Raw genomic sequence first — 57,671 nt, 5'->3', positions numbered from 1 at the left:
GAAACAGCTCCGCACCGTGCGAACATGCGTAAGATAAGAAGAGACGAGAGTAAAAAATTCGCAGGATTTCTGACGGTTAAGCATCCATGGGACTGATGAGTTCTCTTTTATTGATGTTAAATGAGGTTTTTTTGGTTGTTTTAGATCAAAAAATGGTGAAAACCCAGGCATGAGAACAAATGTTCTGATGGGTTGGATGAAGAAAACCGTATGTAACTTGTAATGATGGTAAAATTTACATATCATGCGAATCAACTTACTTATTAAACATAAAAATTTTGAAATCGCTTGTGGATATCGGCCAATTATTGAAAAATGCCCTATTTGCGATACGAGAACAAACGTTCTGTTTTTGATTTATTTGTAAGGGCAGCTCCTGTTAGGGGGCTGCCCTTGCTGCATATTAGCAGCTCTTATTGTTGTTTTTGTTCGATTTCTTAGGAATCGATTCGTCATCCCGGCTCATTTTGTCGCCGAATTGTTCAAGCCGGGAGGGACTTGCAGCTGGACCATCATTATCGGGCTTATTGTTTCTTCCTGTCACTTTAATCACCTCCAGCAAGTATAGGGTGAGCAGCAAACATACATTTCATACTTGCTATCTATAGAGCGCCATATGTTCTCACTTGAAATGAGATTTTGACTACACTATAATATGTAGTGAAAGGGGAGACCCATGGATATAAAAAACTTTAAATACGGCGAAGTCGGCTTAAACCGATTTTTTGGTTCTTTGGAAGCCAAGATTATGGACATTCTATGGGAAGCTGAAGAGCTGAGCATTAAAGAAGTCCAGCTTCGTTTGGAGAAGGAAAAGCAAATTAATTTTAATACGGTTATGACCGTTATGAACCGCTTATTAGAAAAAGGTATATTACAAAAAAGATCAAAAGGCAGGCTATCGCTCTTTCGCCCCGTCGAATCGAAGGATGTGTTCATTGAGCAGCAATCCAAGCGATTAACCGAAAACCTAATGGACGAGTTTGGCGGCGTAGTCATCAATCATATGATAGATGCCCTTAAAGACGTCGATCAATCTTTGCTTGATAAACTTGAACAAAAAATTCAGCAATTAAAAAAGGACAAACCGTTATGAGTTGGAAGCGGAAGTCCACTGCGATAATGGCTGTAAGTTTCTTCATCGCTATTTTGGTCTGGAGCCAGATGGGAATGTATTTAGCTCATCTCCTGTTCGGCGTAAACGTAAAAGTGAATTTTTTCAAGTTTTGCATCAGTTTATTTAAAGAGAATTCCTTATATTATTTTTTAGTTATTACTTTTCTGAACTCCTTAATCGCTTATGCTATTGTAATTACATGCCTGAAGCTAACCCAGCAATACGTGCTCTCAAGACGGTTTAAAACGAGACTGATGTCGCTTCGAAATATCGTTCTGACGGCGAATATTATTCAAGATTTCCAGCCGCTCAATCAGAACATTATTGTTATCGATCACGATCGTGCCATGGCGTTTACGGTGGGATTCAGAAGGCCGTTAGTCGTGCTGTCCAGCGGGTTAGTCGAGATGCTTGACCTGGAAGAGCTGGAAGCGGTTATTGCACATGAAGCGTTCCATCAATCGCATTACGATTCTCTGAAAATATTTCTACTGCAGCTAATCTCGCAATCGCTATGGTTTATTCCAATAACGAAATGGACTTATCGGAATTTTAAGCTGATTAGCGAGCTGCTTGCAGACGAATATGCTGTTCAGAAAACAGGCTCAGAGCTCGGTCTCGGAAGCGCATTGCTAAAGCTTATAAAAAAAGGATTCAGCGATAATCCTACACCGGTATTAGTTTATTTTTCCGACGGGGCAGTCAAWTACAGATTGCAGCAGCTCGTCGATCCGAATCAAGTGATTCCCGTTCGTTTAGGAATGATTTCTATTGTGATTTCTATACATGTTCTGCTCTTATTTATGGGCATGATTGTATTAGCCGTCACATAGTTTTTTTACCATCATACACTACATAATGTAGTGTCAGGAGCGTGTGGATGATTTTATGAATGATCATATGTTAATACATCAACAATCGGGTTCTTCTTACTTTTTACTTTATACGGCAGCCATTATTTTGGTCATGGCGCTGTTTGGCTATTGGTTTGCATCCAAATGGAATAAGGAAAATACGAGCAAGTTAAAGAAGGAGCAGAAAGCAGCTTTAAAACAAAAAACAAAAAAAATGCGTTGGGCAGCGCATCTGCTTTTGAGCATATCTGTCATTGTCGCAATCGTACATTTTGCTAAGGATCTCGGAAAAGAATTTGATGTAGACACTTTGAATCTAAAAGCAGACATTGATGTAACCGAAGACAAAAATTACGGATCGGAGCATTCGGATGATCCCGTTTCCTATGAAATGAAAATCCCTACCTCAGGGACGCATAGTCCACATGATTTGAAATTTGGCTTTTATACGGAAAAACCGTCAAACGAGATGCTCGTTCATAATTTAGAGCATGGCGATATCATTATTTATTACCGTCCCGGAGCAGACTCCAAAATTATAGAGCAGCTGAAATATTTTGTGAACTTTAGAGAAGCGGGGGCCGGAATATTAGCCGTGCCAAATGAGGATATCCCTGCCGGTAAAGAGGTCGTCGTCACAGCATGGACCAAATCGATGGAGCTGGCCGAATACGATGAGACGAAAATTGCTACATTCATTTATGACTATATTAATGAAGGACCTGAGAAAATTCCCGCGCAAATTCGTAGAGGCGGAGGTACGATGTAGACCGGACAGCAGTCATAAAGCTAAGCAGAACCAAACTGATAACAACAGTTTGGTTCTGCTTTTTTTATTCTCTTGAAAGTAGTATTCAAGCTATGTAAATGGCAGAATAGTTGAACTGAATTGTAAAATTTTATATAATAAAAATGAAAAAATAATATTGTAGTGTTTCGAAAAGCAATGAATTATATACAAAATTAGAAGAATGGAGAGGATTAACAAATGATTAATAAAATCGGTCAAATTATGTTATATGTGAATGACCAAGATGAATCATTGAAATTTTGGACAGAAAAAGCAGGGTTTCGCTTAATTGCTGAGGAAAAAAACGAGTATATCAGATGGATTGAAATTGCTCCAACAAACGAAGCTCAAACGAGTATCGTACTTCACAATAAGGAACTAATTGCTAAAATGCAGCCAGAATTAAATCTCAATACGCCTTCGTTATTGTTTTTCTCGGAAGAACTCGATACCTTATATAAAGATTTTGCCGACAAAAATATCACAGTCGGAGAACTTGTAAATATGCCTCATGGAAGAGTATTCAACTTCGCTGATAATGAAGGTAACTACTTTGCGGTTATGGAAAAAAAGTAATCACATAATTAAGAAAAAACATTTTATAGTTGAACAGAAAAAGAAGCAGTCTGCTACGGCAGCTGCTTCTTTTTTATATTAAGCTAACTGGCAGGAAATGCGTGTCGAGAATGTAAATAACATTCACCAGTAATAAAGATTATCTTGCTTTTTACGCTGGATGGCCAAAGTCGATGTCCGCAATTATGGTTGCAAAAGAAGTGTTTTCGAAAGAGTCATAGAAATCACTTGAGGCGCCAAGCTTGGTAATCTAAAAAGCTGTCTAAAATTAATGTTGACTTGGAGTTAACTCCAGACTGTAAACTGCTTAATACAACCAGAGTGAGGAGGAATATGGTAATAGTTTATCTTCCAATAAAATTAGAGGAGCGTATCGACGAATGGACTATGTAAAACTTGGCCGAACTGGTTTGGAAGTTTCACGAATATGCCTTGGCTGCATGAGTTATGGGGTACCCGAGCGCGGGATCGCTCCATGGTCGCTGAATGAACAGGAGAGCAGGCCATTCATTAAAAGAGCTTTAGAACTCGGCATTAACTTCTTCGATACTGCTAATGTATACTCTGACGGAACAAGCGAAGAAATCGTCGGACGTGCATTGAAGGAATTCGCACATCGTGATGAGGTCGTAATTGCGACAAAGGTACACTTCCGCATGCATCCAGGTCCGAACGGTGGGGGACTTTCCCGCAAGGCCATCATGAGCGAAATTGATAACAGCTTAAGACGGCTGGGCACGGATTACATCGATTTATACCAAATCCACCGCTTCGATCACACGACGCCTATCGAAGAGACGATGGAGGCACTCCATGATGTAATAAAGGCAGGAAAGGCAAGGTACATAGGAGCATCCTCGATGTATGCTTGGCAGTTCTTGAAAGCGCAGCATGTCGCCGAAAGTAACGGGTGGACCAAGTTTGTCTCCATGCAGAATTTATTGAATTTGCTGTACAGGGAAGAAGAGAGGGAAATGCTGCCACTTTGCCGCTCAGAGGGAATCGGTGTTATTCCATGGAGCCCGCTAGCTAAAGGCAGGCTAACTCGAGATTGGGATGATAAGACAGCCCGTTCAGAGATAGATGAAGCCGGACAAAGATTAGTTGCAGCAATGATCAGCGCCGATCGCCAGATCGTAGAGAGAGTGGCCGAAATTGCCGCCAAGCGGGGCATTTCTCGCGCGCAAGTCGCGCTTGCTTGGGTACTGCAAAAGGAGCAGGTAACGGCACCGATCGTAGGGGCAACAAAGTCAATTCATCTGGAGGATGCAGTTGCTGCTTTGTCGGTAAAGTTGGATGTAAATGAGATTACGAGCTTAGAGGAGCCTTACTTACCACATCAGATATACGGTATCTAAACGAGAAGACGGACCATTGAACGCACAATGGTCCGTCTTTCTCTGCAAGGAAAATGAGCGACTATCCATGAATCGAGACTCGAATTTTATGCATCATCATTAAGCGCTCATTAGGCTCGTGCGCGGAAAATCAGCGTAACGACTTGATAGAGCGCAGTATCTTTCACTCGAGGAGGAATGAAACTTGGAACGTCTATGGACGAAGTCGTTTATTCTCATGACCGTAGGGATGCTTTTCTTATTTAGCGGATTTTATTTCCTGCTTCCTACCCTGCCGATGTTCATCAAACAGATGGGTGGCAATGAATCGCAGGTCGGTTTGGCTGTAGGCGCGTTTATGCTGTCTGCCGTTATATTTCGTCCAATCGTCGGCGGTCTGCTGGACCGATTCGGCCGGCGTCCATTTATCGTGTGGGGACTTCTTCTCTTCACTTTAGCGATGTATATGTATGACTGGGTTGGCGGAATCCTCGTTTTGATGGGGCTTAGAATATTACATGGAATGAGCTGGGCCGTATCTACAACCGCGGTTTTCACGGCGGTTACGGATATTATACCGTCAGCCCGCCGCGGAGAAGGAATGGGGTGGTTTAGTACAGCCATGACCCTGGCTATGGCAGTCGGACCTTTGTTCGCCGTCTGGATTACAAAGAGCCTATCGTATCACGCTCTGTTTCTAATCGCCACCGGACTCTCTGCGGCAGCGTTATTCTTGACGATGGGTGCAAAAATGCCTTTCCGGCCGCAACCAGGCGCTCGGAGAATCGAATTATTCGAAAAATCGGTTTTGCCCATCACGGCATCGGTGTTTTTTCTTACAGTTGCTTATGGCGGCATTACAGCGTTTGTCCCGCTTTTCGCTGACTCGATCAAAGTCAATTCCGGCGCGTTCTTTCTGGCTTATGCAGCAACGCTTGCGCTGAGCCGTCCCATTTCAGGAAAACTTTCAGATCGGTACGGGGAGACGTTTATCATTGTACCAGGTCTTGTGATCACGATTTTTGCTATGCTTGCTTTGGGCTTCTCGAACGATTTGTTCGGTGTGCTCGTTTCGGCGGTTCTGTACGGTATCGGTTTCGGTTCCGCACAGCCGGCTCTTCAAGCGGCAACGATACGTCTTGCCCGTCCGGACCGTAAAGGGGTTGCTAATGCTTCTTTATTGACTGCAACGGACCTCGGCATCGGCCTTGGAGCGATCATGCTGGGCTGGGCTTCCCAGTACATGAGTTATCAGGCTTTGTTCACGCTAAGCGCCGTGTCGGTCACTATTTCCTTATTGATGTTTACTTTCTTTGTGAAACGTATGTTGAAAGAAAATCGTCTAAGCCCTTTAAACAACGGTTCTCTTCCCTGATTGATTAGATGTTTGTATCGACTTGGAGTTAACTTAAGATTGTAAACTCCTTTAATAATTGTGTGAATATTGTTTGTCCGGTGAAGAGCAATTTTGTAAAAAGGGAGCTGTATATACTTACAATGTACTTGATTATGAAGGGAACCACACTTACGGCGGTTACAGCTCGCAAATCGTTGTGGACGAGGAATACGTGGTTCGTATCCCGGATGCACTTGGACTTGACGTTGCTGCCCAGTTATTATGTGCAGGTATCACAACGTACTCTGCGCTAAAGCATTGGAATGCTAGTTCTGGCATGAAGGTTGCCATCATTGGGATGGGAGGACTCGGACATCTCGGAGTCCAAATCGCTCACGCGATGGGTGCGAGCGTTACAGTGTTAAGTCAAGGCGAGARCAAGCGTGAAGAAGCTTTTCACTTTGGTGCGCATCACTATTATGCAACTTGTAATCAGTCTACATTCACCGAGCTTGCCGGCATGTTCGATTTAATTTTAAACACCGTTTCAACGCTTCTCGACATCGATGCTTATTTATCGTTATTAGGTGTTGGCGGAACACTTGTTAACGTCGGTTTGCCTGCAGAGCCAGTATCATTCAATGCGTTTTCGATCCTGGCAAGAAAAAACCTCACCGGTTCAAGTATAAGCGGTATTCGAGAGACTCAGGAGATGTTGGATTTCTGTGCTGAACATCGTATCGTTCCCCAGATATAAAGAATTCACGCAGATGAAGTGGATCGAGCTTGGGATCGGATTAAACAAGGTGACGTACGTTATCGATTCGTTATCGACATTTCAACCATGTAATGGTGGAGATGCGTTCAATCAACTTGGATCAGCTCTAATGAAAGAAGATGGGCTTACCATTTCTATGGTAAGCCCATCTTTTGTTTTTCTTTAGGAAACGCACAGTATGTCTTGGATCGTAACTCCTGTTCAAGGAATGCGCAATTTTTATCCTACGGCTCTTGAATACCGGTGCCAGCTCAAAAATGTTCATAGATGTGGTCTATAGCTCCTGTGAAATATATTAATTACTTGTATAGGTCGTATTCGTATTATAGTGAAACTAAGAAAAAGAAACCAGTGCTTGTTGATTTGGAGGGACAGTGTTGCTGCTTTAGCCACTGCCTCATGTGGATACGAAAGATATTAAGAGAAGCCATGTTGAAGGGAGAAATAAAATGGAGGCAACAACGTTCGTTTTGTTTGGAGCAACAGGGGATTTAGCTAAAAGAAAAATTTACCCTGCCTTGTATAATTTATTTGTCGATCAGAAGCTGCCGCAATCATTTTCTGTGATTGGTCTTGGAAGAAGGGAATTATCCGATGAAACATTTCAAGCAAATGTCGAGCAATCCCTTCGTAACTTTTCCAGACGTGAAGCAAACGATCCCGCATTAATCAAAAAATTTCTAAGCGCATTCCGTTATAGCGTTTTGGATGTAAGCCATAAAGAGGATTACCAGAAGCTCCTGCAAATGATTGAGCAACGAGAGGAAGCGCTGAATTTATCACCGAATCGAATGTTTTATTTATCTGTTGGGCCTGAGTTTTTTGAAACGATAGCTTCCAACATCAAAGAAAGCGGACTTGGTTCAGCAAAGGGCTGGAAGCGCCTGATCATTGAAAAGCCTTTTGGCCACGATTTACAATCGGCCCGGGAGTTAAATCAAAAGCTGAGCAAAACTTTTGCGGAACATGAAATTTTCCGGATTGACCATTATCTAGGCAAACCGATGGTGCAGAATCTAGAGGTTTTGCAGAAGACTAATCCGGTCATTAAAGCATTGTGGTCTAACCGTTACATTGCGAACGTTCAGATAACGGCAAACGAAACCGTTGGCGTTGAAGAAAGAGCAGGATATTACGATCATGTAGGCGCGGTTAGGGATATGTTTCAAAACCATATGCTGCAATTGCTTATGATGGTGGCGATTCACCTTCCTACGAACAGTACCTCCGATGACGTGCGCTTTAAGAAAAAGCTGGTTATGGAATCCCTTGAGCCGCTCGAGAAAGAGAATGTTAAATCGAGCGTGATCCGTGGCCAATACCGAGAAGGAACCATCCAAGGGAAGCAGGTAGTAGGGTATACTTCCGAGCCAAGCATAGCCAAATCGTCCATGAATGACACATTTATAGCGGCTAAATTGCAGATCGATGACGCATTCTGGCGGGACGTTCCTTTTTATATCCGAACAGGCAAAAGAATGAAGGAGAAATCAACACGAATCGTCATCGAATTCAAAGAACCGTTAAAGCAGCAATCCTCAGCAAATGACGATCGCAAAATACCGAATTTGTTAGTATTTGAAATTAGCCCTGACGAAAGCATCACATTGCAATTGAATTCGAGGGACCCGCAGCAAAAAGGGGAATTCAAGCCGATGAACATCGACTTTCATACGAGTCAAAATGATGTGCCCGAGGCTTACGAAAATTTGCTTCACGACGCTTTACACGGAGACCCAACGTTTTTCGCGCATTGGGATGAAGTTGAATTGTCTTGGAAATGGGTTCAACCCATCTTGCATGCGTTTGAAGAAAATCTTGCTCCTCTTCATCTTTATTCAGCAGGTTCTTACGGTCCTGCCGAGTCCGATGAGCTATTGGCGAAAGACGGCTACCACTGGTGGTTTGATTCCAAGCCTGAACAAGAAATAAATGCACAACAAGGAGAAGAATATGCCTATCACACAAACCATTGACCAGTTAGCTATTGATACGATACGAACTTTGTCTATTGATGCCATAAACAGCGCTAATTCAGGCCATCCGGGCCTGCCGATGGGAGCTGCGCCAATGGCGTATGCCCTTTGGGCAAAATTGCTGAATCACAATCCAAGCCATGCCAAGTGGTTCAACCGCGACCGCTTCGTTCTTTCTGCGGGCCACGGCTCGGCATTGCTTTATAGTCTCCTGCATTTGTCGGGATATAAGGTATCGATTGAGGATTTGAAGCAGTTCCGCAAGCTAAACAGCAAAACACCGGGGCATCCCGAATTTGGCCACACGGATGGCGTAGAAGCAACGACAGGGCCTTTAGGTCAAGGGCTTGCCATGGCTGTCGGAATGGCAATGGCAGAAGCTCATCTGGCTTCAAAGTTCAACCAAAGCAGCTTTCCGGTTATCGATCATTATACGTACGCGCTTGTTGGTGACGGATGTTTGATGGAAGGAGTCGCGTACGAGGCAATGTCCATGGCAGGACATATGAAGCTTGGAAAATTAGTAGTCTTGTACGATTCCAATGATATCTCTTTAGATGGCGACCTGAACCTTTCCTTCGGAGAGAATATGCAAAAAAGAGCGGAATCAGCAGGCTGGGAATATTTAAGGGTTGAGGACGGCAATGACGTGGCGCAAATTACGAAAGCCATCGAAGCTGCCAAGCAAAACGAATCGCAGCCAACCATTATCGAAATCCGGACGATTATTGGCTTTGGAAGCAAGGTAGCGGGAACGAACAAAGCACACGGCAATCCGCTAGGCAAAGAAGAGGCAAAAGCAACGAAGGCAGCTTACGGCTGGCAGTACGAGGAAGAGTTTACCGTTCCGGCGGAAGTCAAAGCTCATTTTGACCAACTTAAGCATAAAGGCGAAGCAAAAGAAGAGGATTGGAAAAGATTACTAACTTCCTATAAAGCACAGTATCCTTCGCTTGGTAAAGAACTGGAGCAAGTCATCGACGGAACGGTTGTGTTTGATGCCGCCGACATCCTTACGTTTGACTCCGCCAAATCCGTTTCTACCCGGGTAGCAAGCGGTGCGGCTATCAATCATTACATTAAATCTGTTCCATCGATTTTTGGAGGCAGCGCAGATTTATCGCATTCCACGATGACGGATATAAACGGCGAGCAAACCTTTGCTGTGGATTCCTATTCGGGACGAAACATCTACTTTGGTGTTCGCGAGCATGCAATGGGTGCAGCCGGCAACGGCATGGCATTACATGGCGGCGTAAAACCGTTCGTCAGCACCTTCTTCGTATTCAGCGATTATTTACGGCCGTCCATTCGTTTGGCTGCCTTGCAAAAGTTACCGATCATTTATGTATTTACTCATGATTCCATTGCCGTTGGAGAAGACGGCCCTACGCATGAGCCTGTCGAGCATCTGGCCGCACTGCGTACTATTCCGGGCCTTACGGTTATTCGGCCAACGGACGCTAATGAAACGGCAAGCGCATGGGCGTATGCGTTGCAGCAAAAAGAAGGTCCGGTAGCGTTAGTGCTAAGTCGCCAAAACCTTCCAATTTATGAAGCAACCAAGGCCAATGTTAATGGCGTAGCGAAAGGCGCCTATGTCCTGACGGAAACAAACGACCAGCCGGATGTCATTCTTATCGGAACCGGTTCTGAGGTTTCCCTGGCTGTGAACGCAAAAGCGGAGCTTGAGCGGGATAACCTCTCTGTACGTGTCGTTGCGATGCCGAGCAGAGAACTGTTTGATCGTCAGTCCGAAGCCTACAAGCAGTCTGTTCTTCCTTCTTCCATCTCAAAACGGATAGCGATTGAAGCCGGTATTTCACTTGGCTGGGAGCGTTACACGGGACCATACGGCAAAATATTGTCTATCGATACTTTCGGCGCATCAGGTCCTGGCAATGAGGTAATGGAGTACTTTGGTTTCTCATTAGATAATGTGGTTCGCCAAACTAAACAATTGCTTAGCAAATAAAAAAATGGAGGTAGACCATAATGAAATTTTTTATCGATACAGCAAACGTGGAAGATATTAAAAAAGCGTACAAAATTGGTATCTTATCCGGCGTTACAACGAATCCTTCCTTGGTTGCCAAGGAAGGCGTGAAATTCGAAGACCGAATTGCAGAGATTTTGCGGGAAGTACCTGAAGTTGAATCTGTTTCTGCCGAAGTAACACCTGATGCGGTGACAGCTGAAGAAATGATCCAGCAAGCGAACGAGCTGATCAAAATCAATAATAATGATAAAAACATTACGATAAAGCTTCCGATGACACTAGCAGGCTTAGAAGCTTGTCGTTATTTAACCAAAAAAGGCGTGAAAACAAACGTTACGTTAATTTTCACAGTGAATCAAGCGCTCCTTGCTGCTCGCGCAGGCGCTACCTATGTCTCGCCATTTCTAGGGCGTTTGGATGACATTTCGGAAGATGGCGTACTATTAATCGTGAAAGTGGCAGAATTATTCCGCATTCATAACCTGGACGCGCAAATTATCGCAGCATCTGTCCGCCATCCGGATCATGTGACTCGCGTAGCGATGGCAGGCGCACATATCGCAACGATTCCGTTTACGGTTATTGAACAAATATCCAAACATCCATTGACGGATCAAGGGATGGAGAAATTCGCTGCCGATTGGAAAAAAACAGTTCAAGTTTAAAATACAACTAAAAAATGCAGTTTGAAAGGAGCAGTTTCAATTGTCTATTTCATTTGATTATTCCAATGCATTATCATTTATCCAACAGCATGAAGTTGATTATTTCAATGATTTTGTAGGCGTGGCTCACCGTATGCTTCACGAGAAGGAAGGCCCAGGGTCTGATTATCTGGGTTGGGTGAATTTGCCGCTTCAATATGACAAGGAAGAGTTTGCGAGAATCAAAAATGCTGCCGAGCGTATTCGCAGCCATTCCGAAGCTTTGATCGTCATCGGCATTGGCGGTTCATATTTGGGCGCAAGATCTGCAATTGAAGCGCTATCCCATACGTTCCATAACCAAATGAATGGTAAAACCCAAGTGTATTTTGCCGGACAAAATATAAGCTCTACGTACATTTCTCATCTGCTCGAGATGCTCGAGGGCAAGGATATTTCCCTAAATGTCATCTCAAAGTCGGGAACGACAACGGAGCCAGCAATCGCTTTCCGTATTTTGCGGGATTATATGGAAAAGAAATACGGAAAAAGCGAAGCCAAAAAACGGATCTTTGCGACTACCGATTCATCCAAAGGCGCACTTAAAAAACTTGCCGATGAAGAAGGTTATGAAACCTTCGTTATTCCGGACGATGTGGGCGGACGCTATTCCGTTCTAACGGCCGTGGGGCTTCTGCCCATTGCCGCTGCCGGACTCGACATCGATCAAATGATGGCTGGTGCTGCTGCCGCTGCTCAGAAATATAATAATGCCGATCTTTCCACAAATGAAAGCTATCAATATGCCGCTGTCCGCAATGCCCTTTACCGTAAGGGGAAAACCATTGAGCTGCTCGTTAACTTCGAACCTTCCTTGCATTTTGTATCTGAATGGTGGAAGCAGCTATTCGGCGAGAGTGAAGGAAAAGACCAGAAGGGGCTCTTCCCCGCATCCGTTGATTTTACGACAGATTTGCACTCGATGGGACAGTATGTCCAAGAAGGCCGGCGCGATCTCATTGAAACGGTGCTGTCGGTGAAAAAGCCGCGCATCGAGCTGACCATTCAAGAGGACGAGGGCAATCTGGACGGCTTGAATTTCGTAGCTGGCATGACGCTGGATGAAGTAAACAAGAAGGCAGCACAAGGCACACGACTTGCCCATGTTGACGGAGGCGTACCTAATCTGATCGTTGAAATGGATGAACTAAGCGAATATACGTATGGCGAAATGGTGTACTTTTTTGAGAAGGCCTGCGGCATCAGCGGGCTGCTGCTTGGGGTGAACCCGTTCGATCAGCCTGGCGTGGAGGCGTACAAGATCAATATGTTCGCGCTGCTAGGCAAGCCCGGTTTTGAAGCGCAAAAAGCCGAGCTCATGAAGCGTTTATCCGCGTCGGGCCAGGAATGAAAAACTAACATTTTATGATTAACAGGAGGTTGTTACGATGAAAAAACAACAAATTGGCGTAGTAGGCTTAGCCGTTATGGGTAAGAATCTCGCATTAAACATGGAAAGTAAAGGGTTCTCGGTTGCTGTATATAATCGTTCACCTGAGAAAACGAATGAGCTTTTGGAGGAAGCGCCAGGCAAAAACTTCGTAGGCACTTACAGCGTGGAAGAGTTTGTCCAAGCGTTAGAGGCGCCGCGTAAAATACTAATTATGGTCAAAGCAGGACAAGCGACGGATGATACGATTAATCAGCTCCTGCCTTTCCTTAGTCAAGGGGATATCCTCATAGACGGAGGAAACGCGCATTTCCCTGATACACAAAGGAGAAACAAAGATCTGCAAGCGAAAGGCTTCCGCTTTATCGGCGCGGGCATTTCAGGCGGCGAAGAGGGGGCGCTAAATGGCCCTTCGATTATGCCAGGCGGACAAAAAGACGCTTATGAGCTCGTAGAGCCAATCTTGACTGCAATCTCGGCAAAAGTGAACGGCGATGCTTGCTCCACTTACATCGGTGAAGACGGTGCAGGTCATTATGTCAAAATGGTACACAATGGCATCGAATACGGCGATATGCAGCTCATTGGCGAAGCGTATCACTTGTTGAAGGATGTATTGCACTTGAATACGAACGAGCTTCATGAGATTTTCACGGAATGGAACCGTGGGGAGCTTGATAGCTACTTAATTGAAATAACGGCCGACATTTTTGCGAAAACGGATCCCGATACAGGCAAGCCGATGGTGGACGTTATCCTTGATTCGGCAGGGCAAAAAGGAACCGGGAAATGGACAAGCCAAAGCGCGCTAGATTTGGGAGTTCCGTTGTCCATTATTACAGAATCCGTGTTTGCACGGTTTATCTCCGCCATGAAAGAAGAGCGCGTGGCTGCAAGCGAGCGGTTGAATGGACCGGCTGCATCAAGCTATGAAGGCGATCCTAAGGAGTTTATCGAGGCCGTGCGCAAAGCACTTTATACAAGCAAAATTGCTTCGTACGCGCAGGGCTTTGCACAAATGAGAGCTGCTTCCGACGAATACAAATGGGACTTGAGCTACGGAAGCATTGCGATGATATTCCGCGGGGGCTGCATTATCCGCGCAGGCTTCTTGCAAAATATTAAGGATGCTTACGATCGCGACCCGGCTTTGAAAAACCTGTTTTTGGATGAATACTTCAAGGGGATCGTAGATAACTATCAAGACGCTTGGAGAAATGTCATCTCGATCGCGGTAACCAGAGGAATTCCGGTTCCAGCATTCTCCTCGGCTTTAGCTTATTATGACAGCTACCGTTCAGAGAGGCTTCCGGCTAATTTATTGCAGGCGCAAAGGGATTATTTTGGAGCGCATACGTTCCAGCGGCTCGACCAAGAGGGCAGCTTTCATTTTCAATGGATGAAATAATATTTTTTTCAATCATTTCGACCGATAAACAAGAGTGCTTGCAAACCGTAAATCGGAAAGCCATTTAATAAATAGTAGATAATTTAGAAATTCATTGCATGCTATGAATCAGAATTAGGTTCCTGGATAGAAAAACCGCCAATTAATAAATTGGCGGTTTTTTATAATCTCGTGGCATTGCTTTGATATGGCTATGTCTCAATCGAGAATGACATGGGTTTTGACCATTCGGTTTTTGCTTGTTACAATAAGATAAAGTATATGAAAATACTTTAATATAGATTGGTGGGTCTAAAATTGCAAAATGATCTTTTAGATAAATGGTTATCTTTAACTCATATATATTCCAATGTTACTGACAAATTAGAGCAAGCTCTGCAACAACAATATGATTTATCTTTGAAAGAGTTTTATGTATTAAATTTTATATACAAGTCGGATGGTAAAGAATTACGATTACAGCAACTTCAGGAAATGGTTGGTTTAAGTCAAAGTGCGACTTCGAGACTCGTAGTAAGAATGGAAGCCAAAAACTGTGGCGCCCTTCAAAGACATATGTGTGAGGATGATCGACGAGGTATTTATACTCGAATTACGGAATTAGGCGAAAATAAATACCACCGCGCACTACAAACCTTTAATCAGGTTTTACAATCAGAACTCCAAAAAGAGGGATTGAAAACAGAATTACAAAACGTTATACAAAAATTGTTCTAAAAGCTGCGTATTTAAACTGACATATTGTCTTCAGTTTCTTAATTGATATATTGTGTTCTAATTCGATAAAACAATTTTTGTTTTCAAAAGACTTGACGACACTTAAAATATCCGTTAAATTAGATGCATGCGCATGTTTATATATGTCGAAACCTACCGCACCAGTCAGTTATGAGACAAAGTCATTATTATTACATGTGCTTCCAGTTGAATCGCAGAGGCGACGGGAATTTATCTCGCCTGTTATTTGGATAGCCAGATATAAAAAATCTTATGGCGAGGAGTGGTTTAACCGTTTAATAAGTATAGCTTCTACTTTTTCTGTATCTTCCAAAGAAAAGAGAGGTTTTTGGAATGTCTTGGTTGCTGTTTTCAACAGTAATACTAGGTTTGATTATGTTTATACGTCAGCTTTTGCCTTTACCTAGCCTAAAACATATTGATTATGAAGACTTTTTGAAGCTACAAAGTGGGCTGCACGAATTCAAAGTTATTGATATTAGGGATGCAGTCGAGTACACTTCTGAGCCTACGACTGGTACGATAAATATCTCATTAGGGCGTCTTCCTTACGTGTGGCAAAAATATCTTGTCCGTGAGGAAAATGTTTTTATATTGTCTAATGGGGTATTCAAGTCTAAAAAAGCTGCGCGAATTTTACGAAAGCATGGATTTCGTTGTCTCTATGTAATTATGAAGTAATTAGCTCGGCTCAGGATATTGAGCATGATATTATAGATGATTGCGCATGCATTTTGTTTGGCGATTATATTCAAATAAAGAGAGGAGTCTTTCTCATGAAAGATATATTTAGTCCCTTTACCATTAAAGGCATGGAATTAAAGAACCGCATTGTCATGCCGCCAATGTGTATGTATTCGGTTGATAAAAAAGACGGTGTTGCTACAGATTGGCATGTCATGCACTATGTTAGCCGTGCGATAGGTGGAGCTGGTTTTATCATGATTGAAATGACGGACGTGGAGCCGGATGGCCGTATTTCCGACTTTGATCTTGGTTTGTGGTCAGATGAGCAGATCCCGGCTCTGAAACGGATCGTGGATGCTTGTCATAGTTACGGGGCCAAAGTGGGAATCCAGATCGCCCATGCAGGACGTAAAGCGGAAGATGCGGGAGTACCTGTAGCACCATCTGCCATTGCTTTTGATGAAAATTCAAAACAACCTCGCGCACTAACGACTGAAGAGGTTAAAGGAATGGTGGAGAAATTCCGTACAGCTGTAGCTCGCGCTGTGAAAGCCGGATTCGATACCATTGAAATTCATGGGGCACACGGCTATTTGATTCATCAATTCCATTCTCCACTTACGAACAAACGGGACGATGAATATGGTAAAGACCTGACTCGATTTGGTCGTGAAATCATTCAGGCAGCAAAAGGTGAGATGCCTGGGGACATGCCGCTCATGATGCGTATTTCTGCTAAAGAATATGTCGAGGGCGGATATGGCATAGGGGAAAGTATTGCTTTTGCTAAGGAATATCAGAAAGCTGGGGTAGACATGTTTGATATTTCTTCCGGTGGCGAGGGACCTATCACAGCATGGGGAAGACCAGGAACTCATGCAGCTTATCAAGTACCATTAGCTAAAAATATCAAAAAAGCACTTGATATTCCAGTGGTCGCTGTAGGAAGACTCGACGATCCGATATTGGCAAACGCCGTGATCGGTAATGAAGAAGCAGATTTAGTTGCTGTGGGAAGAGGGATGCTGAGAAATCCTTATTGGGCATTGGAAGCTGCTACAAAATTGGGAAAAGAAACGGCAATCCCTAAACAGTATACTGCAGGATTTTAAGACCAAGCGTATGCTTGAAATGACAATAACCGCCGCTTCAAAACGTGGGCAATTGGCCATTTAAAAAAACATATAAACTGTGAGCTGACGTCGATAAACCATCTGCGTCAGTTTTTTTAATTTCCATTGCTGGTCGACAATGATTATAAAATGTATGATGCGAGAAAAATAAACGAGCTTAATTAACCTTGAAATAGGCTTCAATATTAAATTTTTGATCAATATGACATGAAACGACAACATTCGAGTATTTTATGGTAGAATAATCCTATTAATATGTGATAGGTGGTAGTACATTGGGATACACAGCTAGAATCGTTTCTGTAGTTATAGTGATCATGAGTGCGATAGGTTGGAGTATTTATGGCTATATCATGAATGGCTATTATGAAGGTGGATGGAAACGCTTTTTAATCTCTCTTACGATAACCAGTCTATATGTACTAATTGGTTGGTGGATAGGAAGTCAGTTTGATAAAAGTAAATTTTATTTTCAAAAATTCAGAGAAAATGAAGTGGAATTATTAAATAGAGAACATCAATATAAATCTTTGTTTGATAATAATCAGGATGCAGTAGCTATGTTGGACTTAGATGGAGCGATCGTTAACATTAATTCAATTGCAGAACGAATATTTGGTTATAAAGCCGATGATATTGTAGGCAAATCAGTTCAAATATTTGTTTCAAAAGAAGGTTTGAAAGATCTCCTTGAAGGCTTGGAAAAAGCAAAAGAGGGCGAAGCACAACAGGTTTCTTTACATCTTATTCATAAGAACGGTCATCTTATCAAAATATTCGCAAAGACAGTTCCGATTGTTGTTAATCATAGAATCACGGGTCTGTATATGATTGCCAAAGATGTTACGGAAAATGAAAGATTAGAGAATGCAATATCGGATATATCGAAAGTTGTATCTGCTCAGGTTGGAGAAGTGTTTTTTCAATCTTTAGTTCAATATACCGCTAAGTTGTTAAATGTGGATTATGCCTACATTGGTGAATGGATTGGCAATGACAAAATTAGAACTATCGCTTTGTGGAACCAGGGGGAAATCGTTGATAATATTGAATATTTATTAGCAAACACACCATGCTTTAATTTAAAGGAAGGATTCCGTTCCTATCCTACAGGTGTTCAGCAGAGTTTCCCGTTCGACAAAATGCTAATTGATTTAAACATCGACAGTTACATGGGGATTCCTTTAATTGATTCAAAAGGTCATACGTTAGGGATATTTGTATTTATGCACCATAGCTCAATAGAGAATAGTTCATTAGCAGAATCGTTATTGAAAATTTTTTCATCACGTGCTCAAGCAGAAATGGAACGTAGACAATATGAACAAAAAATTATTCACATAGCTTATCATGATGCTCTAACCAACCTACCTAATCGAAACCTGTTTGTTGATAAATTTACAATGTATATTGAAAAGGCAAAAATAGAAAGACAACAGGTTGCCGTTTTGTTTATGGATATAGATGGGTTTAAATTGGTTAATGATACGATGGGGCACGAATCAGGAGATTTATTGTTAAAAAGTCTAGCTAAGCGGCTAACAGGTATCATAGAGGATACTCATTTGGTTTCCCGTTTTGGTGGAGATGAATTTACAATACTTATCCCAGGAACCAATGTCGAAGATACGACTAAAATTGTACGAAAAATCATTAATGAATTACAAAAACCCATTCCAATAAAAGAGAGCGAAATCCAAATTAGTCCAAGTATTGGAATCAGTATATATCCCCTTCACGGAATTAACATAGATAATCTAATTAAAAAAGCTGACGCTGCAATGTATTTTGCAAAAGACCAATGGAACGAAAAATTTAAATTTTATACAATTGGAGATGAAAAACCAAATCAAAATGAACTTATACTGAAAAAAGAGATGGAAAAGGCATTAAAAAATGAGGAATTTATTCTTTACTATCAAGCTAAAGTCAACACAATTACCAGTGCTATTACTGGAGTAGAAACATTAATTCGCTGGAACCATCCAGAAAAGGGTTGGATTTCACCTAATGACTTTATTCCAATAGCCGAAAGAACAGGACTTATTAATCCAATCGGCGAATGTGTATTACGTGCAGCGTGTATGCAAAATAAAACATGGTTGGATTTGGGTTATCCTCCTGTGCGCATCTCTGTTAATATCTCGACCCCCCAGCTAAAACAAAGAGATTTTATAAAAATGATTGAACAAGTATTAAGCGAAACAGGACTCCATCCTAATTATCTTGAGCTTGAGATTACAGAAAATATGAGTATTTTAGATTTTAAATATACCAATATTACTTTAAATAAATTAAAAAACATGGGTATTCATATTTCAATTGATGATTTTGGAACAGGTCATTCATCACTTCATTATTTAAGTAAATTGCCAGTAGACACGGTGAAGATAGACCAATCTTTTGTTCAAAATATGATGAATAGCAATAGCGATTTAAAGATTGTGGAGGCTATCATTTCTATGTCAAATAGTTTGAACTTAAAGGTAATTGCTGAAGGAGTTGAAACCGAAAGTCAAATCAAAGTATTGTCGAGTCTTGGATGCTATGAAGTGCAAGGGTACTGGTTTAGTAAACCTGTTCCAGCTCATGATTTTGAGAACTTATTAGTAAATGGAGTAAGGCAGACATCACCATCTTCATTGTAAAAGTGAGCCCGAGTTATTGTACTAACGAGGAAAGTTAGTTGATTTAAAACAAGTGCAGCCCCAATAAAATTTGGGGCTGCATTTTTAATTTCGATCAAAAGATTTTACGAGGTTTTTTACATAAATTAGAAGCAGAATGAACATAACTATATTTAATGTTGATTGCTTATTGTGAAGATATTTACCCTATCTTAAGAAAGTTTTTAATCTCTAAAGACAAATACTTATTTTATAAAAATAAAGGAGGCCTTGTTTTCGATGTCTTTTAATGGAAAAAATAAGATGCGTTTAAAGGAATATTTAAATGATGCATTTTGCGACGATGGTGATTTCGTTTCAAGAATTATACCCATTTTGAACGGGAAAGCTGAAGTAAATGTTATTTACATAGAAAATCTTATTGAAAATGAAATGATTAACAAATATGTAATCGAAAGATTGCAGGACAGAAATTCGGAGGAAAGTGATCTAACTTCAGCCGAGTTAATGGATATTATTAAATCAAGAGTCATCTCTGCAGCGAAAGTCTATAGTTCAGACGAAAAAGATCACATCGTACAAGCTATTCTTACAGGTCATGTTGCATTAACAAGTAACGATACAGATTTTGCTTTAGTTATTCCATTACTAAAGCGTGAAGTAGCTGAAAAATCAGAAACAGAGCCCACCATACAGAGTGGGAATGAAGCGTTTACAACTGATATAAATAAAAATTTCAACCTGTTAAGAATGAGATTACCTTCCCCAAACTTAATGTTTAGACAAATGGAGTTAGGAAGGACATCCCATACGAAAGTAAGAATAGTTTGGTTGAAAAACGTAGCCAAGCCCCAAATTATTGAAGAGATATGCAGTAGATTAGACCGGATCGACATCGATATAGTCCATTCGATATCCGTCTTAACAGAACTAACCGAAGATAATCCTTTATCGATTTGGCCGCAATATAAGCTGACCGAACGCGTTGATGTAACTGTCGCTAATATGGCTGAGGGACGTGTAGCTATACTATGCGATAACTTCTCCTTTGTAATCATTGTACCTTTATTGGTTTTACAGGAATTTCAGACACCCGACGATTATTCGCAAAAATGGATATTTAGTTCGATCATGAGAATTACTCGGATTTGCGCTTTTTTTCTTTCTTCGACATTGTCATCCCTGTATGTGTCGTTTGTAGCCTATAATCATACCATTATGCCCCCGTCTTTAGCCATTCGTATATCTGCGGGAAGAAGTGAGGTTCCGTTTCCTTCCGTAATTGAGGTGCTGCTCATGACCTTCATGATTGATGTGCTTAAAGAAGCTGGAATAAGGCTGCCTAAAGGTTTGGGACAGAGCATCGGTTTTCTTGGAGCCGTCGTTATAGGCCAGTCGGCTGTGGAAGCAGGTTATGTCAGTCCTGTCGTGATCATTATTGTGGCGATCTCTGCGATTTCAAGCTTTGCACTGCCGTCAATAAACCTTACAAATATGTCAAGAGTAACCAATTATTTTTTAATATTTTTAGCGACTATTTTAGGACTCTTTGGCGTCATTATGGGTATTCTTTTTTTGCTGTGGAGATTGGTTACTCTACGTTCTTTCGGCGTACCGATTTCCCATCCTTTGGATGTTGGCGAAATTAGCCTGATGAAGGACCTGTTGATAAGATCTCCAGTGTGGAAATTGAGAACCCGCCCCAAATTATTGTCCAGAAACGAAAAGGCGATGGGAGATAGTACGAGAAAGCCAGGTCCTGAAAAATAAAGGGGAGATCAGGGAACATGCTGCAAAAGCAAAAGATTTCGAGTCTACAGGCCATATATCTTACCTTTGCAAGCGCTTATGGCGGAGTTTTTTTTTATCATTCCTACATTATCAGTTTGGCAGGTAGAAGTGCGTGGATTGCAGAGTTCGTAAGCGGGTTTATCAATATTGCCTTTGCCCTATGGGTATTGAGCGTTGCAAAGAAATATCCGGGAAAAAACATATTCCAAATTATTGAGATGTTTGGCGGAAAATGGATCAGTGCGATTTTCATAATAGCTTTTGTTGGTTTAAACATAGTCCTGTCTTCTTTGCTGTTAATGATGTGCGGAGGGCTGGTGAAGACCATTGCATTGCATAATACACCGGTGTGGATACCCATGTTTCTGATGATTTTACTTTCATTTTTAATCGCAAGCAGTGGTATTGAAAATTTAGCCAGGTTAAGCGCAACTTTGGAGATTGTTGTGCTCGGCATCATGTTTACTCCTGTTCTCGTTATCGGTGTAATAACCCAATTCGATTCTACAAACATCTTCCCTATGTTGGACAGCGACGTTCCATCATTTCTAAAGGCAGTATTATTGGCAGGAGGAGGGCATTCTGAGTTTATTTTATTCATGTTCATTATGGTTGAATCTTTGTATCAACCTGCGAAGCGATTCTCTTCATTTACTGTAGGTGTACTGCTATCTGTCGTATTAATGCCGGGAGCAGCATCTTTTTTATTCTCAGCCGCACTTTCTCCAGAAGAGGCTTCCAGAATTTCTTTTGCAGGTGTAAATGTAGCTTTTTCAATAACCATCGGAAAATTCATTCAAGGATTGGAAATTTTTATATTTATACCTTATGTTGTTATCACTGTATTGAAGCTATCCGGAAATTTCTACAGCAGCTGGGTTGCTTCAGAATCCATCATAAAAAGAAGCTCTAAGGTTCTTATCATCTTCATTACTATTGCTACATTTATAATACTTTTGAATATACGCTCATTTAACCAAGCATTCTACTACTACATGCTGGTCATTCAATATTGTGTATATCCATTCTACATCGTTACCCTGTGTACAGTTTCCATCCTGATGTTTGCAAAAGGAAAAAAGGCGGTATCAAGGAGAATATGAAATATTCGAAATATATACGACTCATTCTTAGTATTGTCATTCTGATTGCATGCACCGGATGCTGGGATTACATGGAGTATGAAAGCATGGCATTAGTGCGTGCAATCGGTATCGATATTGATAAAAACGGGAAAGTTCTTTTGACTTACGAGATCATAAAGACCCAAAAACAAGGTAAGGAAGGAGGGAATTCCAATGAGGTGGTCCAAGGAATAGGGAAAACAGTGCCGGAAGCCTTCGATAACATGCAAACCATCGTACCGGGAGAACTGTTCTTAGGATATGCTACAACAGTCATTATCAGCGAAGGCGCGGCAAAACAACAACTGAAAAATATTATGGATTTATTGTTTATTACTCCAAATATAAGAGAGTCCATATTTTTGGTCTTTACAAAGGAGAAGCCGGAAAATATTTTAAATATGTCGGTCGAGAAAACAGTCGGGGAAACGTTAATGGATTTTTTTAAGGTTACAACTCGTGTAGGCGTTTCATTTCCGGTCAGGTTAAGAGAATTTAATAAAATGCTGATGTCAGAAGGTGTAGAGCCTGTCGCCCCATTAGTAAAAATAAATGGAGACGGAAAGCTCAAGATGTCGGATACGGTTGTTTTTAAAGGCTTCAAGCTGGCAGGCGTGCTTGATGGAAACGAAAGCAAAGGATTGGGTCGATTATCAAATATAAAAATACAAGAATTATCATCTGTATCGATAACTGTACCTGACACTGGAGCTTCTGTATCCGCTGTATTCAGGCTTGAAGATAATAAATCGAAAATAAAAATTAAGGGTGGACATGAGGTACCCGAAGTATTCATTTCGACGAAAGCCACTGCTACGATGATGCAATTCAGCGGTAATGTAGGAGCCATAACACCGGAGATTCTCCACGAATGTGAAAAGGAACTGGAAGTCAATGTGAAAAAAGAACTTGAAGCCGCAATATCAAAAGCCCAAAAAGAGTTTAAATCCGACTTTTTGGGAATAGGTCAAATATTTTATCAACAGCATCGTAAAGAATGGAAAGTTAAATTTAAGCCGAAATGGGATGAAGTTTTTCCAGAAGTTCCTTTTCATATTAACGTAAAAATAAAGGTACTCAATTCAGGAACCAAAGTTATTCCATTAAGCGAACAATAATCGATTTGTGGTTTGGAATTGCCGCAAATGCGCAAGCGGGAGGGATCGCCCTCCGCGAGTATGCGCCGAAGGAAGCGGCTATCTCCGCTCTAATGCGGGACCAGCCAGCTTGTAAGAGAGTGGATTCCAAGCGAAAAACCGAATCCGATTCCGCGATGTGCAGAATCATTGGTCCACCGGATAGCGCCCGGTTTAGCCCCTCGAGATCGGAGGGGTCCGCGGATTCATGCACCGTCAGCTTTTGGACGATATGAAGCATGTGTCCCCTCAATCGCTTCAGATCATCCAATTCATCCGCGGACGTAGCGCACGGATAGGGAAGGTTGTGAATGGCCAGCCATTGTTCCAACCATCCCGGTTTGTCTAGAATGTCTTAGGAATGACCGCTGCCTCTCCAGACGTGATAATCACTTTTCAGTAAACCGTCCCATAACATCGTGTCGAGACTCCCTTTTTTCATGTGAAATGTCTCGATTGTAACCCCCAAGTTGTGCCATAGCTAGTGACTTAACGGCCATAGAGGTTCATGATAAAGTGTTTTTGTAACTGTTATAACTATATTAGAGAGTTACATAAATAGAGGGGAATTCGAATGATCCGAGTGGAAACTTAGACTAACGGATGGGATTGCAGCTACGACAAGAGGAACTAGTACTCGGGTGAAGTTCGCCGCGCTGAATGATGAGAAGCTGGATAAGGATTCTAGTCAACTCCAATTGTTATCCTTGTAACATTGAAAGGCGAAAAAAGCCTCTCTGGACTTCGTATCCCTTCCAGCACCAAATCTCCGCCAGCGCCCGCAAGCACGATGACCCATGACGGCAGTTTCCGGAAGACGAGCATCGCGAATAAAAAATCGCCAAAGTAAATCCATTTGCCGCTCATAGTTATCCTAAACAAAGTAAAAAGGTGATGAATACGATGTTTCCCATTCGCAATCAGAAACGCAATTGTACGGATACCGGCAAAATCCAGCACTTTCTCGAACAAGCCCGGACTGGATTTCTCGGCTTATCTTCAGAAGACGTCCCCTATGTCATTCCACTCAATTTCGTTTGGCTGAACAACGCCATCTATTTTCATGGGGCAGAAGAAGGAAGAAAAGTCACTTATATCGAGCATAACCCACGGGCTTGCTTCACCGTGAGTGAGAATTATGGGACCCTCACAAGTCCAATACCCGCTGCTACAGATACCGCCTATATGAGTGTCATCATTGAAGGATCCTTGCTTCGCGTAACCGATATAAACGAGGCAACGGAAGCCATGCAGGTCATGCTGGACAAATATGTGCCAGGCTATTATGATCGACCGCTGGGGCGGAGTCATTTAGAACGATACGTTTCCACCTTAGGTAGTAAAACCGCAATCTATAAATTAACCGCAGTATCAATGGCGGCCAAAGAGAAAGAAGAGGCCCCGGGTCGAATGTTCTATGAAGGCAAGACCGTTCAGAACGACCGGGCATAACTGAGCGAGGCACATTCCAGGTGATCCTTGTATCAATTAGAGTGGTAACCGAATAATCGAAATGGTTATCTCGGGGAGTTAAGGTTTCTGATGCTCTGTGTGTCGAAGAGCCGCCGTTTACGGCGGCTTTTTGGCATGCGCAGTGGCCACAGTCCTTTACGGGTTAATTATAAAACTGTATGAGTGGACGCGAGCTGACGGGTTGCGTTTGGAAGGGTACAAAGTGACGAATAATAGAAAAGCACCAGGCTATCATGCAGGTTTTTTGAACTAACGGTGCACGAGAGATAAGTAAGTGTCATACGAGTGAAGTCTTATTTTCATGTGGAAACTCCTTCGTTGTAACCATAAAAAAAATAATAGTTAGTTACTTGAAATACATTATGGTTCGTGATATTGTATGTTTAGTAACTAGTTAATACACTATTAGTGGTTACAAACGTTGAGGGGGAACGCATAAACTGAGTGGAAACTTTATTTAATGGATGAACCCTATTTGCTCAAATTTTTCGCATTTGCAAACACAATACGAAAAAGAAACTGATCGATGAATTTATTGGCACTTATTTTATAGTATTTGCGGGTACCGGAGCGTAGTTGTTAACGAGATAACGCAAAGCCTTACGCAACACATTTGGCTTGGTTGTTACGGCCCTTATTTATACTTTCGGACATATTTCGGGTGCCCATTTTAATCCTGCTGTTACCATTGGATTTCTTTATTGTCTGGAACGCCACGTAGGTTATCATTTGTAATTAGCATTCGGATGATACAATGCTTATCGACGTTAAAGAGTAAAGATAAGTGAACTGATTCCTTCTAAGAGATGTGTTCAATAACGCTCGCAAACCAATGGGACTGTGATACTGTATGAACTCTGCAGCTATGGAATTTATTGAGAAAGCAATGGAGGGGATATTAAATGAGAGCTGAATTCGTATTTCATATATTTGACAAACACATTAATCATTTGATTAATGTATTCAATCAATGTCCGCCGGAAAAACGCAGAGTCATTCCAGAAGGATTTAAAAACAACATCCATTGGCATCTGGGGCATGTTCTTTTCGTTACTCAGTTCGATGTGCTCGGGCTTTCGGGGCAACCTACTATCCTTCCGGAAAGCTATAAAGCCTTTTTCGCTTACGGTTCGAAACCTACGAAATGGAAAGAAGAACCGCCTGAGTGGGATGAATTGATGGCCAAGCTGAAAGAACTTCGTAATTATGTCCACGAGACGCTGAAGGATAGACTGGATGAGCCCGTGAAAGAGAACTTCCTGCAAGCCCAAAATATCGGTGAGCTTATCTACTCGACTTCGTTGCATTTGTTCTATCACCAAGGCATCGTGTACGGCATGATTAAATCGCTGAAATCGAAAGTTGCTGAGGTTCAAGATATTTTGACGACAGTTAATGAAAACTCGAATAAGTCTTCGGATACCGCTATTTTTGCTGGCGGCTGCTTCTGGCACATGGAAGATACTTTCCAGATGCTTGACGGCGTCTCGAGTGTGCATACCGGCTATACGGGTGGACATAAAAAAAATCCGACCTATAAAGAAGTCGTTTCTAAAACTACTGACCATATCGAATCGGTTGAAGTTCATTTTAACCCGAATGTGATTACGTATGACGAGTTGCTCCGAATTTTCTGGAGAAACGTTGATCCTACGGATGCGGATAGTCAATCCGCCATCTTTTATACAAGCCATCAACAAAAAGAGTTGGCAGAAGCATCCCGAAAGGAATTGGATTCATCTAAACGGATTAATAAACCGGTTGTAACGAAGATCGCTGCAGCAACAACGTTTTACAAAGCCGAGGACGAACATCAGGACTATTACGAAAAAGTCCGCACAACAACAAAGTAGAGGGTGAGCGAGTTCATCTCCGGTCGCGGTTTTTATTTTGAACAAAATTTTGGGGAGTGATTGCGAAATGAAAAGCAGCTCAAAGCAAGGCTTTAATGGAGATTTTAACAAAGAAGAAAAGTTGAAAACGCTGACTAAACTCCAATATAACGTAACTCAGCATGGCGTGGACGAGCAGCCATTTGGTAACGAATACTGGGATAACGAAGATGAGGGTATATACGTAGATATCGTCTCGGGCGAGCCATTGTTTAGTTCGAAGGACAAATACGATGCGTGCACAGGCTGGCCTAGTTTTACAAAGCCACTGGAGTCAAACAACGTTGTGCTTAAACGCAAAGGATTATTTTTTGGGAACGAAGAAGTCAGAAGCCGGAATGCGGATTCCTTCATAGGCGACGTGTTCAAAGATGGACCTGGACCAACGGGACTGCGATTCTGCGTGAACTCTGCAGCCATGGAGTTCATTCCGAAGGCGGACCTTGAAAAAAGAGGATATGGCGCTTATGCCGCGCAATTTAGCAATGAATAAGATACTATCGATTCCTTAGAACAACATCCATTAGCATCTGGGGCACGTTATTTCATATTTAGAGGTCACTGAAAATCATACGTTTTTAATTTGTGGTCCTTCTCAGAATAGGCCGTGTCCCCAAGTCACGCATGACATACTTTCCACTCCGGCTATTGGTCGGGAAACATAGCCCCTTTTGCTAGCGACACAGCAGAAGGGGCTATGTACACGTTATTGTAGAAACGGATAAATCGATGGCATGCTCATTGGTAGCACTTCTAAGAAATGTTACACAATTTCAAATTATTCATTTCGGTAGATTAACTTAAATTCCTCTCTAACAATATCCCCACTTGTTTTGCTATGACTCGAGGCGGATCGGGTAGTTCACTTGTGAAGAACGTTTCTGCCATTCCTACAATTGCTGAGGCAAAAAATTTAACAATAACCTCTTTATTTAAACCTTTATTTATTCCTTCGGTTACAACTACTTCATTTTTTAACTCTTCAATCATAAATTCAAGCAGGCGAGTGCGAAAAAAAGGGGCACCTTTACTAGCCATCATTGTCGAAAAGAAAGAATAATTGCTTTCAAAGTATTCGAACATAATCAAATTTGCTGTGACAAAATCCAAATCAGAGGTTAATTTACATATTATTTCCAGTTCATTGATGTGCTCTTCAATGAGTTTATCCAAAAGATCGAATTTATCCATGTAGTGGTGATATATGGTTCTCCTGCCAACATTCGCTCGATCGGAAATATCCTGTATTGTAATTTGATCGAAACTTTTTTCAGACATCAGTTCGATAAATGCGTTTTTTATGGCTTCTTGAGATTTAAGAATTCTTCTATCCATCACTGGCATTGTAGCATCACCAAACTTTCTTAATAATAATTGCACAATTATTATCAGCTTGCGCAATAAGGCACAGATCGTGCTCATTTGATTATTGTGGACATCCTATTTTCATCTTATATTATACACAGATGTGCGATATCGTATCAATGTGTATTAATCAACTGACATCAATTTTATCTGGAGGAGAAAAAACATGAAAAAGTCCGTAACATTTAAAAACGGTAATTTAACAATGGCAGCTGAGCTGTATTTGCCTGAGGGGTTTGAGGAAAACAAAAAATATCCAACAGTCGTTAGCGTCCATCCCGGTGGAGGCGTAAAGAAACAGGCTGCTGGTTTGTATGCGCAGAATCTGTCCAACAATGGTTTTGTTGCGTTAGTCTTTGATGCGTCGCACCAAGGAGAGAGCGGCGGTGAGCCGCGTTTACTCGAAGATCCGTCTGCCAGAGTGGAAGATGTGCGCGCTGCAGTAGAATATTTAACTACCCTTCCATTTGTTGACGATGAAAAAATTGGAGTGCTTGGTATTTGTGCCGGTGGTGGTTATGCCATAACTGCCGCTCAAACTGAACGTCGTATTAAAGCAGTAGCGAACGTTAGCGGGATCGATATCGGAGCAATGTTCCGGGGAGAAGGTACGGGAGGAAACGTTTCAACACAATTACAAACACTTGAAGCGGTTGCTAAGCAGCGTACAGCAGAAGCAAAGGGAGCAGAGCTGATGTTCCTTAATTATGTGCCAGATTCTCCTGAAGAATTTAATGAAAATACGCCAGTGCTTATGCGCGAGGGCTATGAATACTATAGAACGCCTAGAGCACAGCACCCTAATTCAACGAATCGATTCCTGTTTAGAAGCGTTGACAAAATCATGGCATTCTCGGCATTGATTAAAATTAGCGACTTTCTAACGCAACCTCTTATAATGATCGCCGGAACAGAGGCTGACACACGTGATTTCAGCGAACAAGCTTATGCATTGTCGAATGGACCAAAAGAAATGTTTTGGGTTGAAGGTGCATCGCATATTGCCATGTATGACACACCTGAATACGTAGCTCAGGCTGTAACCAAATTAACGGAGTTTTTTGGGAAGAATCTATAGTAAGAATCAGTTAAGCAGTACAAAGTACTCTATGTATCAAGCCAAAACAAGGGGTATATAAAACTTTGGACATATGAGGAGATGCAAAATATGGCAGTCGAACAAAAGGTAAGCGAAGGTATCATTTTTCCAATCGGTGACAAAGCCCCAGAAGCATTTGCAAAGTATTTTACGGGTACTAGTTATCTCAAAATGCTTGTACCCTTTGACAGCTCGTTAAAGTCTTCAATCGGAAATGTAACATTTGAACCAGGATGCCGCAACAACTGGCACGCACATCCAAGCGGACAGATTCTGTTAGTTACTGGTGGAAGAGGCTGGTATCAGGAAGAAGGAAAAGCTGCACAAGAATTGCATCCTGGCGATGTCGTGGAAATACTTCCGAATGTCAGGCACTGGCATGGTGCAGCTGCTAATAGTTGGTTTGCTCATCTTGCCATTGATCCAGATACAACAGTGGGTCCTGCTCAATGGTTTGAACCAGTAACAGATATGGCATATAACAAGCTAAAATAATTCGAATCTCGTACGCTAAATGTTATTCATTTCAAAGAAAAGTTGGATGACTCGTATGGCCACAATCATTTCCGCTTTATGCTTTGGAGACTTAGATTATATATTCAACTGCCCCCAATCATGTACGTTGGGGCAGTTTATTGCTATAAGGGGGATAACCTTGGTAAGACCTTATATTATTTGCCATATGTTGACCTCTTTGGATGGGGAAATCATCGGAGATTATTTAAGAGAGGAGCGAACAGAATCTTTTATTAAAGAATATGAAGAAAGATTTTAGTGAAAAATTTTTTACAAAAAGTTGCATTTGCAATTGCATAGCTTTGTTCAAGTTTTTTTAAAACGAACCTTCTATTTATAAAGATAGACAAATAAACTAATGCCCTCTTTTTTGATATTGTAGTTCTTAAAGGGAGTTTCTTTTAAAAGTGACTCAAAATCTTTTTTTGTGTAAGCACCTTGTTTTAGGAAAGTTTTAAATGCAAATTTCACAAAATGCTTGTCAAATCCTTTCATACCTGTCTGTCTAATCTCATTGTTAATATCCTCAGATGTTGCCTCGTAATTCATGTCGATGATTAGGGATGTTCCACCTTCTGACAGCACTCGATACATTTCACATAAAGCCTTTACGGGATCCTTAAAGTTCTTGAATGCTGCACTGCAAATAATAAAATCAAAAAAACTATTTTCACATGGTAGGTTAGATGCGTTACCTTCTTTAAAATCAACCGAAACATTTGCTTCCTTTGCATTATTTTTTTCAATTTTCACAAAGTCAGGGCTTATCTCTACTCCAGTAACGTTAAACCCTTTCTTGGCGAGTTCAATCGACAAATAACCCGGCCCAGGTGCAATTTCCAAAATATTTGCACTTTTGCTGACTAAAGATGCAACTTCATTCGCATATTCTTGCATTTGAGTCATTCGACTTTTGCGAGAATTCTTATCATACCACTTAGCAGTTAAGCCATAAATACCGACATCCTTGTTTTTACGTAGGTTTTTCATCATAAAAATATCTCCTTTAAAATTAGCTCGATTCTTTCATCATCTTATCGTTTTCATTATATGGGATCGATCATTGCGTCTGAACCATCTGGCGGATGAAATGAAGCTCCGTCTTCAGACGGAGCCGACAATTGGTAACAAAGGTGAAAATGTTTGATGGCATCATAAAAGCGAGGACCCCGCGAATGAAATCGCAGAGTCCTCTTATAGTGGGAAGCGGTTTAAAAATGTGCTTCTAAAGCTACGTCTTACTCAAAAAGTATCGAATCAGAAATCTCGAACTTTTTATCCTTCTTCGTGTTTTCATGGTGAATCAACAACCTTTCGGAAACTAAAATTGAATTCCGGTTTTCGCTGTTTTTCAATACCACTTCCCACTTATCGTATGTTTACCCTTTTCCTAATGTTTTGAATCAATAAGGGTAATATGGCTCTAAGAATATAAAGTTTTAGATTGACGATACTTGATTAAGTTAATGGGCAGAATTGTTTAATATTAATTATGGATTTTATGGTAAAATCAGTACGGAAAGGGGGAGAAATATTGAGCAAAAAACAAAAGTTAATATTAAATACATCAATAGTTTTGAACATATTACTAATCGCAATTGTAGCTTGGGGACATATAAAGATGAAACTTGTGAAGGAACATATATTCATTGCTGAGGTTCAACATAATTTAGTAGAACTGGAAGGCTCAATTGCAATACAAAAAGAAAAAAATTGGTCAGAACCCAACTTGGTGACGAGTGAATTGGGAGACGTTCTGAACGGGGTTTGGCGCGGTATAATAATCGGAGGACAATTAGGAAACCTCTCTAAAAATAATAAGGACACTCTGAATAACTTGTATAATAAGTTAAATCAATTTCCTAATGATGAAATATATAAATTTGCTGATTTAACCGAAGAGGATAAAGAAAATTTTGAAGAGTTGCAAGAAATACTTCGTGAAGTGGGGTTAGGGTTAAATATTCAATTTAGTGGTAATATGAAATACTTTATAAGCCAAGCAGAGGAATTAGTCGGGGAAATTGAAGTTCCACTGCAATAGAATACCTATTTCTTATTAAGTTAACGGGTTACGATAGTACCACACCTTAAGGGCTGCCACATGGTAGCCCTTCGCTACGCTAATGGGCAGGTTTGTGTTAAACATGTATTTCCTTACAAATGTTTTTTTCGGTGTGAGGATAGAAACCTCAGGGGCTTTGGCATCTAGATAACGAATAGATGATCAAGGAGTGTGGCGAAATGGAAGAAGCGTTCAAATTTAGCCGTATCGGATATGTCTATATTCCGACTGTGCGAATCGATGAATCGATTGAGTGGTATACTCGCCATTTAGATTTTCGGCTGATTAACAAGTTTCAGGACAGAGGTTCGTTCCTCGCGGTATTGCATCATCCACATCAGCACTCAATCGCGCTACTGTTAATCGAAACTGAGGATCGGGAAACGCTGGAAATCACAAGGAACGGAGCTCCATTTCCTATTATGGCATTGAATTGCCCGGACATAGAGTACACTCACCGTCGGCTTTCCGAGGATGGGATCAATCCCGGACCGCTGATGAAGCTTGGCAATGGAGAGGCGAAGTATTTCTATTTCCGTGATCCTGCTGGCAACATGCTCGAAGCGGCTTGGTCACAGTGGGACCCGAAGGACGATTATAAGAAGGAGTTTTTACGGAACGGCAAGTAGTAGGAGGAAAGGAGAATTTGGCCATGTGGAATGCGGCGGAAGTTCTAGCGGATAGGGAAGTTGTACAAGAGGAGGGGGAACGGCCCGACCGGGTGCTTGTCGAGGCGGCACGCGAAGGAAGTAACGAAGCGTTCGGTGAGCTCGTCCGTCGGCATCGGGCAATGCCGTATGGATGGGCGGCAAGATTGACACGCGACGGCCATCTCGCCGAAGACATTGTGCAGGAAGCGCTGATTCGCGCTTTCCTGCAGCTTGGCCAACTACTGGATAGCCGCAGATTCCAGCCATGGCTGAAAACCATTGTGCACAATCAAGTGCACATGAAGCTAAGAAGAGGCGGTCCCTACGGCAAGGAACGGCCGTTCTCGGGATTTGTTACCGCCGAGGAGGAGAGGGAACCGGGCGGGCATATTGATGAGCTCTTGGCGAGGTTAAGTAAAAAGATTGATTACAATGGGGACGTCGGTCTCGACCCGGCCGAGGTTGTCGCTAGGTGTGAAGTATTGGAGACATTCCGCGAACTGCTGAGCTGCTTGACCGAGAAGGAGAGAGGAATTTTTGATGCCCACTTTTTCCGGGAGTTGTCGTCGAACGAGATTGCCGTTCTCTTCGGAACAACAGCGAGCAGTGTGTACAATCACCTATCGCGTGCGCGTGTGAAAGTACGCCAGGAACGCATTCGCATCTGCATCCGTGGGTATGTCGAATGTAGAAAACAAGAGTCGAAGCCTGCGCGGGTTCTGCTAGACCCGGACAAGATCATTTTGAAAGGGTGATGACGTGGATATGGAAACAGTAAGTCAGGACCTGAAGAGCACACGCTCCTCGATCGCACAATGTATTCATGCCATGCTGCAATATACGGTGCGAAAGGACCTCTCACTCATTGATGTTATGGGTCTGACCTCACACGCATTTCGCATTCGTGTTGATGATAAGGCGGGGCTTTACGGGCCGACGTCTCATGTGTGGGGCTCCTTCTATAGAAGGGCGGTCGGAAATTTGGGATTCGAAGCGGTGTGCTTCGACCCGATTATAGATCCTATCCCACCCGAGCATGTAGAGATAGCACTCGGACATATTCATCGAACCCTTGACCGAAACGTTCCTGCGATCGTTTGGGATCTGTTTGGCGGGGATTTTGCTGTCGTCTACGGCTACGACGACGAACGGCAGTTGTTCCATGTAAAAGACCGCGAGCATGAAGGAACGGTTCCTTACGAGAAGCTCTCTCACGGTCACATTATGACACTTACAATTGTCAAAGAGAAGGAATTCAACTATGTAGACTCTTTAAGTCGAGCACTCGCGATGTCTTTGACCCATGGACGATATCCAGAGGACGGGATAACCGAATTCAGGCCGGGGCTTGCTGCCTATAATGCCTGGATTAGGGCTTTCGAAACGCGGTCAGCCGACCCGCTCGGAAACAGCTACAACGCACTCTATGTCTATGACGCGAGGCTGTTCGCGGTGCAATTCCTGAATGAAGTGCGGGATCGTTTTCGAAATGGAGTGTTTGCGGAGCCAAAGCGACACGGCGGCTACGGCTTCGACTCGGGCCATATGGCCGCTTCGGCGGAGGCGGCAGCGAGGCACTATGCGGAGGTTGCCTCTGCGCTTGGGGAGTTGCATGAGCGCTTTCCTTTTCCGCATGGTGGCGACCCATCTGAGTCCGGGGCCGCGGAGACGGCTATTCGATTGCTGCAACAAGCCAAGGCGTCGGAGGAGCAGGGGCTTCGGTATCTGGCTCGAATGTATTATGATTTGTAATGAAGTTTAGGTGCTAACGGGAATGATTGTTGAATAAAGCGAACTCAAAAACATTTATTCATGAACTATCGCATATTCTTTGCTAGCATGTTCCGTTTTTAGTAGGTATGTAGCTACTGCAAATCCGGATTAACAAGACCGGTTTGAGCTGATCAGTATGGAGCAATACTCGAAGTTGAAATATAGATCCGGGCTCATGCCCGGGAAAGCACGGCAGGTCAAGGTTCAAGCCTTGGCTTGCCGTTTTTTTTTGCGACAAGACTTGCAACAGTTTATAGAATCTATGGATGAAGTTCTGCAAAAAGCATCGGTAATGCCTTAAAAAACTTCCTTTTCGTTTTTGAGCAGATATTTATAATAAGAAGCAGAATGATTCGTTTATGCCAAATAGGGATCGTTCAAAAGCATGTATTCTATTTCCATCAAACGAGGAGGAACATGATGAATCGCAAGGATGCATTACATTTCGGAGATTCATGGAGGCGACTGTTGGCGGTCATTATTGCTGTGAGCATTGTTGCTGCGCTTGTGCCGATCGGCACGGCTTCGGCTGCGGATGACGGCGGGGCCGGCAGCACAGGTTTTACTGTCGAAATAAATGAAACCGTTACCAATGGGTTTACGCATCCAGGTGTCGGAGTAACCAAAGCAATACTTGAAAACATGAGAGATCAAGTACTAGCGCAAAAGGAGCCTTGGTATTCCTACTATAAGGCCATGACCGTCTCCGGGATGGCGTCAAAGACGGTTACATCGAGCAACCAGAGTGCTGAGGATCCGACGATGCCGGCAATCAATGCTTTTGACAGTCAGGGCTTTAATTCGAGATTTATAGCAGATGGTCTGAAAGCGTATACACAATCACTTATGTATTATATAACCGGCGATGAGGTGTACCGCGCGAATGCTATCAGCATTATCCGTATTTGGTGCCGGATGGACCCTGCGAAATACCGGTATTTTACTGATGCTCATATCCATACGGGCATTCCGCTCAACAGAATGGTCACTGCGGCAGAAATTTTAAGGTATTCCAGCTATCAATCGGAAGAGCTGAAATGGACCGACAAGGATACCGCTGATTTTACGAATAATTTGATCAATCCGGTTATCGAAACCTTTCAGCATGATAACAACCAATTTATGAACCAGCATAACTATCCACTGCTCGGAGCGATGGCGGGGTATATTTTTACCGATAACCGGGAGAGGTATAATGAGGCTGTCGAATGGGCCACTGTGAACAAGACGGCCAGCAATCAAGGCTTCAATGGCTCCATTAAGCAATTGTTCCGTTTGGTCGACACCAATGCAGAGACAGGGGAGAAATTGGACACGCCGGTCGTCCAGCAGGTGGAAATGGGCCGGGACCAGGCGCATGGAGCCGGAGACTTAACGAATGCGGCGATTCTGTCGCGAATGTTTATTGCTCAGGGAACTAAGATCGACCCGGTGGAGGGCACCGTATCCACAAAGGATAATGCCGTAGGCTATTATGAATTTCTGAATGATCGGGTTTTAGCGGCGGCCGACTTTTTCTGGAAATACATGCTTGGTTATGACACGCCTTGGGTACCGGTTCCTTTTTCTATTTTTCCGGATGGAACGGTGAAAGGCATCTACCAAAAGTTCTCGGACTCGTATAGAGGAAGAATGAATACGGCTTTGTTTTGGGACATGTACTATTATTACACCTACGAGAAAGGGATCAACGTAGCGGAGAAAGCTCCGTATTTCTATGAAGCTTTCACCAGGAAAATTCCGTCCAATTATTATTATCAAGGGACACTCAGGCAAGCATGGGAAAGTCCGGACGGAGGCGGAGACTTCTGGATCTACATTCCGAAGGAAGCGGAGTCGGAAGGCGGGAAGTATGTACCCAAAGAGCAAACAAGCGATGCGCTGGTCGAAGTAGAAGACAGGTACACGGTATTTGATCAGCATACGGCTACCGTCCATGAAGGAGCGGCCTCTTATGTGCAGACAAAAGCAACGGAAGATGGAAGCAAATTTGTCCTTCTTAATTTGTCATATGCCAATCGCACGAATTCCCGGCTTATTGGCATCAAGTTTCGTACGAACGGCACAGCTTTCTTAGAGCTGAGCAAAGAAATCGGTTCGACGCCTTACCATACGCTGACGCTGCCGGATACGAAGGGGCAGTGGAAATACATGACCTATGACATGGGCATTAACAAAGTTACCTACGGTCAGCTTGACGGCGACTACAGCCTCCTTTATGTAAAGGTGAAAGGAGCAGGCACAACAGTTGATATTGACCACCTGAATGTAAAAGCAGGCGAACAACTGACCCCTCCTGCGTTTAAAGACGGAGCTTCGAATGTGAATAGTTATGCTTTTGTTGGCGCTACTGTGAAGCTGGACTTTTCCGCTGACGATTCCGGTCAAGAGGATGTCCTCGCATATGAGATTGCGAATATGCCGCAAGGCGCGGAACTTAATGCGGGCACCGGCGCATTTGCCTGGCAGCCGACGCAAGCCGGAACGTATTCTTTTATCGTCCAGGCTTCCGACGGCACAACGCTTTCAACTAAAAATGTCAATATCGTTGTAAGTCAAGACCGGTCTTCTGCCGTACAAGCAGCTACAGCGCTTTATAATTCGAGTACTCTTTATGTGACGGCATCTCTTAATCAGTTTAAAGCCGTGTACGAGGATACAATGAGTCAGCTGGAAGCTGCGACAAATGAAGCTTTCTATCAGCAATTATTAGCCCTGCGAAAAGCGGCCGAGGGTCTTCAATTGTTGACTCCTTTATTCGCGGCTGACGAAAGTATGAATTATACGGGCCTCGTGACATCCACCTTTGGAAACGCGATTTCGCTCTTAACGGATGGCAACGATAATACATTCCCGGCATATTCGCTGGCACCGTATCCGAATTTGTATCATATCATCGATTTTGGACCTGATTATAAGGTTTCGGCTGATGCGTTTGCATTAGAGGGGCGAATGAATTTTGTGGATCGGATGGCAGGCTCGACGGTATTCGGTTCCAATGACAGAGAAAACTGGACGCGGCTGACACCAGGACAAACGGCGTATACCGACGGGATCGCAACGCTGGACGTGGACGATGCGTACAAAAATGCCCAATTCCGGTATATTAAAATCCAAATGATTGATCCACAGCCGGATGCTCTCCGCGGTCAGGTTCAGAATATGCTAGAGTTGGCCGAGCTTAAAATCTTTGGCGAGCGTCATGAGACGAATAACAAACTGGAGTCCGTGTCGCTTAGCTCTGACCAGAGCGTTAATGGCCGGATCGTGCTGGGCAATATGGCAAAATTAACGATCAAAGCAAAAGAACCGGTCCAGAACGTAAAGGTCAAGATCCAAGGCCGGGATGCAATGGTGAGTACGCAGGACAATATCTATTGGACGGCCGCGGCGACGTTGAACGGAGACGTCCAGACGGGCTCGGTCGAATTTGCAATTGACTATAAGGCGAACGACGGAACGGAAGGAGATACGACGTATACTACGACCGATAACACCAAGCTGTATCTCGCTGACGAGTCGGATTTGATCAGCAATGTTACCGGCATCGCCCATTTAATCGATTCTACTTCCGGAAGATCAGCAGCAGAAACATTAAAGCAGGCAAATTATCTATTCGATAACAATCCGCTTACGAGCTCCGATTTCCGGATGAACGGCGGTGGAGCGGGAGGCTTCATTACGTTCGATTTCAAGGAAGGCAATCAAGCCGTATTATCGAGTGTAGAACTGCTTGCGAGACAGGATAATAATTTATACGCCCGGATTAGGGGGACGGAGATTCAGGGATCTAACGAACTTACGAATTGGACAACGATCTCGAAGCCAGCGGCTGTAACGGCGGATTGGCAATCGCTCGCGATCAGCGGTACGGAAGCTTACCGTTATATCCGCATTTATAATCCGAATGCATGGTTTGGCAATATGGCGGAATTGAGACTGCATGGGAAAGTGAAAGAGGCAGACCTGATACCGCCGATGACATCGGATGACGCACCGAACGGATCCGTTAATAAGGATGCGTTGGTAAGCTTCGATGCCGTCGATATCGGTTCCGGGGTAGCGGCTACCTATTTCACAGTAAACGGTGGCGCGCAGCAAACCGGCAGCTCGGTTATTTTGACCGAGGAGGGGACGCATACTTTGGTATATTGGAGTGTGGACTTTGCAGGTAATGCGGAACAGCCGCATACAGTTACGGTTCATGTGGACAAGACGGCCCCTGCCGATCCCTCCATCGCGGCGGACGTTACAACGCCGACTAACGGCGACGTTACCTTAACGGTCAGATATCCCGATGATGCTGTGGTCAATGAGTACAAAAAGGGCGCAGATGGGGAATGGACGCCATACACCACTCCGTTCGTTGTTTCCGATAATGAGACCGTGTATGCAAGAGCAACGGATGCTGCAGGAAATGTATCGAAGGTAACCAGTTATACAGTCAGCAACATGGATAAGATCGCGCCGGTGCTATCCGTTCAGCTGGATAAGCATTCAATTTGGCCGGCGAATCATAAAATGGTGACGGTCCATGCCGCGCTGAATGCGAGTGATGCCGGATCGGGCATTGAATCGGTGGTGTTAACTTCCATTACTTGCAATAAACCCGACTTCGATAAAGGCGACATTCAGGCCGAATTCGGCACAGCAGTCGATTCGTTCAGCTTGCGTGCGGAAAAATCGCGCATCTATACCATCACGTATTCGGCAACCGACAAAGCGGGCAACCAAACGGCTGTATCTGTTACCGTCACTGTGTATCATAATCAGTCTGGAAAATAATAAGCAAAAGCAAGAGGAAGGCCCGGTGCCTTCCTCTTGGATGCCGCATTTAATGCGGCATTTTTTTATGTTATCAAGTTCTTGTCAAATTGCAATGACAAGAACTTGATAACATTCCCGATGAGTGACAAGAACGTTGATTCATTCCCGACATGCGTATTAGGGTAAGCCTAAATGCGTTAACACTTCGCCGGAAAAGGGATGGTATCAGTGATATTTTTGAAACGACAAATTGATTTCAAAACGTGTCGTGTTAATCGTAGAGAAAACAAACCTTCAATCCACAAAACACAATAACAACGTTGGAGAATACCGTTATTCTAATCGAATTCCTAGTCGTTTGGGAGCTGCTGCTTGGCTGGACGCGCGCGGATTGGAACGCTACCGGAACGGGCGACCGAAGGATTGCAAACTTCTCCAAGGTGGCCGGAATGATGGCTGGAGAATTTGAGTGGAAGCTGACGCAAAGAGTGAAAAAAACCGTAATAAATATATATTCAATATATATACTTGAAGCGTTGATTTCATGTTGTGAAATCGAAAGGGAAATGACTTCAAACTGTAAACCCAAAAATAATCGCTGAATTTCTGTGGAATAAGTCGTAACTTTGTAAATAAATGTAGAATAATAGGAACGTTTGTCAAAGGCATTGAAATTAATATACAACATATTTAATATATAGATGAATCATATAAAAGTTATTTCTGAAGGAGGGAGTGTATAAGAAAAGAACGCTGTTTGATCCGTTACATCACATTTCAATTAAAGGAGAAATGAAAATTATGATTCGTAAGTTAGCAGTTTTGTGTATTACCTTAGTCTGTACAATAGTGTTATCGGTCAGTGCATTTGCCGCTACTGATGCTTCAACGGTAGTGAATTCTTTGAAATGGCCCCCAAATCAAGCACTTCCAAACTTCGGTAAAGCAAAACATTTGGATGTTGCCAATGTATATGGAGCATCAGGGGATATAAAATTGCTTTTGACAACTCTTGAAGGAATTATAAACAGGGAACAACCAAGAATTTATGTGCTTCAGAATAAAGTTGACCCTTGGCTGAAGGATTTAAAGGTTCCTTATAAGCAACATGACAACGCTATGGATGTTTTCAAGAAATATGCAAAAGAGATTAAAGGAATGATTGTATATGATCCTAATATTCCGGATTCGATTAATGTGGCAACTACACTTGCTGGACTAAAAGATGCCGTTGTCGCCAGTCCTGAGCTTGCACAACAATTAACTGCTGCACCGTATCACCTGTCGGTACTTGAAGACTTACAAGGCAAATTTAAGAATCGTATGGATGCGTACAATTGGCAATATGAGAATCTCTGGAGCCAAACGACACATAGAATGTTGGTCGGATTGAGTCCAGACACATCCATACCTATCCCGCCAGAAAATTCTGAATTGTTCCAAACGATTGCTATCGAAAAGGAACAAGTGCGTGATGGAAGTAATCGGAAAACATATGAATATGATTTGTCTTCATATTTGGGAAAAGAAGCTGTCTATCTCCGCTTCGATGATGCCTTTCCTCAGGATGGATGGGGGCCTGCAGTTCATCAAGTGACTGTGAAGGCAGACGGACAGGTCATCTCAGATTTTAAAACGGGTACCTCCGATGAAGAACCTTTTCTCTATGACCGACATAATTCTAAATTTTTACCTGGTAGCGATCACCGCTTCGTAGATAACGGCAATTACTTTGTATACGAATTTAAACCTACAGCAAATACGAAGCAATTAATAGTATCTATTGAAATGTGGAACCAATACAAAGTATCTGCAAGCCATACTAAACCACTTTCATCTGAGGAGAAGGAACCTTATGGTTTTCTACGTGATTATGCCGTAGCAAACAAAGCGATGGTCTTCTGGCTATCAACAAGTGTACCTGAGGAAAAGGCGCTTTTCGAGAAGATTCTATCCGATGTAAAGCCAGGGACACCTTATATGGGGTGGTTCGACAATGATTTCGAAGGGGAGGTCGCTGGTCTCGAACTAACATCTCGTCATAGTGTTTATGTTTTACCTTCTGACTGGTTTCATAACATGACCGTATTTTCAGGAACAAAAGTAAAACAAGAACCGACACCAATACGAGTTGATCCTAAGCTGGAGAATAAAATTTACGTGACCTATACCTTTGGCGAAGGTGACAACTTGCAATACGACCAGAATCATATGCGTAACTTATGGGATGATCCCGCTCGAGGCAAAGTGCCAATGAACTGGACCTCAAGTCCGCTGCTGTATGATGCAGCTCCTGCCATTCTGAATTATTACCGTTCAACTGCAACGGAAAATGATCTGCTTATCGCAGGACCATCTGGAGCCGGCTACTTCAATCCGCATGTCTGGCCGAAGGAAACATTTTCGGAATACCTGAAACAATCATATTCGTATCTTAAAAAAACCGGCATGTCGTACCCTTATGTGCTGAATCGGGAATTTGGAAAAGACATTCCACTAAGCGAGTCGACGGCAGCAGCGTATGAAAAAAATTATAAACTCCCAGGTCTTTTCTTGGCTGGGGAAGATAAAGACGATATTAAGATCATGAATGGGAGTCTGCCGGTATCTATTATGCGAGGTATCTCAACTATTCAGGACGGTAAAAATTTATTGTCTGATGCAAAAAAAGATTGGGATGGAAAATCTTCAAAGTTTATTTCGATTGGGATCAACGCTTGGAGTATGAGACCATCGGATGTTTTAGCTATCACTGAATCTCTTGGGCCAGAATACCAAATCGTTAAGGCTGATGAATATTTCTCACTCGTCCGAAAAGCTTATGGATTGTCCAAATAAGGTTGAGATATAATTATTGTTCTTAGTAAATAGTGAGGGCTGTCACAAAAGGTTAAAGACCTTTGGGACAGCCCTTTTAGCAATAATCGTATGACGATAAAGAAACGCTCGATCCACGACTAATGAGTACACGAAGAATTCACTAATGTACGATCACGCTGCAACTGCAGAAGCGACATCACTCATGTCTATACCATCGGAATTGGTTTTCTGTTTTATTGGTGGAAACCAATAGGGGCGAACCCCGGGGTTCATTCCGCGCGTATGATTTGGTATATCCTTCAAAAAGAGGTGCTTTTTTGGTTACAGCAAGATTTGGAAAGTGTATGTTTAGCCATTATGTTTGACCCAGCCCCTTGCTCCGCTGCGTTCAAGCCTTTCGGAATTTCAACACCGCGGGTCATATACCAGAAAAAAAGGGCTGTCGCGCTGACGGCTGCACCCAGCAGGCTAACGCCGGTCCATCCGAAAGCGGCATAGACGGAGGTGGATGCGATTGATCCGGCGGCACTGCCGATTGAATAGAAAATCATATACCCCGCGGTAAGCCTGCTTCGGGCTTCGGGACGCACGGCAAGAATCATGCTTTGGTTCGTCACATGGACTGCTTGAACGGCTAGATCCAATAGAACGATGCCTAGAACCAATGCCGAGAGCGAATACGTCGTAAAACTAATGGGCAGCCAAGATGCGACTAACAGGAGCAATGCAAACCCGGTCGTTCTCTGCCCTAATCCTCGATCGGCAAGGCGACCAGCGCGCGATGCCGCTAGCGCTCCGGCAATCCCGGCGATGCCGAAAGCTCCAATCGCGGAGTGCGGGAGTGATAGAGGAGACGCGCTGAGAAGCAGAGCCATTGGAGTCCATAACGTGCTGAATGCAGTAAAGATCATTAATGCCAGCGCAGCGCGGATGCGCAGGATTCGCTCCTGCTTAAAAAGCGCTATCGTGGATTTAAGCAATCTGAGGTAGGACAAGGGCGAGCTTCCTTGGCTTCCTTGCTCACCGAGCGGAAGTGCCATAAACAATCCGATTGCGGCGATCAGTGTCAATCCCGCGGAAACCAGATAAACGGAGCGCCACCCGGCCAGATCCATCAAAACGCCGGCAAACGTTCTAGCAAGCAAAATGCCAATGACGATTCCACTTGTCACACGGCCGACGACGAGACCCCGATCGGCCGGAGCCGCTAAAGAAGCGGCGAACGCAACGATCGTTTGGGTCACGACAGCAAGAAGTCCGACCGCCGCCAAGCCGACGAAAAGGACCGTTTCGGAAGCAGCGGTCCCTGCCGCGATTAGAGCCAAGACGGATAAAAGCATCTGTCCTGTGATCAACCGCCGGCGATTCAACAAATCTCCTAGCGGCACCAGCAACAGCAATCCCAATGCGTAGCAAGCCTGAGTAACTGTGATTACGATACCTGCGAATGCAGGAGAGATTCGGAATTCGCTGGCAATCGCGTCCAGCAGGGGCTGCGCGAAATAAACGTTGGCGACGGCCAATCCGCATGAAACCGCGAACAAGAGCGTTATATAGCGAGGCATAGGGCGGGCCGGTGTCGTCTCTGCGTATTCCGGTTCCGCAAGTGTTTCCTGATCACCCTTTGAAACGGTATGCAGGCGTTCAACATTGTTCTCCAATAGATCTCCTCCATATGTGGTCTTACCTAAACAATTATAACGTACTGTTCGGTATGTAATAACGAATTATAATCTCATCGGTAATGATTGTAAAGAGGAGATATTAATCAATAATATAAGATAACCTGATTATAATCGGGTAATTTCTTGACCAAAGCGAAAGTGGCAGATACAATTATATTATACTGATCGTTAAGGAAATAGAGGTGGATACATGCCGCGAAAGCGTGAATTTGACATAGAGAAAGCACTAGATGCCGCGATGGGCGTATTTTGGGAGAAGGGGTTTCATGCGACCTCTATAAGCGATTTGACCGAACGTATGGGCATCGAGCGTCCCAGTATTTATTCGACATTCGGAGATAAACGAGGACTCTTTGAGACGGCGTTGCGTAAGTATAACAGCACGCACGCGGCGCGGATTCGTGCCCAACTGCAAAGCCAATCTTCCGTGAAGGAGGCATTCCGTCGTTTTTTCGAGGGAGCTGCGGCGCAAGATAAAATGAATGCTCCGAACTGGGGCTGTTTTTGTATTAATTCGATGGTGGAGCTTTCTCCACATGACGAGAAATTTGAAATTTTGACCCGAGAACATCAAATGTATCTTTCAGCGCTCTTTCAGGAAACAATCGAACGCGGTATGCGGACGGGTGAACTAAACGCCGACCTCGACGCTAGGGAACTTGCTCATACACTCGTCATCTCGCTAATTGGGCTTACCGTTATGATGAAATCCCGTCCCGATCGCTCCTTTACGGATCATACAATAAACGGAATCCTAGCGATTCTTCGCTGAAATATGCCGTGAGGACTGATAACCAGAAAGTAGTTGCGATTGAATCTAAAATGAAGAAACGTCCAGCCATATCCAGAGGAAAAAACAAAAAATACAAGGTTTTCTCTTCCGAACCCAAATGGGAAGAAATGAAATAAAAAAGCGTCCACCCTGTGAAATGTATCCCACAAGATAGATATTTTAGAAAAAGTGTCCGCTTTCGGTTGTTTGTGTTTTAATAATCAATACTTCTACTACCTACACCATGTCCAAACACCTTTTTACAACAATACAGATTAAATTGCTTGAGCCACCTTTTTACCGCTTAACTTCTTTTTATTATGTATCTACAAATAGGATTACAGTTCAGCCGCGGCAGGTGCTCCTAGCGAAAACCAAAAAGTGTGGGCCACATTAGCTAAGAACCAGGAGGGATTAAAACAATGGAAATCAGAAGAGTTGGATCTCAACCTTCCGGCAAAGGACCAACTGAATATTTTACCGGCACGGTTCGCGTCGATCCGCTGTTTGAAGCAGCCGATCCTGCACGCGTTGCTGGAGCCAGCGTCACGTTCGAGCCAGGTGCACGGACAGCATGGCATACTCATCCGCTGGGTCAGACGCTGATCGTAACGGCAGGCAAGGGACGGGTTCAACGTTGGGGAGGCCAGATCGAGGAAATTAGTTCCGGTGACGTGGTCTGGTTCCCGCCGGGCGAGAAGCATTGGCATGGAGCATCACCCACCACAGCTATGACTCATATAGCCATTCAAGAACGTCTAGAAGGACTGGCTGTTAAATGGCTGGAAAAAGTCAGCGACGATCAATATATGTCCTTAGACGCGTGAGTGGAAGGTTAGTCACGTCGGCATTTATATCGGCAACGGAAAGATCATTCACAACACGATCGGCAGCAGTTTCAATGGCGTCCGGATTAACCTGAGCGACTACTCGCACCGTTATTCGACGGCTCGACGTATCCTGTAATTATAGGATGTCCCGAAACGACAAAAATCAAAAATCCCTTGCGACCGCTGAAATGGTCGTAAGGGATTTTTTTCGTTTCAAGGGCCTCTAGTCCAAATGCAGATAGAAAGTCGTCGATTCCCCAAGCTCGCTCTTCGCGTAAAGCTTGCCGCCGTGCTGTTCGACGATGGATTTGGCAATGGCAAGACCCAGCCCATGGCCGCCTTGGGCGCGGGAGCGGGAAGAGTCCGTCCGATAGAATCGGTCGAAGATCCGGTGCAAGTGCTCTGAGGCAATGCCTTCGCCCGTGTTAGTGACCGACAGGACGACATCCTGATGCTGTTTCTTCAGCGCAATCTCGATCGATCCGCGCGGACCCGCGTATTTGATGGCATTGTCGAGCAAGATCATGATGACCTGCTTGATCTGCTCGACAATGCCGTTCATCGTCAGTCCGGGCTCAATATCATAGTCGAGTTGGAGCTCCTTCTCGAAAATAACGGCTTCCATCGTCAACATAATCGTCTCCACCGCTTCGCTCAGGTTGAATTCTGCGCGCATCATGGCGGAACGCGAGTCCTCCATCTCGGTCAGATAGAGGAGATCGCCCGTCAGCTTGGCCATGCGAAGCGTTTCCTGCTTAATGACATGCAGCCACTTGGCTTGGTTCCCGATTGTATCCTCGCTGTTGGCGAGCAGCACGTCTGCATTGGTCTGAATGACCGCGAGGGGCGTCTTCAATTCGTGGGAAGCGTCGGCGATAAACTGCCTCTGCTTCTCGAACGCCTCCTTAACCGGAGCGATGGATCGGCTGGCGAAATAACGGCTGATGAAATAAATAACAACGAGCATAACGAGAGCGACGGCTCCGAACGTATAAATCAAATTCGTCAAAATGCCCTGCTGCGCGGTGACATCCATGAAGACGAACATGCTGCCGTCAGCAGCAGTTGGCTGAACAATGAACGCCCATTCATTGCCGTCCAGCTTGAGTTGGCCGGTCGTTTTCCCTGTAGCTAGTGCCTTTTCGAGTGCCTCTTGGTAGAAGGAATCCTCCATATCAAACCGCGAGTCGGTGCTAGTTAACGTGCCGGAGCTGTCCGCTTCCAGCTTGAACGATACTGACCGTTCGGGTCGCCAGCCATCGTCTACCATGCCTGCAGGTGGCTCGCCCTGAAACTCATCCGGAGGTGATGCGCCGTCATCTTCCGGTTCGAACCGTCTAGGTCCGTCCTGCTGTTTGTGATAAGATTCCGAAACTTGATGAAGCTCCATATCGATGTCGCGTTTCACGTCTTGGTAGGTGATTGCGTAGATGGCCGTGAAAGCAGCCAGCATCATGACGGTGATCGTGATCAGATTCAGCAGGAGAAATCGGTTTTTAAGCTTTTTGAACATGCTACTCCATCACCTCTAGGATGTACCCAACGCCCCTGATTGTCGCAATCTTCACGGACGAATGGAGGAAGGTCAGCTTCTTCCGCAAGAACGAGATGTACACCTCCACATTGTTGTATTCAGCGTTTGAATCGAAGCCCCACAGTTTTTCTATAATTTGCTCCTTCGATGTGACGGCCAGCTTCCGCGTCACAAGCAGCTCGAGCAGCTCGCTTTCCTTTAAGTTCAGCTTCAATTCCTTGCCCATGACGGTCAGCTTCAATAGCGTCGTATTCAACTCAATATCACCGAACGTCAGCGCGTCCTCTGGGACGACTTCTCCCTTACGCCTCAACGCTGCGCGTATGCGGGCCATCAACTCCTCGGTCGAGAACGGTTTGGCGATATAGTCATCCGCGCCGTAATCGAGTCCGGTTACTTTGTCCGTAATCTCACCTTTGGCCGTGAGCAGGATGACCGGCGTCGCCTCGCCATCGCCCCTCAGCTTGCGGAGCACGGCGAAGCCGTCCATCTCCGGCATCATGACATCGAGCAGCAGGAGATCGTAGATGCCACTCAGCGCGTAATCGTAAGCGGATCTGCCGTCGTGGACGACATCCACGGAGTAGTTCTGCTTCTTCAATAATTGGGATAAGGCTTCCGCCAAATGTATTTCGTCTTCCGCGATCAAAATTCGCATCGGCTGTTCATCCTTTGTTGTTTTTCTAGACTTGATATCCCCATTATAGCAAGCGAACCTTTAGCCAACCTTAACTGTTTTCGTTCGATCGCTTCCGGTCGCTATATATAGGAAACGCAATTCTTTTAAGGATTTGTAAATCGATTTAAGATTCATTAAAGGTTAGGGGACTAAGATACAGACATGAGAGATGAGACCACAGCGAACCGCGGAAAGGAATGAAACAAGGATGGCCATTGAGGTATTCAACCGGTACGAGAACAAATACTTGCTGGACCATGATGCGTACCTTCGATTCTATAACGACCTGCTTGATTATATGGAGCTTGATGATTATAACAAGCAGCATGAATTTTATTCGATAAGCAACCTCTACTTCGATACTCCGCACGATTCGCTTATCCGGACGAGCCTGTCGAAGCCGAAATACAAGGAGAAGCTTCGGCTCAGAGCGTACGGCGTGCCAAGCGGCGACGCGAAGGTTTACCTGGAGATGAAGAAGAAGGTATTCGGTCTCGTCAACAAACGAAGGACGGGGCTGAAGCTGAACGAAGCGTACGAGTTCGTGCGAACAGGGATCGAGCCAGTATTCCAGCCTTACATGAACAAGCAGGTGATCGAGGAAATCAAATATTTCCTCTGCCGCTACGAGCTCGAACCGAAGGTGTATCTGGCTTACGAGCGGAAGGCGATGTTTAGCAAGGAGAGCCGAGATCTCCGCATCACGTTCGACACGAACATCCGCCATCGCAGGTACGACCTGGGACTGGAGCTTGGCGATCATGGCGAGCTTCTCGACCCGGCCAACATGTGGCTGATGGAAGTAAAGGCGGAGAATACGATTCCGCTGTGGCTGTCGCGGCTGTTATCGGAGCACGGATTATACCGCACTAGCTTCTCCAAATACGGCAATGAATACAAGAAGACGGTAAGACACGGCAACGCGCGACCGACGTTGCGGGCGCAAACAACACCGACTAAGCAAACGACAAAAACAACACCATTTATGGAAAGAGAGCGTGTACTCTATGTTTGATTTCGAAACCTTGTTCAATCCGACGACCACGACCACCACGATGACGCTTGGCAGCTCGATCGTCACGATCCTGGTCGCTATCGCCCTCGGCGCCATTATCAGCTTCACTTACATGAAGACGAGCCCGACCGGCTATTCGCAAAATTTCACGTTAACGATGATCATTCTGCCCACAATCGTCGCCATTATTATTCTCCTGATCGGCAGCAATATTGCACGAGCGTTCAGTCTTGCAGGAGCCTTCTCCATCATCCGGTTCCGAAGCGCGCCCGGTGATCCGAAGGATATCGCGTACGTCCTGTTCACGATGGCGGCCGGTCTGGCTTGCGGCGTAGGCGCCTTCGGCTACGCGGTATTGTTTACTTTAATCCTTTGCGCCTTAATGTTCATCTTGAGCAAAACCAACTTCGGAGCGAGAAAGTCGGCTCAGAAGCTGCTTAAAGTCACGATTCCGGAGAGCCTAGGCTACGAAGAAGCATTCGCTGAAGTATTCACTATGTTTGGTGTTCCGTATGAACTGAAAAAAATCCGCACGACCGAGCTTGGCAGCTTGTATGAGCTCGTCTATTCCGTAACGTTGGATCAGAACACGAACCAGAAGGAATTCCTCGACGCGATCCGATGCCGCAATGGCAACTTGGATTTGTCACTGACGATGGTCCCTACGGCTCAGGCCGAGTATTAATGCAACAACAATTACAATTCGGAAGGAAGATCGATATGAAAAAGACGAAAATAAAACATTATGTAGGCGTAATCGCTTTGTGCACGGTGCTGCTGGCTTCGGCCTGCAGCAATGGCAGCAATAATACGGCGGCATCCGGCAATGCAGCGGTCGTGGAGACCGCTTCGACGGATCAGCAGACGGAGACAGCAACGGTTGCGACAACAGAGCTGTCGATGGACGAACTCGTGGAGTTCGACGATGAAGACTATAACACGGAGTGGAGCGAAGACAGCTCGACGAAGATTGTTTATAACGGCACATCGGCTAGCGTGACGGGAGCCGGAGCCGCTGCAGGCGAAGGCGGTTCGGTGAGCATTACAGAAGCCGGCACGTACGTATTAAGCGGCACACTGAACGACGGCCAGTTGACGGTGAACGTGCCGGACGGTACAGTACACCTGGTCCTAAACGGCGTGGAGCTGCATGATAACGACAGTGCTCCGTTGTATGTTGTGGAAGCGGGCAAGGTTGTCATGACACTGCAAGAAGGCACGGAAAACAAGCTGTCGGACGGCACGAACTACGTCTATGCAGATGCGACCGCCGAAGAATCGAATGCTGCCTTGTACAGCAAGGCGGACCTGACGATTAACGGAACGGGCAAGCTGACGGTGGAAGGCAACTTCAACAACGGCATCAACAGCAGAGATGACTTGAAGCTGGTATCGGGTACGATCGCGGTTAAGGCAGTAGACGACGGCATACTGGGCAAAGACCGCGTGGCTGCTCTGGAAGGTGCGACGCTTACGGTGGAAGCGGGCGGAGACGGCGTGAAAGCGACGAACGCAGAAGAAGAAGGCAAAGGCATTATTGCCATCGGCGGCGGCAAGTTCGACATTACTTCTGGCAACGACGCTCTTCAAGCGGAAACATCAATGCTGGTTAATGGCGGTACATTCTCGCTCATAACTGGCGGCGGCAGCGTGAACGGAGAGACTCATATCGAAGAGCGCGGCGGCTGGGGCGGCGGTCAACAAGCTGCGCCAGATACGGCAAGCACGGCGACCGGTACGGATTCGGCGGCAACGGAAGAAGAATCGACAAGTGCCAAAGGGCTGAAAGCAGGTACGGATATACAAGTGGGAGGCGGCACTTTCGAGATCGACTCAGCGGACGACTCCGTCCACAGCAATGGCAATCTGACGATAGCTGGCGGCGAGCTCATGCTCACAACCGGTGATGATGGTATCCATGCGGATACAGCGGTTACGATCGCAGGCGGAAAAATCAACATTACGAAGAGCTACGAAGGCATCGAAGGCTCCGTCATTACGTTGGCGGGCGGCGAGACGACGGTAACTGCGTCCGACGACGGCGTGAACGTGGGAGGCGGTAACGACGGTTCGTCAGTGAACGGACGTGCGGGACAGAACACGATTACCGACGGAACGCACATGCTGACGATTACCGGAGGCACGTATTACGTGAACGCGACCGGCGACGGACTCGACTCCAACGGATCTATCGCGATGAGCGGCGGCACGGTAACCGTTAGTGGTCCTACCAATGCGGGCAACGGCTCGCTTGATTACGACGGCACTTTCGAGATGACGGGCGGCTACCTGATCGCTGCGGGCAGCTCGGGCATGGTGCAATCGACTTCCGATACGTCGACGCAGCAATCGGTACTCATGACATTCCCGCAGGCACTGGAAGCTGGAACGATGGTACGCCTCGAGGACAGCGAAGGAAACGCGATCGCGACGGTCGCTCCGGCAAAGGCGTTCCAATCGATCATGATCAGCTCGCCTGACCTGAAGCAAGGCAGCTCGTACACAATTTACTCGGGTGGCTCGTCTACCGCTACCGAAACGAACGGCTTGTATGAGGGCGGCGAGTACACGGGTGGTACGAAGGTCGTCAGCTTCGAGATTACGAGCTCCGTGACTTGGGTGAACGAGTCGGGCGTAACGACTGCACAGAGCGGAATGGGCGGAGGCAGAGGCGGCATGGGCGGCGGTGAGCGTCCGATGAGAGGTGAGGGCGGTCAGCCCCCGGCTGATGGCACGGTCCCTGAAGCCGCACCGCAAGGGACGACGGACACCGGCACGCAGGCGCAATAAGGAATCATGCGCGGTAAGGATTATTCGCGAACGGTAAGAGGCTTCCCCCAATCGGATTGACATTATAAACTGAAATCTCAACACAGGGAATCCGCGCAAGCGGATTCCCTGTGTTGAGTGTTTTTTTTCGCGTAGGGACAAGTTCTTGTCACTTATGGGACCAGTTGTACGGTGAACATAAATAGCTTGCATTAAACCTTGATAAAAATGGCTTTATTTGATTGCAACCACTTTTGCTTCACAGAAGGGGAATGCAACGGGTTTTACTTCCCAAAATGCAACCACTTTACAAAAGGTGCATTAAAAATGACCACTCCGACCGTTTCGGGTTTCCAATCATAAATCTGATTTAATTCTACTTTTGCTAAACGGTTTTTGTTCCACATGGTCAGTGTTCACTCATCAAGTTCTAGTCGTTCATTAAGCTCATTCGTAGATGATAACCTCAACTTATCAATAATGCATGTACAACATTTGAAAGTGAGTGAACGATAAATTTAATATTGAAGTATTCAACCAATGAAGCGAAAACAATAATCGGATATGAACCGTTTAACCTGGGATTAAGTCCTTCATTTAAGCAACTGCCGAGTTTGTATAAATCCTTTTGTTCAGAATGTGCATTGAGAACTGTAATGGTTGTGCGATACAATCGAGCCTATGTGAATGATAATGATAATCATTATTTGAATTTACAAAAACGATTGGGCATAGGAGAGGGTACGGTCATGGCTTTGCATGGATTAGTAAAAGCAGGATACATATTGTTGTTATCCGCAGTGATAATGCTGTCTGGATGCGGCGCTGAGGGAGATCAAACGGAGAATGCGGTGGTACAGCAGCCTTCAGCAACGACAGAAACAAGTACGAATAGCCAAGCAGGAAATGCGGCAGCGGAAAAAAGACTCGTCACGGATCAATTCGGAGAGGTAGAAATACCGATACAACCGAAACGCGTAACCGCATTATATCGCGAGGATTATTTGGTTGCCCTTGGCGTGACGCCGATCGTGCAATATTATAACCCGATGTGGGGCAAGCAAGACTATCTCGAGTTAGAGGTTCCATTGTTAGATGTGACCGGTAGCATTGAGGCACTTATTGCATCTGAGCCTGATTTGATTATAACTGCTGGAGAGGGAGATGCAGCCCAGTATGAGAATTACTCTAAGATTGCGCCTACCTACCACATTTCGAATGAGGTGCTGTCCGATACCCGTGAAACGTTGAAGGTGATTGCTGATCTATTGGGCTTGCCAGATAAGGCCGAGCAGGTATTGCAAGACTACGAGAGTAGGATCAGCCAAGTAAAAGAGGAGCTAAAATCGGCGCTTGGAGATGAGAGTCTCGTCGTACTGCGGATGAATGTGGTTGACCATTCCATCAATATTTTTGGCACTCAGAACATATTTATTGGAGAACTCCTTTATACGGACTTGGAGCTCAAAGCGCCTGCTTATGCGCAAGCGATGACTGAGGGCAATATGGTATTGGCTGAGGAATCCTTACCAGAGCTTGGGGCGGATCATATTGTACTGCTCCCTTCTAATGGAACTTGGGAGGATGAGGAGAACGCCAAAGCTTTGCAGGAAATGCTGGATAGTCCAATATGGAAATCAATTCCTGCTGTAAAGGAAGGCCATGTGTATCCGGTTGAAAGATCTTATTGGCAAACGGGCGCGATCTCAGCGAATTTCAAAAAAATGGACGAATTGCTGAAACTGTTGGCTCCTTAACGGCTCGATCATAATAGGCAATGTATTACTAGCTGTTTTAATTCCAATGAGAGCAGTTTTTCAACTATGGTTGAAGAGCCGCTCTTTTTGCGTTACAATAAATAATGATAATCATTCTCATTATCGGAACGGGGTTTTAACGATGGAAGAACACAACAGCGAACTTATTATTACGGCTCCTGCCGCTCAATATAGCCTACATACGATTAGGTTCATCAGGAATGCACAGCGTGATCATCAACCGGATATACCTGAAAGCTTCTATGCGCTCCTCATTGTAACGAGGGGAAGGGGCAGCATTCATTTAAAAGGAGAGGCGCTTGCGATGGGTACGGGAAAGTGCTTCTTGATACAACCAGAGGCTTCTGCCGCATTGAAGCCGGAAGGCGAAGGCGTTTCCTACTACTTGCTCATATTCGGATTGCAATCGATTAAAGAGGATAAAGCAGGGAAGGGATTGCTGCCAGAGAAGGTGGAGCTGGCTTGCACGCCGTTTGCCAGAGTGCTGGAACTAATGGAGGATATTTATGGCTGCGCTCATGAGCAGAAAGAGCTGAGACATTTTCACTGTTATGTCCGCTTTCAGGAGCTTCTGCTGCTGCTCATTAGTCAGAATCAAGACCGTGCAGCAGTAAGCGGCAGGCTTGGTTCAGCTGAATGGGAAGGTATTGATCAATCCATTCGCCATATTCAGCAGCATTACCGGAATGTGCTGACGGTTGAGGAGCTGGCGGACTTAGCGGGAATTGACCGCTGGAAATATACCCGTCTGTTTAAGGAAAAGACAGGGTTAGTGCCGCTCCAATATTTGAATGGGGTACGGATTGAGCAAGCAAAACGTCGGCTGATGCGGGGAGAAGAGCGCTTGTCCGATATTGCGGAGCATGCCGGGTTCACGAATGAATATTATTTCAATAGGCGCTTTAAGCAAATGGTTGGCGTATCGCCAGGACAATTTCGACGCAACCACCGCAACCAGCCCAGGGTGGCGGCTCCGTTTTTGGAGGATTACCTAGTCGCGCTAGATATAATTCCGATTGTGCAGTATTCGCATGCTAAATGGGGGAAGCAGGATTACTTAGCGCTTCACCATGTCCCGACATTCGATGAGTTCAGAGAAGATTTCACAGCGCTTACTGTGTATAATCCCGATTTTATTATTATTTTGCAGGATCGATATCAGAACAGTGAATATGTACAATGCCGCAGCGTATCTCCTTTTTGTGTTTTGGATGAGCAAAGCGATAATTGGCGGTCGCTGCTTCGAATGGTTGGCAATTATGTCGGACGCTTGGAGCGGGCCGAGGAAGTGATCGCGGATTACGAGGCAAAAGTAAGAGAGGCACGCGCCAAGCTGAGCAGCATGAGTGGAGAGAGTGTCGCATTTTTGCGAATATCAGCCGATTTCGTTCATCAATACACGGATACGGGGAGAGGTTTTGCCACAGCCGTACTTTATGGAGACTTAGGTTTGTCTCCACACCGGATACAGAAAGCGGAGGCCGGAGCAAGTACTGCAAGAATGACAAGGCTCACGCTGGATGAGTTATCCATGCTAACGGCTGATCATTTGTTTGTTACATTTGATAAATGGCATAGTCAGGCTGAAGGTGAAGAGAGAGCGCTGCTTCAGCATCCTCTTTGGTCCGCGCTTCCGGCTGTGAGGAAAAACCGCGTATATGAGGTGGATTTTATGACATGGATGAATTACGGTGTTATCTCCAACATTAAAAAAATCGATGATATCTTGCATGCGCTTGCTTAATCAATGTTTCTAAGAGGTGCTCGAATTGCAACGTTTGTACAATATCTAATTACAGTTTGTCGATTGATTTTGGAAGAGAAACACGTTTAATATACGTTCACTATTGGAGTTGGTGTCAACCATCCCGACTGTGCCAAATCACAAGGAACGAAGTTAATATTCGATCCCTTGTTGATTAGCGTACCAATGGCTAATCTTGTTGAAAAAGCATTGTATAAAAAACTACCTCAATTGGTATCGTATGGGTGATATTCATCAGAATGAGGCTGCCGGCATGGAACGGAAGCTTCGATGAATTGGCAGGATAGTTTAAGATCATGTGCGGAGAGCCTTATCATAAGTAGCGGCAAGTTTTTTTCGGAGCCGCTCGAAGGCATTTGAACTCCATCGGTGATTTTTTACGTATATCTATTGTCGGGCAAGTGAATATTATTCACATATGTAATTGTTGACTGCCTATACTTACCATGGTTTTTGAGGGGAGAAAATTCAAGATGGAGTCATTGTGGTTGGAATATGCATGGGCTTTAATCATTCTTATCGGTTTGGAGGGATTGCTGTCGGCTGATAATGCACTCGTGTTAGCGGTCATCGCGAAGAAACTACCGGACGAACAGAAGAAACGAGCGATCAATTATGGAATCATTATGGCCTTTGTCTTTCGTTTTGCCGCCCTTTTTGCGATATCCTTTATCGCGAATGTCTGGCAAGTGCAGGCGATCGGTGCAGCCTATCTTCTATACCTAGGGTTAAAGCATATCATCCAAGCGCGTTTCGGTAATAAGAATGAGAATATCCACAAAGAATTGAAGCAAGAAGCGGCAGGGAAAGGGTTTTGGCCGACGGTTGGAAAAATTGCGTTGGCAGACCTCGCCTTTGCGATTGATTCCATTCTAGCTGCTGTAGCGCTTGCGCTTGGACTGCCAGACTCGCCGCTTGGAGAATTCGGCGGTATGGACGGTGGACAATTTATTGTAGTCGTGCTTGGCGGAATCGCCGGCTTAGTCTTAATCAAATATGCCGCTACTTGGTTTGTAAAACTTCTTGGCCAACGCCCAGCACTTGAGACAACGGCTTACGCGATCGTTGCTTGGGTTGGGGTAAAGCTTGCCGTCATTACGCTTGCCCATGAGGATATTGGGGTTTTGGATCATGATTTTCCCCATAGCACGGGTTGGACTTCCGTCTTCTATATAGTATTGGTGGCGATAGCCCTTATTGGGTGGTTTGCACCCAGCAACAAACCTTCCAAGGTAGGTAATGCCTAATCGAAAATTGAGTTGAATCGTTGAATTTTAAAAAGGTACTCTACTGCGAGGCGACTGGGACGAGTATGCCGTCAACTGCTGCGGTTTGAAGGAGCAGCGTGGCTTCTTCACCCGCGATGAGAGTGGGGCCGTCGAAGGAGTCGACCTCGCCGGCCGAATATTCAACCGGACTCGGACGACCTGAGTAAAGCCGGTGTAGGGTTTTCAAACGGGTCAGGATCAAGCAATTGCCGTTATGGGTGAAATCGAAAGCTATTAACCTAACGGGTAACGATAGTTCCTCCCCTGAAGGGCTGCCATGTGGCAGCCCTTCGCTACGCTAAGGGGAAGTATAACGTAATCCCATGAAATTTATAGATTAGTGTTTTGAAAGTGGTGAACATCATTGGAGGCTTTGGAATACCGCATCGCCGACGAATGGAATGAAGCTCGGTGGAGCGCAGTAGAACGAATCTACGAGCAAGCGTTTCCCCTTGACGGCAAGAAAAGCCTCGATATCGTTCGTCGCATGTTTGAAAAACGTATGTGCCAACTACACACAATTGCCCAGGGCTCAGAAATTGTTGGGATGGCGTTGACCGGAATCGATCAGCAAGCAGGAGCTTTGCTAATTGATTATATAGCGGTTCGTAAGGATCTTCGCGGCAGAGGATACGGCCGACAATTGCTTGAATGTATCAAGAAATGGACGCGTGCAGTTGCGAACTGCAAAGGGATCATCGTCGAAGTGGAAGCCGAACCAACCGAGGAAAACTGCCGGCGAATCCATTTCTGGGAAACAAACGGTTTCCGTCTCACTGCTTATGTTCATCAGTACATTTGGGTTCCGGAGCCCTATCATGCGATGTATTTGAACTTCGAAGAGAGTAATCGGTTGCCGGACGATGGGAAGTTGCTGTTTCGCAGCATTACTCAGTTCCATGAAAAAGCGTATCGTCGTGCTAATGGAGAACGATAGCACAAATAAACTACACAACGAGGCTGCCATCAGATCTGATGGCAGCCTCGTTACGCTAACGGGCAGGATAGCGTGGAAATTAGCATTTTAATATGTATCACTAAGGTCAAACCGAATGGCAAATGAACTTGGGACATGTCGGGTGAAAAGGTAACTATTTAGAGTGACACTGTGTAGTCAAATGACAAGAATATACATCCATGAAGCTCCGCGCATAGCGCGGCTTTTTTATTTTTGTGATTCCTCATTGAGGATAAGAACCTTTACTTATAGGCAAAGTAATTAATTAGGAATATTACCTTGACAGTCAAGGTAATGTGTCGTATTATACAAACATGGAGGTTGGCATTAAACGAAGTTTCGTTTAGGGGAGCAACGCTTAAAAATGTGTCTTTTATTTCAGGTTTTACGTTAACGAAGAAATATTATCGCGTCATTAAAACAATCTGCTTTGACGGAGCGATGATGGATAAGTTGACTTATGCCTCTCTTAAGAGCATGGAGGCCGATCTGTCTAAGGTTACCGTAATTTAAGGAGGGATAAAAATATGCTAAACAAATCAATTAAAGTAACAGGGCTCAAAAAGTCCTATAAGGATCTTCAGGTCCTAAAGGGTGTAGATTTCGAGGTGGAAAAGGGCAGTATTTTCGCGTTGCTCGGGTCCAACGGGGCAGGCAAGACTACGGTTGTCAAAATCCTCACCACGCTGCTCAAACA

50 protein-coding genes and 3 pseudogenes (1 of these 53 running past the window's edge) are annotated in these 57,671 nt (G+C 44.5%); 44 read left to right on the top strand and 9 right to left on the bottom strand.

Going from position 1 to position 57,671, the window contains the following annotated elements; all coding sequences use genetic code 11:
- A protein-coding gene (locus AC1DLI_RS29240) for an acyl-CoA thioesterase (protein WP_477608453.1) crosses the window boundary here: on the top strand, window positions 1-96 show its final stretch. 417 nt of this gene lie to the left of the window's left edge; only the last 96 of its 513 coding nucleotides appear in the window; its start codon lies beyond the left edge, outside the window; the stop codon is at window positions 94-96.
- A gap of 307 nt (window positions 97-403) precedes the next feature.
- Here AC1DLI_RS29240 and AC1DLI_RS29235 read toward each other — a convergent pair whose 3' ends face one another.
- Window positions 404-544 (bottom strand): hypothetical protein, encoded by a 141-nt coding sequence (locus AC1DLI_RS29235; protein WP_308996503.1) that lies wholly within the window; start codon window positions 542-544, stop codon window positions 404-406.
- Window positions 545-676: 132 nt separating this feature from the next.
- Here AC1DLI_RS29235 and AC1DLI_RS29230 point away from each other — a divergent pair, with 132 nt between their 5' ends.
- The 19 genes and pseudogenes from AC1DLI_RS29230 to AC1DLI_RS29140 all read left to right on the top strand — a co-directional run bounded on the left by AC1DLI_RS29230 (window position 677) and on the right by AC1DLI_RS29140 (window position 23,483).
- Window positions 677-1,096, top strand: a complete 420-nt coding sequence (locus AC1DLI_RS29230; RefSeq protein WP_477608451.1) for a BlaI/MecI/CopY family transcriptional regulator — start codon at window positions 677-679, stop codon at window positions 1,094-1,096.
- The gene (locus AC1DLI_RS29225) at window positions 1,093-1,950 is read left to right on the top strand and encodes a M56 family metallopeptidase (RefSeq protein WP_477608449.1); all 858 of its coding nucleotides are present in this window, start codon (window positions 1,093-1,095) and stop codon (window positions 1,948-1,950) included. The genes AC1DLI_RS29230 and AC1DLI_RS29225 overlap by 4 nt, the downstream gene beginning before the upstream one ends.
- A 55-nt stretch (window positions 1,951-2,005) precedes the next feature.
- Entirely contained in the window at window positions 2,006-2,740 is a 735-nt protein-coding gene (locus AC1DLI_RS29220; protein ID WP_477608447.1) for a DUF3105 domain-containing protein, read from the top strand.
- Between the two features lie 219 nt (window positions 2,741-2,959).
- Window positions 2,960-3,337 (top strand): VOC family protein, encoded by a 378-nt coding sequence (locus tag AC1DLI_RS29215; RefSeq protein ID WP_477608445.1) that lies wholly within the window; start codon window positions 2,960-2,962, stop codon window positions 3,335-3,337.
- Between the two features lie 380 nt (window positions 3,338-3,717).
- Window positions 3,718-4,695 carry an aldo/keto reductase gene (locus tag AC1DLI_RS29210; protein WP_477608443.1) on the top strand — a complete coding sequence of 326 codons (978 nt, stop codon included), beginning with the start codon at window positions 3,718-3,720 and terminating at the stop codon, window positions 4,693-4,695.
- Window positions 4,696-4,879: 184 nt separating this feature from the next.
- On the top strand, window positions 4,880-6,049 hold the full coding sequence (locus tag AC1DLI_RS29205) for an MFS transporter (RefSeq protein WP_477608441.1): 1,170 nt from the start codon (window positions 4,880-4,882) through the stop codon (window positions 6,047-6,049).
- A gap of 61 nt (window positions 6,050-6,110) precedes the next feature.
- Window positions 6,111-6,860: pseudogene (locus tag AC1DLI_RS29200) on the top strand (NAD(P)-dependent alcohol dehydrogenase); the annotation flags it as partial.
- A gap of 377 nt (window positions 6,861-7,237) precedes the next feature.
- Window positions 7,238-8,764, top strand: a complete 1,527-nt coding sequence (gene zwf, locus AC1DLI_RS29195) for a glucose-6-phosphate dehydrogenase (RefSeq protein ID WP_477608439.1) — start codon at window positions 7,238-7,240, stop codon at window positions 8,762-8,764.
- On the top strand, window positions 8,748-10,739 hold the full coding sequence (gene tkt, locus AC1DLI_RS29190) for a transketolase (protein ID WP_477608493.1): 1,992 nt from the start codon (window positions 8,748-8,750) through the stop codon (window positions 10,737-10,739). The genes zwf and tkt overlap by 17 nt, the downstream gene beginning before the upstream one ends.
- A 20-nt stretch (window positions 10,740-10,759) precedes the next feature.
- Entirely contained in the window at window positions 10,760-11,428 is a 669-nt protein-coding gene (gene fsa / locus AC1DLI_RS29185) for a fructose-6-phosphate aldolase (protein ID WP_477608437.1), read from the top strand.
- Window positions 11,429-11,468: 40 nt separating this feature from the next.
- The gene (locus AC1DLI_RS29180) at window positions 11,469-12,818 is read left to right on the top strand and encodes a glucose-6-phosphate isomerase (protein WP_308996511.1); all 1,350 of its coding nucleotides are present in this window, start codon (window positions 11,469-11,471) and stop codon (window positions 12,816-12,818) included.
- A gap of 37 nt (window positions 12,819-12,855) precedes the next feature.
- A complete protein-coding gene (gene gndA, locus AC1DLI_RS29175) occupies window positions 12,856-14,265 on the top strand; it encodes an NADP-dependent phosphogluconate dehydrogenase (RefSeq protein WP_477608435.1) in 1,410 nt (469 codons plus the stop codon).
- Between the two features lie 297 nt (window positions 14,266-14,562).
- Complete coding sequence (locus tag AC1DLI_RS29170; RefSeq protein WP_477608433.1) at window positions 14,563-14,982, top strand: MarR family winged helix-turn-helix transcriptional regulator; 420 nt, start codon at window positions 14,563-14,565, stop codon at window positions 14,980-14,982.
- 354 nt (window positions 14,983-15,336) lie between these two features.
- Complete coding sequence (locus tag AC1DLI_RS29165; RefSeq protein ID WP_477608430.1) at window positions 15,337-15,684, top strand: rhodanese-like domain-containing protein; 348 nt, start codon at window positions 15,337-15,339, stop codon at window positions 15,682-15,684.
- A 95-nt stretch (window positions 15,685-15,779) separates the two neighbouring features.
- Entirely contained in the window at window positions 15,780-16,802 is a 1,023-nt protein-coding gene (locus AC1DLI_RS29160; protein WP_477608428.1) for an NADH:flavin oxidoreductase/NADH oxidase, read from the top strand.
- A 296-nt stretch (window positions 16,803-17,098) separates the two neighbouring features.
- Window positions 17,099-19,471 carry a bifunctional diguanylate cyclase/phosphodiesterase gene (locus tag AC1DLI_RS29155; RefSeq protein WP_477608426.1) on the top strand — a complete coding sequence of 791 codons (2,373 nt, stop codon included), beginning with the start codon at window positions 17,099-17,101 and terminating at the stop codon, window positions 19,469-19,471.
- A gap of 258 nt (window positions 19,472-19,729) precedes the next feature.
- Window positions 19,730-21,220 carry a spore germination protein gene (locus AC1DLI_RS29150; RefSeq protein ID WP_477608424.1) on the top strand — a complete coding sequence of 497 codons (1,491 nt, stop codon included), beginning with the start codon at window positions 19,730-19,732 and terminating at the stop codon, window positions 21,218-21,220.
- 17 nt (window positions 21,221-21,237) lie between these two features.
- Window positions 21,238-22,344 (top strand): GerAB/ArcD/ProY family transporter, encoded by a 1,107-nt coding sequence (locus AC1DLI_RS29145; RefSeq protein ID WP_477608422.1) that lies wholly within the window; start codon window positions 21,238-21,240, stop codon window positions 22,342-22,344.
- Window positions 22,341-23,483 carry a Ger(x)C family spore germination protein gene (locus AC1DLI_RS29140; RefSeq protein WP_477608420.1) on the top strand — a complete coding sequence of 381 codons (1,143 nt, stop codon included), beginning with the start codon at window positions 22,341-22,343 and terminating at the stop codon, window positions 23,481-23,483. The genes AC1DLI_RS29145 and AC1DLI_RS29140 overlap by 4 nt, the downstream gene beginning before the upstream one ends.
- Here the strand turns inward: AC1DLI_RS29140 and AC1DLI_RS29135 are convergent.
- Window positions 23,461-23,853 (bottom strand): ABATE domain-containing protein, encoded by a 393-nt coding sequence (locus AC1DLI_RS29135; protein ID WP_477608491.1) that lies wholly within the window; start codon window positions 23,851-23,853, stop codon window positions 23,461-23,463. The two genes, AC1DLI_RS29140 and AC1DLI_RS29135, sit on opposite strands and share 23 nt — an antisense overlap.
- A gap of 332 nt (window positions 23,854-24,185) precedes the next feature.
- Window positions 24,186-24,368, bottom strand: coding sequence for a hypothetical protein (locus AC1DLI_RS29130; RefSeq protein ID WP_477608418.1), 183 nt, complete (start codon window positions 24,366-24,368; stop codon window positions 24,186-24,188).
- Between the two features lie 36 nt (window positions 24,369-24,404).
- Between AC1DLI_RS29130 and AC1DLI_RS29125 the strand changes: the two genes are divergently transcribed.
- The 4 genes from AC1DLI_RS29125 to msrB all read left to right on the top strand — a co-directional run bounded on the left by AC1DLI_RS29125 (window position 24,405) and on the right by msrB (window position 27,359).
- Window positions 24,405-24,953 (top strand): pyridoxamine 5'-phosphate oxidase family protein, encoded by a 549-nt coding sequence (locus AC1DLI_RS29125; RefSeq protein ID WP_477608416.1) that lies wholly within the window; start codon window positions 24,405-24,407, stop codon window positions 24,951-24,953.
- A gap of 639 nt (window positions 24,954-25,592) precedes the next feature.
- Window positions 25,593-25,709: an aquaporin gene (locus AC1DLI_RS29120; protein ID WP_477608414.1), complete on the top strand. Its 117-nt coding sequence runs from the start codon at window positions 25,593-25,595 to the stop codon at window positions 25,707-25,709.
- A gap of 167 nt (window positions 25,710-25,876) precedes the next feature.
- Window positions 25,877-26,827 (top strand): peptide-methionine (S)-S-oxide reductase MsrA, encoded by a 951-nt coding sequence (gene msrA, locus AC1DLI_RS29115; protein ID WP_477608412.1) that lies wholly within the window; start codon window positions 25,877-25,879, stop codon window positions 26,825-26,827.
- Window positions 26,828-26,894: 67 nt separating this feature from the next.
- Window positions 26,895-27,359: a peptide-methionine (R)-S-oxide reductase MsrB gene (msrB, locus tag AC1DLI_RS29110; RefSeq protein ID WP_477608410.1), complete on the top strand. Its 465-nt coding sequence runs from the start codon at window positions 26,895-26,897 to the stop codon at window positions 27,357-27,359.
- A gap of 302 nt (window positions 27,360-27,661) precedes the next feature.
- Here msrB and AC1DLI_RS29105 read toward each other — a convergent pair whose 3' ends face one another.
- The gene (locus tag AC1DLI_RS29105) at window positions 27,662-28,210 is read right to left on the bottom strand and encodes a TetR/AcrR family transcriptional regulator (protein WP_477608489.1); all 549 of its coding nucleotides are present in this window, start codon (window positions 28,208-28,210) and stop codon (window positions 27,662-27,664) included.
- Between the two features lie 187 nt (window positions 28,211-28,397).
- On the opposite strand from AC1DLI_RS29105, the gene AC1DLI_RS29100 reads away from it, so the two are divergent.
- Together AC1DLI_RS29100 and AC1DLI_RS29095 are read left to right on the top strand one after the other, a co-directional pair.
- Window positions 28,398-29,309 carry an alpha/beta hydrolase gene (locus tag AC1DLI_RS29100; RefSeq protein ID WP_477608408.1) on the top strand — a complete coding sequence of 304 codons (912 nt, stop codon included), beginning with the start codon at window positions 28,398-28,400 and terminating at the stop codon, window positions 29,307-29,309.
- Window positions 29,310-29,399: 90 nt separating this feature from the next.
- A complete protein-coding gene (locus AC1DLI_RS29095) occupies window positions 29,400-29,825 on the top strand; it encodes a cupin domain-containing protein (RefSeq protein ID WP_477608406.1) in 426 nt (141 codons plus the stop codon).
- Window positions 29,826-30,176: 351 nt separating this feature from the next.
- Here AC1DLI_RS29095 and AC1DLI_RS29090 read toward each other — a convergent pair whose 3' ends face one another.
- Window positions 30,177-30,839: a class I SAM-dependent methyltransferase gene (locus AC1DLI_RS29090; RefSeq protein ID WP_477608404.1), complete on the bottom strand. Its 663-nt coding sequence runs from the start codon at window positions 30,837-30,839 to the stop codon at window positions 30,177-30,179.
- Between the two features lie 541 nt (window positions 30,840-31,380).
- Here AC1DLI_RS29090 and AC1DLI_RS29085 point away from each other — a divergent pair.
- The 6 genes from AC1DLI_RS29085 (at window position 31,381) to AC1DLI_RS29060 (ending at window position 41,939) form a co-directional block, all read left to right on the top strand.
- A complete protein-coding gene (locus AC1DLI_RS29085) occupies window positions 31,381-31,890 on the top strand; it encodes a hypothetical protein (RefSeq protein ID WP_477608402.1) in 510 nt (169 codons plus the stop codon).
- A 200-nt stretch (window positions 31,891-32,090) separates the two neighbouring features.
- The gene (locus tag AC1DLI_RS29080) at window positions 32,091-32,540 is read left to right on the top strand and encodes a VOC family protein (RefSeq protein WP_477608400.1); all 450 of its coding nucleotides are present in this window, start codon (window positions 32,091-32,093) and stop codon (window positions 32,538-32,540) included.
- 23 nt (window positions 32,541-32,563) lie between these two features.
- Window positions 32,564-33,316, top strand: a complete 753-nt coding sequence (locus tag AC1DLI_RS29075) for an RNA polymerase sigma factor (protein WP_477608487.1) — start codon at window positions 32,564-32,566, stop codon at window positions 33,314-33,316.
- A gap of 10 nt (window positions 33,317-33,326) precedes the next feature.
- A complete protein-coding gene (locus AC1DLI_RS29070; protein WP_477608398.1) occupies window positions 33,327-34,313 on the top strand; it encodes a hypothetical protein in 987 nt (328 codons plus the stop codon).
- Between the two features lie 441 nt (window positions 34,314-34,754).
- Window positions 34,755-39,119, top strand: a complete 4,365-nt coding sequence (locus AC1DLI_RS29065) for an OmpL47-type beta-barrel domain-containing protein (RefSeq protein WP_477608396.1) — start codon at window positions 34,755-34,757, stop codon at window positions 39,117-39,119.
- Between the two features lie 783 nt (window positions 39,120-39,902).
- Window positions 39,903-41,939, top strand: a complete 2,037-nt coding sequence (locus AC1DLI_RS29060) for a GxGYxYP domain-containing protein (RefSeq protein WP_477608394.1) — start codon at window positions 39,903-39,905, stop codon at window positions 41,937-41,939.
- 281 nt (window positions 41,940-42,220) lie between these two features.
- Here the strand turns inward: AC1DLI_RS29060 and AC1DLI_RS29055 are convergent, their stop codons facing one another.
- The gene (locus AC1DLI_RS29055; RefSeq protein ID WP_477608485.1) at window positions 42,221-43,486 is read right to left on the bottom strand and encodes an MFS transporter; all 1,266 of its coding nucleotides are present in this window, start codon (window positions 43,484-43,486) and stop codon (window positions 42,221-42,223) included.
- A gap of 310 nt (window positions 43,487-43,796) precedes the next feature.
- Here AC1DLI_RS29055 and AC1DLI_RS29050 point away from each other — a divergent pair, with 310 nt between their 5' ends.
- From AC1DLI_RS29050 to AC1DLI_RS29040, 3 genes and pseudogenes are all read left to right on the top strand, one after another.
- Window positions 43,797-44,378: a TetR/AcrR family transcriptional regulator gene (locus AC1DLI_RS29050; protein ID WP_477608392.1), complete on the top strand. Its 582-nt coding sequence runs from the start codon at window positions 43,797-43,799 to the stop codon at window positions 44,376-44,378.
- A gap of 422 nt (window positions 44,379-44,800) precedes the next feature.
- Complete coding sequence (locus tag AC1DLI_RS29045) at window positions 44,801-45,205, top strand: (R)-mandelonitrile lyase (RefSeq protein ID WP_477608390.1); 405 nt, start codon at window positions 44,801-44,803, stop codon at window positions 45,203-45,205.
- Between the two features lie 16 nt (window positions 45,206-45,221).
- A pseudogene (locus tag AC1DLI_RS29040) lies at window positions 45,222-45,344 on the top strand (NlpC/P60 family protein); the annotation flags it as partial.
- Window positions 45,345-45,431: 87 nt separating this feature from the next.
- Here the strand turns inward: AC1DLI_RS29040 and AC1DLI_RS29035 are convergent.
- A complete protein-coding gene (locus AC1DLI_RS29035; protein WP_477608388.1) occupies window positions 45,432-46,721 on the bottom strand; it encodes a sensor histidine kinase in 1,290 nt (429 codons plus the stop codon).
- Between the two features lies 1 nt (window position 46,722).
- A complete protein-coding gene (locus AC1DLI_RS29030) occupies window positions 46,723-47,400 on the bottom strand; it encodes a response regulator transcription factor (RefSeq protein WP_477608386.1) in 678 nt (225 codons plus the stop codon).
- A gap of 229 nt (window positions 47,401-47,629) precedes the next feature.
- On the opposite strand from AC1DLI_RS29030, the gene AC1DLI_RS29025 reads away from it, so the two are divergent.
- From AC1DLI_RS29025 to AC1DLI_RS29000, 6 genes are all read left to right on the top strand, one after another.
- Window positions 47,630-48,436, top strand: a complete 807-nt coding sequence (locus tag AC1DLI_RS29025; protein WP_477608384.1) for a VTC domain-containing protein — start codon at window positions 47,630-47,632, stop codon at window positions 48,434-48,436.
- Entirely contained in the window at window positions 48,429-49,121 is a 693-nt protein-coding gene (locus AC1DLI_RS29020; protein WP_477608382.1) for a DUF4956 domain-containing protein, read from the top strand. Before AC1DLI_RS29025 ends, AC1DLI_RS29020 begins: the two co-directional genes overlap by 8 nt.
- Window positions 49,122-49,156: 35 nt before the next feature.
- Entirely contained in the window at window positions 49,157-51,226 is a 2,070-nt protein-coding gene (locus AC1DLI_RS29015) for a carbohydrate-binding domain-containing protein (protein WP_477608381.1), read from the top strand.
- Window positions 51,227-51,954: 728 nt separating this feature from the next.
- Complete coding sequence (locus AC1DLI_RS29010; RefSeq protein WP_477608379.1) at window positions 51,955-52,962, top strand: ABC transporter substrate-binding protein; 1,008 nt, start codon at window positions 51,955-51,957, stop codon at window positions 52,960-52,962.
- A 142-nt stretch (window positions 52,963-53,104) separates the two neighbouring features.
- A complete protein-coding gene (locus AC1DLI_RS29005; RefSeq protein ID WP_477608377.1) occupies window positions 53,105-54,727 on the top strand; it encodes a helix-turn-helix domain-containing protein in 1,623 nt (540 codons plus the stop codon).
- A gap of 494 nt (window positions 54,728-55,221) precedes the next feature.
- The gene (locus tag AC1DLI_RS29000) at window positions 55,222-55,995 is read left to right on the top strand and encodes a TerC family protein (protein WP_477608375.1); all 774 of its coding nucleotides are present in this window, start codon (window positions 55,222-55,224) and stop codon (window positions 55,993-55,995) included.
- Between the two features lie 40 nt (window positions 55,996-56,035).
- On the opposite strand, the gene AC1DLI_RS28995 is transcribed toward AC1DLI_RS29000, so the two are convergent.
- Window positions 56,036-56,203, bottom strand: coding sequence for a hypothetical protein (locus tag AC1DLI_RS28995; protein ID WP_477608373.1), 168 nt, complete (start codon window positions 56,201-56,203; stop codon window positions 56,036-56,038).
- A 177-nt stretch (window positions 56,204-56,380) separates the two neighbouring features.
- Here AC1DLI_RS28995 and AC1DLI_RS28990 point away from each other — a divergent pair, with 177 nt between their 5' ends.
- The 3 genes and pseudogenes from AC1DLI_RS28990 to AC1DLI_RS28980 form a co-directional block, all read left to right on the top strand.
- Complete coding sequence (locus AC1DLI_RS28990) at window positions 56,381-56,953, top strand: GNAT family N-acetyltransferase (protein WP_477608371.1); 573 nt, start codon at window positions 56,381-56,383, stop codon at window positions 56,951-56,953.
- Window positions 56,954-57,292: 339 nt separating this feature from the next.
- A pseudogene (locus AC1DLI_RS28985) lies at window positions 57,293-57,487 on the top strand (pentapeptide repeat-containing protein); the annotation flags it as partial.
- A gap of 14 nt (window positions 57,488-57,501) precedes the next feature.
- On the top strand, window positions 57,502-57,671 hold a 170-nt coding region (locus AC1DLI_RS28980), incomplete at its 3' end, for an ATP-binding cassette domain-containing protein (RefSeq protein WP_477608483.1).

The sequence above is a fragment of the Paenibacillus sp. 01T443 genome (assembly GCF_056398325.1).
Note: the sequence above shows the minus strand (reverse complement) of the source record. Positions and strands in the feature narration are given on the sequence as shown.

Excerpts from the sequence above, each read along its gene's own strand:
- AC1DLI_RS29230 (WP_477608451.1), top strand. The coding sequence starts at position 677 with ATGGATATAAAAAACTTTAAATACGGCGAAGTCGGCTTAAACCGATTT.
- AC1DLI_RS29220 (WP_477608447.1), top strand. The coding sequence starts at position 2,006 with ATGAATGATCATATGTTAATACATCAACAATCGGGTTCTTCTTACTTT.
- AC1DLI_RS29215 (WP_477608445.1), top strand. The coding sequence starts at position 2,960 with ATGATTAATAAAATCGGTCAAATTATGTTATATGTGAATGACCAAGAT.
- AC1DLI_RS29210 (WP_477608443.1), top strand. The coding sequence starts at position 3,718 with ATGGACTATGTAAAACTTGGCCGAACTGGTTTGGAAGTTTCACGAATA.
- zwf (WP_477608439.1), top strand. The coding sequence starts at position 7,238 with ATGGAGGCAACAACGTTCGTTTTGTTTGGAGCAACAGGGGATTTAGCT.
- fsa (WP_477608437.1), top strand. The coding sequence starts at position 10,760 with ATGAAATTTTTTATCGATACAGCAAACGTGGAAGATATTAAAAAAGCG.
- gndA (WP_477608435.1), top strand. The coding sequence starts at position 12,856 with ATGAAAAAACAACAAATTGGCGTAGTAGGCTTAGCCGTTATGGGTAAG.
- AC1DLI_RS29165 (WP_477608430.1), top strand. The coding sequence starts at position 15,337 with ATGTCTTGGTTGCTGTTTTCAACAGTAATACTAGGTTTGATTATGTTT.
- AC1DLI_RS29160 (WP_477608428.1), top strand. The coding sequence starts at position 15,780 with ATGAAAGATATATTTAGTCCCTTTACCATTAAAGGCATGGAATTAAAG.
- AC1DLI_RS29150 (WP_477608424.1), top strand. The coding sequence starts at position 19,730 with ATGTCTTTTAATGGAAAAAATAAGATGCGTTTAAAGGAATATTTAAAT.
- AC1DLI_RS29145 (WP_477608422.1), top strand. The coding sequence starts at position 21,238 with ATGCTGCAAAAGCAAAAGATTTCGAGTCTACAGGCCATATATCTTACC.
- AC1DLI_RS29140 (WP_477608420.1), top strand. The coding sequence starts at position 22,341 with ATGAAATATTCGAAATATATACGACTCATTCTTAGTATTGTCATTCTG.
- AC1DLI_RS29130 (WP_477608418.1), bottom strand. The coding sequence starts at position 24,368 with ATGAGCGGCAAATGGATTTACTTTGGCGATTTTTTATTCGCGATGCTC.
- AC1DLI_RS29125 (WP_477608416.1), top strand. The coding sequence starts at position 24,405 with ATGTTTCCCATTCGCAATCAGAAACGCAATTGTACGGATACCGGCAAA.
- msrA (WP_477608412.1), top strand. The coding sequence starts at position 25,877 with ATGAGAGCTGAATTCGTATTTCATATATTTGACAAACACATTAATCAT.
- msrB (WP_477608410.1), top strand. The coding sequence starts at position 26,895 with ATGAAAAGCAGCTCAAAGCAAGGCTTTAATGGAGATTTTAACAAAGAA.
- AC1DLI_RS29105 (WP_477608489.1), bottom strand. The coding sequence starts at position 28,210 with ATGCCAGTGATGGATAGAAGAATTCTTAAATCTCAAGAAGCCATAAAA.
- AC1DLI_RS29100 (WP_477608408.1), top strand. The coding sequence starts at position 28,398 with ATGAAAAAGTCCGTAACATTTAAAAACGGTAATTTAACAATGGCAGCT.
- AC1DLI_RS29095 (WP_477608406.1), top strand. The coding sequence starts at position 29,400 with ATGGCAGTCGAACAAAAGGTAAGCGAAGGTATCATTTTTCCAATCGGT.
- AC1DLI_RS29090 (WP_477608404.1), bottom strand. The coding sequence starts at position 30,839 with ATGATGAAAAACCTACGTAAAAACAAGGATGTCGGTATTTATGGCTTA.
- AC1DLI_RS29080 (WP_477608400.1), top strand. The coding sequence starts at position 32,091 with ATGGAAGAAGCGTTCAAATTTAGCCGTATCGGATATGTCTATATTCCG.
- AC1DLI_RS29075 (WP_477608487.1), top strand. The coding sequence starts at position 32,564 with ATGTGGAATGCGGCGGAAGTTCTAGCGGATAGGGAAGTTGTACAAGAG.
- AC1DLI_RS29070 (WP_477608398.1), top strand. The coding sequence starts at position 33,327 with ATGGAAACAGTAAGTCAGGACCTGAAGAGCACACGCTCCTCGATCGCA.
- AC1DLI_RS29065 (WP_477608396.1), top strand. The coding sequence starts at position 34,755 with ATGAATCGCAAGGATGCATTACATTTCGGAGATTCATGGAGGCGACTG.
- AC1DLI_RS29060 (WP_477608394.1), top strand. The coding sequence starts at position 39,903 with ATGATTCGTAAGTTAGCAGTTTTGTGTATTACCTTAGTCTGTACAATA.
- AC1DLI_RS29055 (WP_477608485.1), bottom strand. The coding sequence starts at position 43,486 with ATGCCTCGCTATATAACGCTCTTGTTCGCGGTTTCATGCGGATTGGCC.
- AC1DLI_RS29050 (WP_477608392.1), top strand. The coding sequence starts at position 43,797 with ATGCCGCGAAAGCGTGAATTTGACATAGAGAAAGCACTAGATGCCGCG.
- AC1DLI_RS29045 (WP_477608390.1), top strand. The coding sequence starts at position 44,801 with ATGGAAATCAGAAGAGTTGGATCTCAACCTTCCGGCAAAGGACCAACT.
- AC1DLI_RS29035 (WP_477608388.1), bottom strand. The coding sequence starts at position 46,721 with ATGTTCAAAAAGCTTAAAAACCGATTTCTCCTGCTGAATCTGATCACG.
- AC1DLI_RS29030 (WP_477608386.1), bottom strand. The coding sequence starts at position 47,400 with ATGCGAATTTTGATCGCGGAAGACGAAATACATTTGGCGGAAGCCTTA.
- AC1DLI_RS29025 (WP_477608384.1), top strand. The coding sequence starts at position 47,630 with ATGGCCATTGAGGTATTCAACCGGTACGAGAACAAATACTTGCTGGAC.
- AC1DLI_RS29020 (WP_477608382.1), top strand. The coding sequence starts at position 48,429 with ATGTTTGATTTCGAAACCTTGTTCAATCCGACGACCACGACCACCACG.
- AC1DLI_RS29015 (WP_477608381.1), top strand. The coding sequence starts at position 49,157 with ATGAAAAAGACGAAAATAAAACATTATGTAGGCGTAATCGCTTTGTGC.
- AC1DLI_RS29010 (WP_477608379.1), top strand. The coding sequence starts at position 51,955 with ATGGCTTTGCATGGATTAGTAAAAGCAGGATACATATTGTTGTTATCC.
- AC1DLI_RS29005 (WP_477608377.1), top strand. The coding sequence starts at position 53,105 with ATGGAAGAACACAACAGCGAACTTATTATTACGGCTCCTGCCGCTCAA.
- AC1DLI_RS29000 (WP_477608375.1), top strand. The coding sequence starts at position 55,222 with ATGGAGTCATTGTGGTTGGAATATGCATGGGCTTTAATCATTCTTATC.